Genomic DNA, 48,221 nt, shown 5'->3' with positions numbered 1-48,221 from the left:
TACGCAGTTTTGCTCCAACTACAACAAAAATGGTTGATACAGTAATCTCAGTTGCACTCAACTTAATGAATCCTCAAGATTTAAAAAATTGGTTTACTAATTGCTGTTACTGTACCTCATAACACCGGGAACTGCTGTATCAATCAAAATAAGGATAGGAATAGGTGACAGTAGTTATTAGTTTTTCCCTATCACCTAAATCCCTTATCAATATGCTTAACTAACTACTGCCTCTGCTTTTGTCTCCACAGGCACGTATGGTTTTTCAACACCTTGTGCTAAATATTCAGCTAGCTGACTTTCAATTTGGTCGCGCACAATTTGGCGATACTCTAGAAAATGTTCGTTGTGGGCGCAGGCAGAAAGGTAATGCTCGGCAACTCCTGGGTTATGCTTGATGATGCTGAATAAGTGATGCCAGAATTTCCAGCGGGTTTCTCGTTTGATTCCTTGTCGCCAAATCACAATCAGCAGCGCTTTAATCACCACCCACTCTGGCATTTTGAATGGTGCTTTCCAACGTGGCGCACCCATCATCAAAAAACAGCGGTAAGTGCGATCTAAATACTTCACTGGGTCGTATAAAGCACAAAATGCCTCAATATATTCTCTAGCAATATCTTCTAGTGGGCGAGTAGCGATAAAGTTCATCAACGTTGTTTGGTTGATATTACCATCTTGATTTTCCCGCAATCTTCCTTCTTTTTGGAGGCGATGCCACAATGCTGTGTTTGGTAAGGCTTGCAACATGGCGAAGGTTGTAGAAGGAATTGCTGCTTGTTCAGCAAAACGGACAATGCGATCGCCTGCACCTAGTTTTTCGCCATCAAAGCCAATAATAAATCCAGCCATCGGGCGTAACCCAGCTTTGATGATGGATTGCACTGCGTCAGTTAGGGAATTGCGGGTATTTTGAAACTTCTTGGTTAGTTGTAAGCTATCTTCATCAGGGGTTTCAATGCCTAAAAATACCGCAGCGAAACCAGACTCAACCATCAACTCTAGCAATTCTGGGTCTTGTGCCAAATCAACAGAAGCCTCAGTATCAAAACGGAAAGGATATTGATGTTCTGCCATCCAAACTTTTAACTCTTTTAGCAACAATTTGACATTGCGTTTGTTGCCGATAAAGTTGTCATCCACCATAAACACACCACGTCGCCAACCCAACTCATAGAGATAATCTAACTCTGCTAACAGTTGTGCTGGGGTTTTGGTGCGGGGTTTGCGACCGTAAAGTACAATAATGTCGCAAAATTCGCACTGAAAGGGACATCCACGTGAAAATTGTACTGACATCATGTCATAGGCATCAAGTTCTAGTAAATCAAAGCGGGGAATAGGTGTACTTGTCACATCTGGTTTTTCTGTGGCGCGGAAAGTACCAGAAGTTTCTCCCCGTTGAACTGCCTCAATAAACATAGGCAGAGTAATTTCCCCTTCATCTAAAATCAGAAAATCTGCGCCCACATTTTCAACTTCGTGGGGTGTAGAGGTAGGGTAGGGACCACCCACTGCAACTAACTTACCGCGTTGCTTTGCTTCTTTAATTTGGTCTAATAAATCTTGTTTCTGGACAATCATTGCGGAGAAGATGACTATATCCGCCCATGCCCACTCTTCTTCTGTGGCTGGACGAATGTTGCGATCGACCAGCTTGAATTCCCATTCTTGGGGCAAAATCGCCGCCACCGTCACCAAACCCAAAGGTGGTAACAAAACCTTGCGATCGACCAATTCCAAAATTTTTTCGTATGACCAAAAGGTTTTAGGAAATATCGGATACACCAGCAAGATTCGCATTTAGTATCAATCCTCACACTTTGATTGTGATCTCACTCTAACGGAAATTAAGAGTTATTGACTTTTAGTTGTTAGTTGTCAGTTGTTAGCTTTCAGGAGGGAATAGGCAACAGGCAAGAGTATTTCTTACCCTACCTTCACCGACTCTCTAATGGCTTGATGTGTTTCATTTTTTTGAGTTCTACTTTATAAATTCTGGTAGTTCAATCCAAAAGCGACTACCCCGACCGACTTCTGACTCCATGCCTACCTGACCGCCCATGCGTTCAATGCCTTTACGGACGATCGCTAGTCCAATTCCTGTACCTGGGTAGGCTTCAATGCTGTGCAGACGTTCAAAAACACCAAAAATTCGCTCGTAATGCTGGGATTGGATGCCAATGCCATTGTCTTCTACCCACAATCGTACACTGCGTTCGCGTAGCGCGCCGGAGGCATCGCGGCGTTCACTCCAGACGTGGACTTGGGGTTGGACTCCAGCAGGAACGAACTTGATGCTATTAGTCAAGAGATTTGTGACAATCTGCTCGACAGTACGATAGTTGCCTACAACCTCAAGCAGGGGTTCTGCGACTGTGACTTGAGCTTGCTTTTCTTCCAGGGATGGCTCTAGTTGCGTCAGCACCTGCCTCACAAGTAAGTTGAGGTTAATTGGCTGCAACGGCAAATCAACGCGACTCAAACGGCTGTAGGCTAACAAGTCCACAAGTAGATTGTCCATGCGATCTACACTACTGGCAATGCGATAGAGTAAATCTTGCCCCACTGAATTCAAGGCGGTATCGTATTCTTCTAACAAAATAGTGGCGAATCCCCGCATCGCGCGCAGCGGTTCTTGTAAGTCGTGAGAAATAGAGTAGGCAAAGGCTTCTAAAGCACTGTTGGCTTCTTCGAGCTGTTGGGTGCGGTTGCTCACCAATTCTTCGAGTTGTTCGGTGTAGCGGTGCAATTCTTCACGCATTCGAGATTGCTGGATGGCGATCGCTAGCTGATTCGCCACTTCGTAGGCATTATCCGTATCTTCGTCAGTTAACGATCTTGGTTGAATTGCTCCCACATTCAAAGAGCCAATTAGCTGCCCTTGAGCAATCACAGGCACATTCATAATGAAGTGAATGCCTTGGTCAAACAATCGTTGTTGGAGACGATACAGTCTGGGATGTTCAGCTAGGTTTTCAATAATCAGTGCTTGGTTTTGTTGTAAAGTCTCAATATCGCCAAAGTCTTGCAATGAAAAACTTTCACCAATACTGCAACCAATCCCCTCATTAGACTGAACTGCCAGCACAGTGGCTTGTTGAGTTTCCAAATTAAATAACATCACATCCAGTAATTGACAGGGAAGTAACGGATAGGTAAAGGCAAGCGCTGCTTGAGCAATTCCAGCTGGTGAGATTGCTCGCAGAATTGAGCGATCTAACTCTTGTAGAGTTCGCAATCTTGTAGCGTAGCGTTTTAGCGATTCTTCTGCACGTTTGCGCCCGGTGATGTCTTCTACCAGCCCATCAATGACCGACTCTCCCTGATTCGTATTCAGAGTTTCATTCACTGAAACCCAAATCGAACTGCCATCAGGTTTGCGTAACTTTAATTCCCGTTCTCGTCTTTGTTGTGGTGTAATATCTCCTGCTTTGGAAAAAATTTCACTAAAGCCACCAATAGACTGAAGTTCATCTAGAGAATTAAGTCCTAAAACCCTAAGAAACACGCTGTTGACTTCGAGTAGTCGTCCGTCGGGAATTACGCGAAACACACCGACATTTAATTGGTCGAGTAGGGATTGCAGGCGATTCTCGTAAAAGTTGGCTCTACGCCGAGTTTCATTACGTTCTAAGACAGACCTCACCGTTGTTGACAGCCGAACGAGGTGCTTGGGTGACTTGAGGATGTAATCATCGAGTCCGCTTTTCATGGCTTCGACGGCAATTTCCTGAGTGCCTGTATTTGTAAACATAATTACGGGACGCTCAGGGAAGCGTTGCTTGAGGGTACGTAATATCTCCAAACCGTTAGTCCAGCGGAGTTGGTAGTCGGTGATCGTTAGGTCAAAGCGACCTGCTGCCAGTGCTTGCTCAAACTCCTCTGGTTCACCTACTTCTTCTACCTCCACATCAGAGAACTCCCGACGCATCTCTCGAGTAACCATGAAGCGGTCATTTTTATCGTCATCAATAATCAAAATGTGCATAGGGAGACAAAATCGATACTTGACAGCTTTAGATGCGGGGTAAAGTTCTAGGAAATGCGTAGTCTAGATTAGTTCGTTAGTCGGTATAAACCATCGGCCTCTGGTTCAAATTAATCCAGTAAGCATCAAGTAAGGTTAACATTGCAGTCAAGTCACTAAATGCGATCGGTTTGACCAAGTAGGAATTGACACCCAAATCATAAGCTTTGTGAATGTCGTTGATTTCTTGAGAAGTTGTTAGCACCACGACTGGCAAGCGTCTGAGTTCAGGTTGTTGCTTCAGCCACTCCAACACTTCAAACCCAGATTTTCGGGGCATTTTGAGGTCTAACAAAACTAATGTTGGCATGGGATAGGACTCCCGGTTAGCATAATCTCCTTCACCACAGAGGTAAGAAATAGCGGCTTCCCCGTTGCTGACAACCTGGAGCGGTTTTGTCAGATTAGCTTTGCGTAGGGCACGACGAATTAGCAAGACTTGGTTTGAGTCGTCCTCTGCCAGCAAAATGATCTGTTGGTCTGTGTTCATGTTTTCATAGTCGCTGTTCGTAGTTCAATCCAAAAGCGGCTGCCTTGCCCTATTACTGACTCTACACCGACCTGTCCCCCCATGCGCTCAACTCCTTTGCGGACAATTGCCAAGCCAATCCCGGAACCAGGATAACTCTCTTCACCGTGCAATCTTTCAAACACGTTGAAAATTCGCTCTTGATGCTCAGGTGCAATGCCGATGCCATTATCTTCGACCCAGAGACGAATTCTTGGGAGTACTGAGTGCTGAGTCAGAAGTTCTCCCCCTGCTTCCCCTGCCCCCCCTGCTCTTCCCACTTCTGCCCATACACGGACTTGGGGTTGCTTGTTGGTGGGGACAAATTTGATGGCATTACTGAGCAGGTTAACCAACACTTGTATTAGGGTTGTGCGATGACCTATGACTTCGGGAAGTGGTTGTTCTATAGTTATCTGAGCCTGTCGCGATCGCAATGTCTCTAGTTGACTTGTGGCTTCTGTAACGATCTCTGTCAGGTTCAGTATACGCAGTTTCATTTCCGCTCGACTCAAGCGCGAGTAGTTGAGCAAATCTTGAATCAGCCCATCCATGCGTTCGGCGGAGGCAATAATCCGCTCAATATATTCTTGACCATCGCTATCTAACAGGTCGCTGTAGTCCTCTTGTAGTGCTTGAGCTAAGCCTTGCATCGATCGCAGCGGCGCGCGTAAGTCGTGGGAGACAGAATAACCAAAGGCTTCGAGTTCATTGTTGGCTTCCACCAAAGCGGCTGTACGTTCGGTAACTCTTTGCTCTAGTTGGTTGGCATAGTTTTGCAGTTGTTCTCGCAATCGGGATTGCTGGATGGCGATCGCTAATTGCGTGGCAATTTCACTGGCGATCGCTTGGTCTTCGGGGCTAAAAGCAGCTGGTCTGTTGGCAAATAAAGTCAAGTCTCCAATCAAATTGTCTTCGACCAACAACGCTACGGCCAGAAAACTCCGTGAGCCTTCTTGTAGCTGACGCTCTAGGGCTGGTGTGCGACTGCTCAAGGAGGCTATATCTTCTATATATAAAGTAGGCTCTCGCTGCTTCACAGTCTCCAATGGTGTCAGCGCGGTAATCGGTACAACTGACTTGGCAAAATTTAGCGCAATTTGCCCTGCCAAAATCTGTGCTTCACCTGTATTGAAGTTAAATAAAATCACAGCGGCGTGCTGGCAGGTAATCACACTGGTCAAACGCTCTAAGGCTGCTTGGGCGATTTGTTCTGGCGACTCTGCCCTTAAGATGGCACGGTCGATCGCTTGTAATGTTTCCAAACGCTGATTCGAGCGGAATAAGGCTGCTTCAGCTCGCTTTCGCTCTGTGATGTCTCGCGCTATACCAATTAGCCCGATGATGTTACCTCTGGCATCGCGGTAGGGGTCTTTGGTAGACAGGTATGTATGTAGGCTACCCGCCTCCCTCACCAGTTCTTCTACAACTTCTGCCCTACCTCTAGTCATAATGCGGCGATCGGTTTCTCTAATCGCAGCAGCAATGTCTATCGGCAGTAGCTGAGTATCGTCTTTGCCAACAATCTGGTCTTTGGCGTTGCCGAAAATTCGTGCCGCAGCTGTATTAAGCAGTTGGTAGCGTCCCTGGCGGTCTTTGACAAATACAGCATCGTTTGTACCTTCTAGGACACTTTGCAACAGATTATAACTTTCTTGTAATGCTTGGGTTGATTCGCTGCGGTCAATTGCTTCAGCCAGGATATTGGCAACACCCTGCAAGAAATTGATGTCATTTTGGCTAAAGGTTCGCTGACGGCTGGTGTGGGCACCCAAAACCCCCCAAGGAGGGTTATGTCCGTTGATAATGACGCTGATGCCACCGATCGCACCGTGATTGAACAGCAGTGAAGAACCACGGAAACGCGTTTCTTTGTTAATGTCTGTAACTACAACTGGCTGATTAAAAAGTAAGGTATAGCCCGCTTGGGAATTAGTACCTGTACTAACTGTGGCACGACCTACTAACTCAGGCTGCCATCCTATCCCTGCCCGTAGCAGTAATATATCCCGCTGTGGTAGCAACTCTAAGATTTTGCAGTATTCCATGTTTAGAGTTTGAGCTACCAAAGTTACGGTTTCATCCATCAGCGCTGTGAGGTTGATACCGGAAAGTGCCAATTGCCCTAACTGAGCGATCGCTTTTTGTTGACGCGCCCGCACCCGCAGTTCTTCTTCTGCCTGTTTGTGTGCCGTCATTTCACGCAGCACTTTCGAGAAGCCAAGCAGGCTTCCCTGTTTGTCTCGGATAGCTGTTAGCAGCACACTTGCCCAAAATTGCGAGCCGTCTTTGCGGACTCGCCAACCTTCCTCGGCAAACTTTCCTTGAGATGCGGCTATTTGCAGCGAGTGGGCGGGATGACCTCGCTCTAAGTCGCTGGCTATGTAGAAGCAGGAGAAATGCTCACCTAAAATTTCTTTGGCTGTGTAACCTTCAATGCGTTCCGCCCCAGTATTCCAAGTAACAATTCGCCCCTGTAGGTCAAGTCTATAAATAGCATAATCCTGCACTGCCTCTACCATTTCACGGTAGCGATTTTCGCTTTCTTGCAGCTTTGATTCTGCTCGTTTTCTAGCAGCATTCAACTCGCTGGTTAGTAGAGATATACTAACAAATAACCCCAAACGGATTGTGCCGTCCAACGTCATCACAGACAATGAATAGATTGGCGGCAAAAAGAAATAAGCAATAGCCAAGCTACACAAGAAAGTAGCTAGCGCACCTGAGCCGCGATCGCCATACCATGAACTCAACACCACCGCCGTAAAAAACATTGAGAAGGTAACGCTCTCGAGCAGTGGTGAGATGAGTAGAGAAAATAATAGTGCTATGGCGCTGGCAAGTACAGCAATACTGTAGTTTCTTAACTGCCAGGAGCTATTTGCATTATGCATAAGTCATCGTCCTGGTAATATTAAAGATTTACTACATCTGGCACTATTTATTTTACTTATAACGATTATCGTTTGGATACAACGCGCGGTATGAAATGGCAGTTTAGTGAGTATTAATACTTAAGATATATATTAGTGAAATTGAAGTTGTTGTCATCACACTTAAAGTATACTTATCAACAGTACAACATTAGTCCTCAGCATCACAACATTGGTCACCAACATTCAATTTTTCGTTTTGATGATTTCAAAATCCAGATATCATCCCCTTTCCCTTCACCCTTCCCCCTTCCCCCTGCTTTTTTGCACTATGTTAGTAATCGTTGCTACTAACTGGGCTGGATCTATAGGTTTGGCAATATGGGCTTGAAAACCGACTGAAAGGGCTTGCTGTCCGTCTCCTTCACTAGCATAAGCTGTGAGGGCGATCGCGGGAATTCGTCCTCCTTGCTCTGGACTGAGTGACCTGATCTGCCTTAGCAGCATATAACCATCCATTTCTGGCATACCGATATCACTCACGAGGAAATCTGGTTTTAATTGAGCTATGGCTGCTAGTGTCTCTGTTGCTGATGACAATGCTCTGACGGTGGCTCCATACTGTTCCAAGATGAAAGTAACTAACTCCAAAGAATCAGGATCGTCGTCTACAACTAGAATTTGTAGACCAGCAAAAACTGAAGCATTGGCAGTTGTTGCCTCACTTTCTTTACTACTTACCTGGAGTTCGCTAAGTATCATAGGTAAATTGATAATGAAGGTGGCTCCCTGTCCTTCTCCAAAGCTTTCTGCTAAGACAGTTCCACCATGCATTTCTACTAGATAACGCACAATTGCCAGTCCCAGCCCCAAACCACCAAATTTTCTTGTGGTTGCACTATCGGCTTGACGGAAGGTGTCAAATACGTAGGGAAGAAAATCTGGGCTGATACCCTTGCCTGTGTCTTTTACTAAAATTTGAGCCTGAGAATCATCTTGCTCCAAATAAATTTCAACTTGCCCGCCTTCCGGAGTAAACTTAATCGCGTTGGATAGCAAATTCCAGACGACTTGCTGCAAGCGCCCCGCATCTCCAAACACTTGACAAACCACAGAATCGAGTTCGGAGTGAATTTGAATCGATTTAGCTTCCGCCGATAGCCGCACCGTTTCCATGGCGGCTCTAATAATAGTTGCTAAATCAACTGGGCAAACATTCAGGTTTAGCTTACCTCGCAAGATGCGGGAGATGTCCAGCAAATCTTCAATGAGTTTCGTCTGTAACTGAGCGTTACGTTCGATAGTTTCGAGGGCAAAAGCGGTCTTTTTTTCATCCAGCTTTTTGCTACGCAAAAGTTTTGCCCAACCCAAGATGGGATTGAGGGGCGTTCTGATTTCGTGAGACAACACAGCTAGAAACTCATCTTTAATGCGGTTGGCATCTAAAGATTGCTGGTAAAGCTGAGCGTTATCAATTGCAGTAGCTGCCCGTTGAGCCAGTGCTTGAGCCATAGCCAAATTGGTCATACTATAGCTATGGTTCGGTTGAGTTGTCAGCCAAGTAATTGCCCCTAGCTTGCGATCGCGGGCTACTAGCGGCACGATGATATAAGATTGAACCTCGATCTGGCGCATCAGCCGCCCTAGTTCCGCATCTTGACTCATTAATGGTAAAAACGCATTTGGCACATCGTTAACTAACTCTGGCTCCAAAGTTTGTAGCACTTTGCGTACACCAAAATCAACATCAGTTGAGGCAAAATAACGCCGTCTGAGTAAAAGTACCAGCGCTTCTATGTCCGGGGTAGCGGCAGCAACAACTGGTTCCTCAAATACTGTTAAATTAGTCTCGACAATATCAATAAAACAGCAATCAGCTAACGTGGGAACGACTAAGTTAGCTAACTTGGCTAGAGTCGTGCGGTAATCGAGCGAAGATACCAGCAGTCGACTAGCTTCAGACAGTAAGCTGTAGTTTTGCTTTTCAGCTTCAGCTTCCATGCGGGCAACTTGTTCGCGGCTGAGGAGTTGCTCTCGCTCTAATTCCACTTGTTTGCGATCGCTGATATCTTCGATTAAGCCATCAATGATGGTGATGCCATCGGTTTTGGTGAAGGTTTTACTGACACGCACCCAAATTAAACTACCATCTGCTCGTCGTAGTTGCATCTCGCGATCGCGCACTTCACCATTTTCTCGCAGTTGGTTAATAAGTTGAGCGTAGTCTTCTGGCTGAAAATAAAGCTCAATGAGCCTACTTGCTGGCCCCTCTGGCAATGTTCCCAGCCCAAGTAGACGCAGAAATGCTGGGTTGGACTCTAGTAAAGAACCATCTATGGTTGCCCGATAAATCCCTACATTTAATCGGTTGAGTAGTGTTTGAAAACGAACTTCTAAATTTACTGCTTTTTGGCGAGCTACAGCTCGTTCTAAAGCAGAGCGAACAGCGGCACTCAAGCGCACGTAGTGCTGAGGTGACTTGACGACATAGTCATCCAACCCCGACTTCATTGCCTCTACTGCAACCTCTTGAGTACCACTGTTGGTAAACATAATCACCGGGCAGTCAGGACAACGAGCTTTAATTGCCCGTAGAACTTCTAAACCATTACTCCAGCGCAATTGATAATCAGTGATAACTAAGTCAAATTGCCCCCTCTCTAATGCCTGAGCTAATTCGTCTGCGATGGCAACCTGTTCTACTTTCAGGTCGGCAAACTCTCGCTTCAGTTGACGCACTGCGATGAGGCGATCGTTGGGATTATCATCAATCAGGAGAATCCGTAACATTTGGCTATCAGTCTGATTGCATTAATATCATATAGCCATTAAGTACAGTTGACTCGAAAGAGGCAGGAGGCAGGAGGCAGAAGGCAGAAGTTATTCTTCTTGTCCCCGCGTCCTCGCGTCCTCCGATTTTTGCTCAACGGGGGGAACCCCCCGAAGTTGCTCCACTTGGGCAAAGCCCAAGACCGCACTTCTCTTTGCACGCAACTTCTCTTTGCGTCCCCGCGTCCCCGCGTCCCCATTTCCCACCCTTTCAATACCGCTAATTTTCAAAACATCACTCATGGTGACGCAATAATTTGGTAAGCCAAAACTAGCAGGGTTGATAACTTTTTCGTAAGTAAAATGCCGATAGTTCATGCAGAACCTATCCCAAGCAGCCATTTGAATGCGGAAGACGGCAATAATTAAATTAGCCAAGGCTAAAGATAAAGGAATGCGAAAATAAAACTTTTTGCCAAGATAAGCACAAACTTCTTCTACTGCTTGATTGGCAGTTAATTCCTTTTGACCTAAAACAAAGGAGCGTGGAGCATTCTCTTTAGGGGGATGATCGATCAAATATTGCACTACAGTGGCAATATCTCGTCCGTGGATAAAGTGAAAACTCCCGTCTACTTGCAAAAAGCGAATTAAATTAATATATTTTGTGACTTCTGGAATCCCGGATGTTAAATGAGAATAAGGTTTTTTGGCATCACCACCCAAAACTAAAGTCGGAAAAACAGTTGTAATTTTGGATGATATTGCTAATTTCGATTTTTGATGTAAACAGTCATATTTGGAACGAATGTAATCTGTACCAATTTCTCCTGCTTCTTTTAATGGTTGATTATCTCGCCCCAAAACACTAGCTGTAGAAAAATAGATTACTTGTTCGCAGCGTTGAGGATCTAGCAGCTTGAGTAATTCTATAGTCTTGTTTACATTAATATCGAATGTCTTTTCCCCACCCCAAGCTGTTGCTGTGAGAACTGCCGTATCAATTGTGGGCAATAAATCAGCCAATCCGCTAATTTTTTGCATATCACCCTGCAAGACGGTGATACCTGGACGTGCTTGAGTGTTAACTTGCAGTTTATTTGGGTTTCTAACTAGTAGAAATAATTCGTGATTTGTATTTTGAATTAAAGCTTCTGATATATAGTGACCAATACAGCCACTCGCCCCGGTGACTAAAATCCGTTTCTGACTCATAGTTCAGTGTTTTAAAAGATAAGATTAAAAAAAAAGTTAAATGTTCCGCAAACAAATTCTTTGTATTCTGGGAAGCATTACGTTAAAAGTGAGCAGCAAAAAATAAGATTAAAATGAAGCGCAAAGACCCTGCAATCTTCTTTAATGCGTTGTTAAACTTCATCGCAAATCCAACATTTCCTCAACTGTCAAACCAATATCACTCGCTATTTGTCGTAGCAATTTTGGTGATATGTCTCGACCTTTGTTAAATGGAACCGTTGTACCTCGTCCATCTTCATGACGAAATTGTTTATGTGAACCTTTCTAACGTACCTCTACAAATTCCAGATCCTCAAGAATCCGAACAACCTCCTGGGGTTTGAGGACAGGAATGTTGCTCATAACTTATGGAATTATAATTTGCTGTGTACCAACGAATTCAGTATCAAAAGCTAGATTTCCATCTTCTAGCAACATCTCAATTACTTCACGTAGATTCTCATGTAACTCATCTAAAGTTTCCCCCTGAGAATGTGCCCCTGGAAAACCAGGAACGTAGCCGAAATATAGATTTGTATCAGAGTCGCGTTCGACTGATCGCAGTAAAAGTTCTCATAAAAATATTGACTGTAAATAATATATGAGTACAGTCAATAGTCAGTTGCCATTACTACTGACCCTTATGGGTGACGCTCCTGCGTCGCTAACGCCAGTCGCTCATGGGGGGAACCCCCAAGACCGCGCTGGCTCACAACTGACAACTGACAACTGACTAAACAAGTGCATTAAGTTGCTTGGCTGTCTCAAAGAAGAAAGCGACATTTTCTTCTGGAGTTTCTGGTAGCACACCATGACCAAGATTGAGAATATGACCCCAATTTCCAGCTTTGCGAACTGTATCAAGGATGCGATCGCGGATAAACTGTTTGGAACCAAATAGCACACCTGGGTCGAGATTTCCCTGCACTTTCACATGCTTACCTAATCTTGCTCGTGCGTCTGCCATATCCACTGCCCAATCGACAGTGACAATATCCGCACCAGATTTAGCCATTCTCTCTAACACCCCTGCGCTACCGCTAACCAGCAAAATTAAAGGTGTGTCGGGATGAGTTTGCTTGACTTGCTGGAACACCCGTTGCTGATAGGGGAGAGCAAAGGTGTCATAATCTTGGGGACTCAATTGCCCTGCCCAAGAATCGAACATTTGCACAACTTGGGCACCACAATCAATTTGATAGCGCACATAAACGGCAATCTCGTCTGCCAATTTAGCTAGCAGTTGATGTAACGTTGTTGGCTCGGAAAATGCCATATTTTTGATGATGGAGTAGGTTTTGGAACCTTTGCCCTCCACCGCATAAGCAGCTAATGTCCACGGCGCACCTACAAAGCCTAACACCGTCGATTTGTTGCCCACTTCTTGGCGCAATGCCTGCAAAATTGTTTTGATGAATGGTAGAGACGCTTCTGGATCTAAGGAACGCAGGTTATCAACTTGTTCTTGAGTGCGAATGGGCGAGTGAATAATTGGGCCTTTACCTTCCGCAATGTCCATGTCAATGCCTAAACCAGGCAATGGGGTTACAATGTCGGAAAATAAAATCACTCCGTCTGGCTGGAATGCTCTCCACGGTTGCAGGGAGACTTCAATTGCTACTTCGGGAATTTCTGAGCGATCGCGGAATGAAGGATATTTTTCCCTTAAATCTCGATATGCTTTCATATATCGTCCCGCTTGTCGCATCATCCATACGGGTGGACGATCTACTACTTCACCACGAGCAGCCCGCAAAAGAAGAGGAGCCGTTAACGTAACACCCATTTAACACGTCATCCTAAGTCACTTTTTTATGCCACTGTTTAGCTTATCATTCTGGGATTACGCTTTTTCAGGAGACTCGCCTTAAAAGCGTTACTTACAGCTTTACTTAACTTCATATGCAATCTGACTCTAATAGTCCCAGTCCATCTAATATTGCATCTACTAATAGTAATTCCAGCCCAGGTAGGTTGTTGATCCCGCGATCGCAGCGACGGAAGTTTTTTCTCCAGTTTACCCTCATGACCATCCTGGGATGGGTTGTGGGTGGCATCATCAGCATAGCTTTAGAGAGAATTCTCCTGCAAAGCCTGCCACCTGAAGTTTTTGTGCAGCCAACATGGGGCATCTGGATTAGATTACTCACTAGTGTTGTGTTTGCTGTAGTTTTCGGTGCCGATCAAGCCTTAGCTTTGCGCCACTATCTCTTGCCTTGGCTATGGATGCTAGCTACCAGTGCAGGCTGGCTGATTGCCACCAGCGTTGCTACAGCCTGGATTGGCTACATTTCATCCATTGCCGCCTCGTTAAATGAAGCTTTATCTCCTGAATTAGGCATAATTTTTGGCTTTTTGTCAACAATTTTATATATTGTTTCCGGAATTTGGTTGGGGCTTTTCCAATGGTTAGTGTTGCAGCGCTACACAGCAGGCGCTTGGTGGTGGATTTTTTTGCCATCGCTCTCTTTTTTCTTCATTAGTATCTTGATTTGGTTGCTGTCTGTTGTGCAATATTTAATTCCTGAAGTGATTCGTACTGCGATATTGTATTGGAGCCAACAAGGAGTTACAGCTATTATTCTCGGAGTCATACCAGCAATTGGTTTGTGTACCTTGAAAAGAAAATCGCATCGCCAGACAGAAGTTTCTGGTATGTGAAGGAGGCTGGGGAGATGAAAGAGACGCGGGAACGCAGGGAAAAAGATAATTTTTCTGCCTCTTAACTACTGACAACTGACAACTGACAACTGACAACTGACCATTGACTTATGAATGAAAAAAATATCCTACGAAATGCGGTCAAGCCTCCTGTTGCCGATCGGCAGCCGCAGATTTTAGAATTGCATGGCGATCGCCGAGTGGATAATTATTTTTGGATACGCGATATCGACAACCCAAAAGTTATCGATTATCTGGAAGCAGAAAACGCTTACACCGCAGAGATGATGCTGCATACGGAAGTGCTGCAAACCAAACTTTACGATGAAATGTTGGCTCGGATTAAAGAAACTGATTTGTCAGTGCCATACCGTAAAGATGATTATTATTATTATTCACGCACTGAAGAAGGCAAAGCTTATCGCATTTACTGCCGTAAAAAAAGTAGTTTAGATGCTGCTGAAGAAATTTTATTAGATGAAAATGAATTAGCCACAGAACATGATTTTTTTGAATTAGGTGTATTTGCAGTTAGCCCTAATCATCAAATATTAGCTTATTCAGTTGACACCAGTGGCTCTGAAGAATATACATTATTCTTTCTTAACCTGAATACACATCAGTTATATCCAGAAATTATCCCTGATACTTATTTTTCTTTCGCTTGGGGCAATGATAATCAAACAGGATTTTATACAAAAATTGATGCCGCTAACCGTCCTTATCAACTATTTAGACACATTTTAGGCACTTCTTTTACAGAAGATGTGTTGGTTTACCACGAACCCGATGATGCTTACCCTTTATATGTTACTGAAACCCGCAGTCAAGAATACATTTTGCTAATTTTAAATAGTAGTATCACAACAGAAGTCCATTATTTAGATGCAAATAGTCCTAGTGGGGATTTTAAATTAATTCACCCACGAATTCAAGGTATAGAATATAGCATTGACCATCATAACGATTATTTCTACATCATTACTAATGAAGAAGCCATCAACTTTAAACTGATGCGAACTCCGGTAAATTCACCAGGGAAAGAGAATTGGCAAACTGTAATTCCCCATCGAGAAGATGTACTTTTATCAGGGGTGAGCCTGTTTAGCAATCACTTGGTAATTTATGAAAGAAAGGGTGGACTACCAACTGTCAGGGTGCAAAACCTAACGACAGGTAATGAAAATAATATTAACTTTCCTGAGCCAACATACGAGTTGTATGAAGGTAACAATCCGGAATTTAACACTAATATCTTGCGCTTTAATTACACATCTTTAATTACACCGCAATCTGTTTTCGATTACAACATGGAAACAAATCAGCGGGAATTGAAAAAAGAAACGGAAGTTCTCGGTGGCTACGACAAAACTCAGTATCAAAGCGAGTGGCTGATGGCTACTACCCAAGATGGGACAAAGATTCCTATCTCTATCGTTTACAAACAGGGAATCAAAAAAGATGGCAAAAATCCCTTGTTACTCACAGGATATGGTGCTTATGGTATGTCTTACCCTGCATCCTTTTCCTCAACTCAACTTTCATTGCTAGATCGAGGAGTAGTGTTTGCCATTGCCCATATTCGTGGTGGCGAAGAAATGGGACGGAAGTGGTATGAAGAAGGCAAATTTTTGCAGAAAAAGAATTCCTTTACAGATTTTATCGCCTGTGCGGAGTATTTGATTGCCGAAGGTTTGACAGCGAGCGATCGCCTAGCTATTAGTGGTGGTAGCGCAGGCGGTTTATTGATGGGAGCAGTCATCAATTTACGTGCCGACCTGTTTAAATTAGTAGTTGCCCAAGTCCCCTTTGTAGATGTCGTGACTACCATACTGGATACCTCCCTACCCCTCTCAGCTATGGAATGGGAAGAGTGGGGTAATCCTAACGACAAAGTTTATTATGACTATATGAAATCTTACTCGCCTTACGATAACATCACAGCGAAAGATTACCCAGATTTACTGATTACTGCTGGCTTAAACGATTCTCGTGTCAAATATTGGGAACCCGCCAAGTGGACAGCCAAAATCCGAGAACTCAAAACAGATAATAATATTCTCTTGCTAAAAACCAACATGGGTGCAGGGCATGGCGGTGCATCCGGGCGTTATGAAAGCTTGCGAGAGCTGGCTTTTGAATATGCTTTTATTCTTGACCGCTTGAGTTTGGATCTGAGTACAGACGCGCTTGATCGCGTCTGTACAAGGGAGCGCGATTAAGCGCGTCTGTACAAGGGAGTCCTGAGTTAGGAGTTTTATCTTTTCTCTGCCCCTATGTCCCTCTGCTTCGTACACCTCATCTGCCCCCTACTCCCTTCTATCCTTTGGCATTTTTGAAATATTCTAAAAGATAGAGGCTAATTTCCTTTGGGTACATCTTTTTTTGGTAAATCTTTACGAAAAAACTGTGTTGGCTGTTACAATATTGTTAAGAAAAGTTGCCCGTTGCATTTTGGGAACGCGCAATTGGGTTTTAACTCTATTGAGAAGACAACGCGAAAAAACATATGTTAGACCAGCTGTGGGAGGCTGGTCTTTTTTTAACCTGCAAAGTTTTCCTGTGTGGGCTGGATATGAGCATTGTTACCATTACCTGCCTTTTCAAACCCGTTTTGGAAACAATGTATCATTAACTCGACTTTATCCAAATCAAAGAACATAACCTTTGTTATTTGGCAAAAATTCTAACTTTGTGGCAAAAACTTTTTCCTACATCATTAGTTTTGATGAAATCTAAAAATACAAACCCTAGTACAGCACGGCGTAAATAAACCACCCCTTCAAAATCAATGAAATGCTTACATTGCATTCATTTTGAATTTTAAATTTTGAATTTTGAATTCCGCTCTGCGGTACTAGATTCCATAAAGATTTTAGCGTATGCAAAGACGTTTTTTAGCGGCTTACCGCAGGCATCGCGTTCTGCGAAAATGGATAAAGTTGAGATTAAGGGATATTCAAAATCAAGAACACTAATCAGAGAGTATTGATTGGCTTGTAGATAGTAATTGTACATTTATTCTCAGTAATTTCCACGTTGTTTATCTTTCAACTCCGTTAAATCCACTATATATTTTCTTTTTCCTGCTTCTCATGGGCTTGAAGAATAGTAGACTTTACTTAAAAATTGCCATTTAGCATCAATAATTAATACGTTTTTATAGATTTCGTAAGTATATTTATTTATCTTTTTATCAAAAGGAAAATCTTGGAACATTTGGTTTTGATAAGCTTTTTCCCCTCTTTAGATTCAGACATTGAAATACATTTTTTTGGTAAAAAAACTACCACAACACTACACAAATGCAAACTGAACGTGCCAAGCTATGGGTAGCAAAAGTTCAGGAAATTGATCGATGTCTATTCTGCAAAAACTGTCATTAGCCTTGGTTGGAACAGCAGTTGTTTTCATGGGTGCTAACCCAGCTGGTGCTGTTAGCTTAACTAAGGGAGGTTCCACACCTGTTGCTGGAGAAGGTCAATACACTAATATTCAAGGAGCTACAACGATCAACTTTAATGACGGCGTAGCACCCTCTTCTGGAGATGTTACTTACTCTGCAACCAATGGAATTGTCCAAGGCAATGTAAGTGGTCAATATGCTAGCCCTTTTGGCAACACTAGCAAATATCTCACCATTTCCCCAGTAAGCAATGTTGCTGGCGGAACTGGTTCTGTAGCTATTAATTTTGCTAAGGCTCTTGATTACTTCGGCTTCTACTGGGGATCAATAGATGACTATAACTTTGTGGATGTATACAGTGGCGGTACCCTGCTAAAAACGTTTAGTGGCAAAGATGTTCCTGGTGCCCCAGCCAATGGCGAACAGAGTGGCAATGCTAACAATGTCTACATTAATTTGTTAGCTGGTAAAGGAGAAACCTTTGACAAGGTGGTTCTCAGATCGACTGGTTATGCATTTGAAACTGATAACCATAGCTATAAATTAGCTAGTGTTCCTGAACCTACTTCTATGTTGGGTTTACTAGCTTTCGGTGCTTTGGGTGCAGGCTCATTTGTCAAGCGGAAATCAAAGATGGCTTAAAACATCTGCTGAGACACTCTAAAAAATTATAAATGTCGTTTTCAGATGTCAGGCCCAGTAAATTTGCTGGGTTTTTATTTTGATATCACGCAAAAAAAGACGCGAAGTTTTTCTTCGCGTCTTTTTGTAAGATTTTAAAAATTAGAAACTGAATGTAGTTCTCAGGGCACCAATCACAACATCATCGTTGTCATTATTATGATCTGGGGATGTCAGCCAGATAATTCCTGGAGTAATGGTAATATTGTCACTCAGCTTGTACTGGTAGAATGCCTCAAGATGATACGAAGTATCGTCATCTTCATCCAATCCGGCAACGCTGGAACTTGTTACTCTCGGTTCCACACCAGCGATAATACCAGCCAAGTTACCTTTTTTGCCAAGGTCAGGGAAGCCGAGGGTGACCGCATAATTCCAAATGTCAACATCTCCACGACTTCCACTTAAGGTACGACTGGTTGTGTATCCAGCCCAACCACCTAAGACAAATCGATCGCTAATGCCGATAGATGCTTGGACACCGTAAGAATTACTGGAAAATGCCACATCCTCTAAACCTTGGGAGGTTGCTAGATTCGCAAAAGTTGCAGCATTGCTACCTGTAAGTAGTGGCTGTTTGTAGGAATTGATATATGTTAAACCAACAGTAATGCGATCGCTTGGTTTAACAGTCAACTGGGCTAGCGCGCCATAAGCACCATCGAATAAACCATTCTTGGGAGATGGGTCGTTAGCTGTACCACTCAAATATCCTAGACTTAGTGCTAATTTATCGCCGAACTCGTGGGTTACTCCAAACCCTGCACCACCTATCTGTCCATAAATTGGGTTGCGCGTACCAAAAGTGGACAAAGCACCATAAGCACCATCACCGTCAAAAAGATTCACGGTACTGGTAAGGTCATCTGCTGCACCCGCGTTGGCAATGGCGATTACCTCTGTCCTTTCGCCCAGAGGAAATCTGTAAAACAGCGCATCTATAAAAGCGTCGTTAGTACCATCTTCACCAGCAAAGAATAAGTTGCCTTCTGGTGTACCAATGTCAGGGCTAAGAATATTATCAGTTTGGATTCTGGTAAATAGTGTATCTTCCCCGGTGAAGCTGGTCACAAGTTCAATGCGTGCCCGCGCCCCAAGAGTTGTATTTTTGTCTGTAATTTCCGCACCGTTAACATTATCTCCTGAGAAAACATCGCTGACGACTGCGACAACTTGTCCTTGCAGTTTAGTCGTGGTTGAGAATTGATTCGCTTCTAATTCAGCGGTTCTTGCTTCTAGTGAATCCACGCGACCCCGTAATGTCGCCAGTTCTGCGGAAAATTCTTCTTGCAGTTTTTGCAGTGTGGCTAAATCTGCTTTTGTTACTAATTCGCCAGTGGCAGTGGCAATCAGTTCATTCACCCGATCGAGACAAGCATTCAAACCCGCGGCGAACTCATATCGCGTCAGTGCCCGATTACCGCGATAAGTACTATTTGGATAACCCGCAATACAACCATAACGTTCCACGAGTGATTGCAAAGCTTGAAATGCCCAGTCTGTTGGTTGTACGTCCGATAACTGAGATACTGAGGTAACTTGCGCCATTACCCGATCTTGATGAAAATTCTCAATTTTATTTGCTGGACTGACTACAACTTGGAGTTCACTGGTTTTTGATGTTGTAGGTATTTCTTGTGCAAATACAGCATTAGCAGCAAATATCATCATGCTACAAGCTGCTGGACTAGCTAGCAGATATTTCCATGAATCTTGCATTTTTTTCCTCACACCTAATTTCTTATTATTTGTATCCACACCACACTTTTGTGGAGTACTTTTTATTGAAAACTGTTCTCAATATTATCAGTAGTGACCAATTTTTTTAACATCAAAAGTCAAAAAACCATAATTCACTAGATAAGCTCAGCAAACAACAGCAACCCCTAGGAAAATTCTGTTGCGATCGCTTACACAGAAGTAATGTTGTCTGTATTGTATGAGAATGATAATTATTATAATATGCAGTGTAGAATAAGTCTCATTGTCAAGCAAAACTTTGCTAAAAGCAGAGCAAGCATCCTTCTGGAGGAGAAAATACAGTGATTCCGGCTCGCATAGGACACAGAGCAAGCAGACAAAGAAGCGGTATCTTGTCCCTGATAATGCTTATATTGTCAATAGCTACTGGCTGTAACCAATCGAACACAAGTCAAACAACAAATTCTCAGCAGTCGCCGCTAGTACAGGAAGCGGCATCAACCCCTTTAGCGCAGTCAGAAAAAACTAAAGTAGTAACGACGTTTTTACCGATTTATTTGTTTACTAAGGCGGTGGCTGGGGATGCAGCAGATGTAGAAATTTTAGTACCTCCAGGTACTGAAGTACATGAGTATCAAGCGACACCAAGCAATGTGAAAGCGATCGCCACTGCGAATGTGTTAGTCAAAAATGGTTTGGGGCTAGAAGAATTTCTCGCAGACACTATAAAAAATGCCCAAAATCCCAAATTGACTGAAATTGATGCAAGCAAAGGTATTAAACCTTTAAATGAAATTTCACCTGTGGAAAAAACAGCAAAAGAAGAAAAAGACCACAACTACGAACACGCCGCAGGAAATCCTCACATTTGGTTAGATCCAGTTTTAGCAAAACAGCAAGTAACAAATATTCGGGATGGATTAATTATAGCTGACCCTAGAAATCAAGCTACTTATGAAGCAAATGCCGCGGCTTATATTAAGGAATTAGAAAGTTTAAATAGTAAATTTCAACAAAACTTGCAGAAAACTCCCAACTGCACCTTTGTCACTTTTCATGATGCCTTTCCCTACTTAGCTCAACGCTATAATCTTAAACAAGTTGCCGTAGTGGAAATTCCTGAAGACCAACTTTCCCCAGCAGATGTGCAAAATGCCGTTAATGTAGTAAAAAAGTATAAAGTTAAAGCTTTATTTAGCGAACCAGGGGTAGATAACAAATTACTAACTAGCCTTTCCAAAGACTTGAAGTTAACTTTGCGCCCGCTGAACTCCTTGGAAACTGGCGAGACATATCCACAATATTATTTGAAAGCAATGAAAGCTAACTTACAAACTCTGGAAACTGCTTGTAAATGAGTGCCAAGTTAAGAGGTAATTTATAAATTCCCACCTTTTTGAAAAATAACAAATGACAAATGACAAATGAAATTCCTATTTTAAAAGTCAAGGGATTAACTGTATATCAAGGCAGTTACTTAGCCGTTCGTGATGTTTCCTTTGAATTGTTATCAGGAACAGATACAGCGATAGTTGGCCCCAACGGTGCTGGTAAGAGTACTTTGGTAAAAGCAGTATTAGATTTAATTCCACGAAGTGCTGGTAATATTGAAATATTTGGTTACCCAATTACAAGGTTAAGAAGTTTACGTCGCCTGTTGGGCTATATGCCGCAGAATTTCATTTTTGACCGCAGCTTTCCCATCTCCGTCAGTGAATTGGTAGGACTGGGATGGATGCTTGAAAACAAAAGAGGAAATTCATTTTTTCAGAGACTCTGGGGACAAGATAGGGAAAAATCAGCTGCAGTAGTAAAAGCTTTACAGCGAACCGATGCTTATCATCTGCGACATCAAGCTATTGGTACTCTTAGCGGTGGTCAACTTAAACGGGTATTACTAGCTTACTGTTTAGTGATGCCTCGAAAACTTTTGGTATTAGATGAAGCGTTTGCTGGAGTCGATGTGCAAGGCGCAGCAGATTTTTATGCCTTGCTAAATGAGCTAAAGCGTGAGGAAGGTTGGACTGTATTGCAAGTTTCCCATGATATTGATATGGTAAGCCGCCATTGCGATCGCGTCCTTTGCCTCAATCAAACCGTTGTTTGTACCGGCCAGCCAGAAATTGCTCTTTCACCCCAAAACCTGTTAGCAACCTACGGTCCAGGATTCAGTCGCTACCAGCATCATCATAATTAAGTGCTGCGTTTTTAATTTAAAACTCAAAACTTTATGTGGTTAAATTATAGACTTACAGAACAGGGAAATTACGCGTATAAAGTGACGTATGCAGACGTATGCATTTATATTTTGATTGCCAGATAGCAGGGCTAGCCGTTACTAATAGTAATGAGTTGATAAAGTTGTTGCAGTTCCCGTTCATGCAACGTGCGATCGCAGGTGCTGTATTAATGGGAATACTTGGGGGCTTACTTGGCAGTTTTGTTACCTTGCGCCAATTATCATTTTTTAGTCATGCCGTTGGTCATGCAGCATTAGTAGGCGTAGCATTAGGTGTATTACTACAGTTAAATCCTACTTGGATGCTGTTACCTTTTACCCTAGTTTTTGGTGTTGTTGTCCTTTACTTTATTGACAAAACCGATTTAGCTAGCGATAGCGTACTTAGTATCGTACTATCTGGAGCATTAGCGATCGGCATAATTCTCACCAGCCTCATCCAAGGATATCGCGGCAACTTGATGGGTATCTTGTTTGGCGATATTCTCGCTATTGATTCCATAGATTTGATTTTAACGCTGCTTGTGCTTCTAGGAGGCAGTATATTCTTGCTATCAACTCTGCGACAACAAATTTTGTTGACACTTAACCCCGATGTTGCACAAGTTCAAGGCATTCCAGTTCAATTGTATCGCTATGGATTTGTAGTTTTACTTTCATTAGCCGTTGCTGTGGCAATTAAAGCTGTCGGTGTTTTACTGGTGAATGCATTTTTAGTCATTCCCGCTTCCACGGCCAAACTGATGAGTCACCACTTTAGCCACTTTCTCGTCATGTCAGTAATATTCGGTTCCACCAGCAGCATCGTCGGCATCGTCGCGTCAGGTCTTTTCAATCTTGCCTCTGGCCCCAGTATTGTTCTTGTTCAGTTTTTACTTTTTGTAGCTGTATTTATCTGGGTTAAGTTGGGATTGAAAGCAGCATAAATTTTTTCTGTTCAAGCCCTTGCAAAATTATTATATGTTTGCTACATTTATTAATCGTGGCTAACCAAAAAGTCCCCGCCGGGATAGCTCAGTTGGTAGAGCAGAGGACTGAAAATCCTCGTGTCACCAGTTCAAGTCTGGTTCCTGGCACTCTCAACAATCAGTCACTTCAACGGTAAATCAGGGGTTCTAAGCTCTCAAACAAGTAAGGAGATAGCTAATAACCCCTAAAATTTTGGGTATTTTTGGGTACGTTATACCTAAGCCAAAAATTTTGCCAAGCATCGAAATCACATAGCCCGGATTTTTCACAAGTGAGAAATCCGGGGGACACAAATCAAAGCAGATGAATTAGAACTTGTAGTGGCTATGCCAGAGTTCGCAGGGGTCTTTCTCAAGGGGGGGTGAATCACGCAGTGGTCAGTTAATAGGAATTGATGCACAGGGAGAAGCACTATCAATTCAGCATTGAAAAATTTAGCTGCTAAGTTTTTCAATTAAAGCTAAAATCTCAGCAACCATACCTACTACAACCACCCACACGCCTCAGCAGTCGCACAAAAGGGTAAAAAAACCTTGAGCGATCGCCCTTGGACTTTCACATCACGTTATCATCGGATATTGTGGCTTTTTTGTGCGTAACTCCTAGCATCTATGACCGCTTCTTCTTCTGAAACTCCATCTTACAAGCCCGACCCAAGTACTTTTATTGCCGACCATCGACAGGTAGACCGCAGCAAGCTAAGTCAAATGTACCTGCACTATGTCGAAACTAAGGATAAATATCCCCACGCGATGTTGCTGTATCGGGTAGGAGATTTCTTTGAATGCTATTTCCAAGATGCTGTTACCTTAGCGCAAGAATTGGAATTAGTTCTGACTAGCAAACAAGCTGGAGAACAGGGACGGGTGGCGATGTCCGGTGTGCCACACCACTCTTGGGAACGCTACACAACGCTGCTGGTAGAAAAAGGCTATGCAGTGGTAATTTGCGACCAAGTTGAAGATGCAGCAGAAGCCGCGGGTAGATTAGTGCGGCGCGAGGTGACTCGCGTCGTGACTCCAGGCACGTTGCTGGAAGAAGGAATGCTAAAATCCAGTCGCAACAATTACTTAGCGGCTGTGGTAATTGCGGCAAATCATTGGGGATTAGCCTACGCAGATATATCAACGGGAGAATTCCTCACAACTCAAGGCAGCGATTTAGAACACCTCACACAAGAATTAATGCGTTTGCAGCCTTCGGAGGTGCTGGTTCCCACTAACGCCCCCGATTTGGGTAGTTTGCTGCGTCCGGGAGAAACTTCGCCACATTTACCGCAATGTTTGCCGCCATCATTTTGTTATAGCTTGCGATCGCAAGTTCCTTTTTCCCAAGGCGAAGCTAGACCAAAATTATTGCAGAAATTTAAAGTGCGATCGCTTGAAGGACTTGGTTGCGATCATCTTCCCCTCGCCGTCCGTGCCGCTGGCGGTCTTTTAGAATACCTGGAAGATACTCAAAAAGAAAACCCTATTTCCTTACAGAGATTACGCACCTATACAACTACCGATTATCTAATTGTTGACAACCAAACCCGCCGTAACCTAGAAATTACCCAAACCGTCCGGGATGGCACTTTTCACGGTTCCTTGCTTTGGGCATTGGATAGAACCAGTACAGCAATGGGCGGTCGGGCTTTGCGGCGGTGGTTGCTGCAACCTCTACTAGATATTAAAGGTATTCGCTCGCGGCAAGATACAATCCAAGAACTGATGGAAAATATGCCTCTACGTCAAGATTTGCGGCAGTTGTTGCGGCAAATTTATGACTTAGAACGACTAACGGGAAGGGCGGGTTCTGGCACTGCTAATGCTAAAGATTTAGTAGCATTGGCAGATTCCCTCTCACGCTTACCTGAATTATCCCGCTTAGTGGCGGATGCTCATTCTCCCTTTTTGAAAGCTTTGCAGAAAGTGCCGCCTATCTTGGAAGAATTGGCACAAAAATTACACGTCCATCTTGTAGAGTCGCCACCGATACACATTAAGGAAGGTGGTTTAATTCGTCCGGGAGTAAATCCGCAATTAGATGAAAGAAAGGCAACTGTAGAAGCAGATCAGCAATGGATTGCCAATTTAGAAGTTGACGAAAGGGCGAGAACGGGAATTCCGACGTTGAAGGTAGGATTTAATAAAACATTTGGTTACTACATTAGTATTTCCCGTGCCAAAGCCGACCAAGTTCCCGCTAATTACATCCGCAAGCAAACCCTGACGAATGAAGAACGTTACATCACCCCAGATTTGAAAGAACGGGAAGCGCGAATTCTCACGGCGCGGGATGATTTAAATCAGTTGGAATACGAGATTTTCACGACATTGCGAGAAGAAGTCGGACAACAAGCGGAGGTAATTCGCAACCTTTCCCGTGCAGTAGCGGCAGCGGATGTGTTGTGTGGTTTAGCTGAATTAGCTGTACAACAAGGTTACTGCCGTCCAGAAATGTTACCAGGACGAGAAATCGCAATTGTGGATGGTCGTCATCCCGTGGTGGAACAATCTTTACCTTCAGGCTTCTTCGTGCCGAATTCAACGCAACTTGGTCAAGAGTCAGTGGAAATAGCAACTGACAACCAACAACTGACAACTGACAGCCCCGATTTGATTATCCTCACCGGGCCGAATGCCAGCGGCAAGAGTTGTTATTTGCGTCAAGTGGGGTTGATTCAATTAATGGCGCAAATTGGCAGTTTTATTCCAGCTAAATTTGCCCACTTGGGAATATGCGATCGCATTTTCACCCGTGTAGGTGCGGTAGATGATTTAGCAACCGGTCAATCTACGTTCATGGTAGAAATGAATGAAACGGCAAACATTCTCAACCATGCAACTTCGAGGTCGTTGGTATTGCTAGATGAAATTGGCCGCGGAACCGCAACATTTGACGGTCTTTCCATTGCTTGGGCGGTGGCGGAGTATCTAGCAACAGAGATTCGGGCGCGAACAATTTTTGCCACTCATTACCACGAATTAAACGAACTAGCTGGGATGTTGCCGAATGTAGCTAATTATCAAGTCACGGTGAAAGAATTACCCGACCAAATCATCTTTTTGCACCAAGTGCAACCAGGAGGCGCTGATAAATCTTACGGCATTGAAGCGGGACGGTTGGCAGGTTTACCAGCAGTAGTCATTCAACGGGCAAAGCAAGTTATGGGTCAAATTGAGAAACACAGTAAGATTGCGATCGGTTTGCGTGAAGGTCTTCAAATTGAAGATACTTGATTAAGCAATTACTATTGTTTGACAAAACAGAAGAAGCCTACCTCAATAAACTCAAACTTCAGAGGAAAGAATTAATACACGATTTATTAACTGGAAAAATTTAGTTTCCAGTGCAGAAACTGTTGACGCAGCAGGATTATCTTTTGTGGGTACGGAGGGACACGCAGCTATGGCATATACAGCTTTTTTTGATGAAATTGAATATTTGTATGGAGATGGAGTGATTGACTGGGAAATTATGGAAGCTAACTACTGGGCTGATACACAAGAAGACGGTGATAGGAAACGTCGGCGACAAGCCGAGTTTTTAGTGCATCAGTTTTTTCCCTGGCAACTGATTCAAGAAATTGGAGTCATTAACCCTGCAATTCAAACCCAAGTTAGAGAAATATTACAAAGCTTTAAAGTTCAGACCTGTGTTGAGGTTTACTCTAAATGGTACTATTAAAAGTTTTGAGATAAACGTACAATTATAGTACATGCATATAGCCAGTGAAGGGAGATGATTGAGTTTAAGCAAGGCAACCTATTAGAAGAAAACGCCGAAGCCCTAGTTAACACCGTCAATAATGTCGGTGTCATGGGTAAAGGTATCGCCTTGCAATTTAAGCAAGCTTATCCGGAAAACTTCCGCCAATACGAAAAAGCCTGTCGTGCAGGAGAAGTCCAGCCAGGACAGATGTTTACCGTCTCAACAGATAGCCTGTTTAATCCTAAATACATCATTAACTTCCCCACCAAGCGTCACTGGAAAAGTAAATCAAAAATAGAAGATATCAAAAGTGGATTGGTAGCTTTAGTTGCAGAAGTGCAAAGATTAGGTATTACCTCAATTGCCATTCCTCCGTTAGGATGCGGCAACGGTGGCTTAAATTGGCTAGAAGTTAAGCCTTTAATAGAATCAGCCTTTGCCCAACTGCCTCATGTGCAAGTAATTATTTTTGAGCCATCAGGCGCACCAGCAGCAGAAAACATGCAAATAGCAACCAAAAAGCCTAACATTACCCGTGGTCGCGCCCTCATTATTCACTTGCTAGAAGCTTACGGTATTCCAGGCTATGAGTTAACCAAGCTAGAAATTCAAAAACTTGCCTATTTCCTCCAATAAGCTGGAGAATTGCTCAAGTTGCCCTATCAAAAGCATTTATATGGCCCCTACGCAGATAACCTTAACCAAGTTTTGAAGCATATAGAAGGCCATTACATTCGTGGTTATGGTGATGGTACTGGCAGAGCAAGCATTTATGTATTGCCAGAAGGTAGAGAAGCAGCAAAGACTTTTTTAGAAACAGAAACAGAAGCGCAAGAGCATTTAAAGCGAGTTAGTAAACTTATATATGGCTTTGAAACGCCATACGGGATGGAATTATTAGCAACAGTTCACTGGGTTGCTACCAAACATCCCAACCCAGCAACAGATAGTGAAGGAGCGATCGCTTTGGTGCATGAATGGAGCGATCGTAAGCGTAAGCTATTTAAGCCGGAACATATTCGCAAAGCTTGGCAACGTCTAAGCGAACAAAACTGGTTGACCATCTGACAACAAGCTTAATTTGTGGTGAGCCTCCGTCAGAGGAGCTTTGCTAACACATCCCTGCGTTACTTTTAACTGCCACTCAATTTTAATGATGTCCACTGTATCAAAATCGCACCTTATACAAATCAAATAATTCTCCCGATCGCCGCGCAACTACCTTAGCACCAGCAGCTTTAATCGTTTTTTCCCACTCAGCCACAGGTTCTAGAAACACCTCCGCACCCAAGTAAGTTTCTAGAACTGCCCAATCCTCTGCTAAAGGCTGTTCTGGATTAAGGATGTCAAACACAAAATGTCCGCCTGGTTTTAACACTCGTTTGACTTCTTCCAATACGGCAGTCCCATATTCGAGTGGATAGTAGCAACTGAATCCTGTAGCGATCGCCAAGTCAAATTGATCCTGAGAGTAGTTTAAGTAATGAGCCGGGCCTAACTCAACACCTTTGAACAACTTTGAGTTCAATTGCGAACCACGAGAATTGAGAGTATCCCGTGCGACATTACTAACTTCTTGCCCATAAAAAAATGCTTGCCAATCTCGCCAAGGATAAATCAAAAAACTGACACCACAGCCAATATCCAAACAGTGCTGGTTCTTTTGCGGTTGAGCAATTTCCCAGAAAGGAGAAACAATTCTCCCTGGCAATATACCAGCAACCCACTCTTGATATATTGGCATTGCTTGTACTTCTGCTGGTAGCTCAAAGGATTCATTTTGATACTGTCGGTTAAAGCGATATGCTACTTGCGCTACCCTCTCGTGCCATTTGTCTGAGTGACGGCTATTAGTGTGTGAGGCAAAGAAACTGTTTTGAGGGGGCTTTTTAGACATTAGACGAATTCTCTAAGGATAGGGCTACAGGTGCAAGCTGGTAAACCCATATTAAATCTAACTTTCTTAATTACGAATTACTGCCGCACTCAATCATCTTAGTCAACTAATCCTGAAACAATGAAAGTAGACACTACAGCACGATACAGATTATGAGCGAACTTCCCAACAGTCTTGAAGATGCGATCGCCCAATCGCGCCTAGCTACTCAAGCTGCCCTCGCAGATGGCTATACTCGCCTACAAGTTGAGTTTTTGTTTCCAGAACTTAAACACCTACTAGTAGCACAAGATTTTTTACCAGTGTTCGCAGAATATGAGTCCCGCTTGAAGGTTTTCTTGGCCGATGCTGGCGGTGCTGCCCTCGCCCGTCGCGATTGGGCAGATGCACCATTTAAAATTTTAGATATCGGTACGGGAAGGGCGGCTTCTCTACAGACAAAAATTCAGCCAGAAGATGAAATTTTCTTGTTCGTTGCCCCTACTTCTGTAGAAGTCCCGCAAATGGAAAAGCTATGTCAAGAAATTGGCGATCGCCCTTTAGTCATTTTAAATCCTCGCCTTGAAGATTCTGGGGTTGTGGGTATTGGTTACGCTGCCAGGCAAATCCGCGATCGTTTCCTCAGCACTATCGAATCCTGCTATTACCTGCGTCCTGTAGATGAGGAAACTGCTGTATTTCGCTGTTACCCCGGACAGTGGGAAGTATGGGTGGAAAATAGCGGCGAGTATCAAAAAATCGCCGAATTACCGAAAAAACCTTCAGGCGATGATTTGGATTTTATCCTTATGAAGGGAAACTCGCAAACAACGGCAGAGGCTGTACCTACGAAAAAACCCAGTATGTTCAAGAGTTTACAACGGTTCTTAAAGGCGTTGAGTAGCTAGTTTCTAAAGGCGATCGGGGTTTGGGTGATGTCTTGAAAATCCCCGTCGCCAATTGCAATATTAACTCCTCTAACTTCTCCACTGCCGGACAAAGACCATATATTATACCTTGCTTTTACAATATTTGCATCTAACCTAAGATATGTATAATAATGTATTTTTCAAGACATTTTTATACTGATCTGTTTCTAACTTAAGATAGATGCTAGATTGATAACCCTCAAATAATAGATAATCCGAGAATTTTGGACAAATGCCATCAATGTCAACAAACAGCTAAGAGCTTTTACTTTAGCCGTAAAGTTATCATGTCTTGATAATTACTTATAATTACTTAGGTATATAGTTATTTTATAAACATAGCTTATCAGCTAATTAATAAAATATTCCTAAAGGTCTATCAAAAATTAGTACAGAATTTTTAATTGATAAATACTTTTCTAGGAGCCAGTTTCAGGCTTCGTTAGGAAAAAAATTTACTATAAATTCACTTACAGTACATTTAGTTTTTTTAATAACTACAAGAAATATTTTAAAATATACTTAATTTATTTAATATTATTTATACAATGTATAATAAATGTAAATAAAAATTTAAGAATTAAATATAATCACGGCTACTTTTTCTAGTTTTTTATTAAAAAATCATTAAAACTACTGAGTTTTAACCGAGCAACAAAGTACTGCTAAACACTAAAGATAGTGGAGATTAATATTTTTGTTGCTTTGGATAAATCTCTGTGGAAGTTAAGTTTGTCGAAAAATTCCAAACTGAAAATAAGGGTACAAAAAATGACTGATACACTTGCATTCAGCACAAACAGCAGGCAAGAACCCGCACAATCGTTACTGTTGGCAGACCATCTTGATAGTTTTTGGAACCAGAAAATCAGACCCTTATTCACAGATGAGTCTTTATCTTTTAGGGTGAAGACTCGTAACGGTAAGTATGTCAGGTACATCAACTTAGACAATGGAGCCACAACTACTCCTTTTGCTAGCCTGAAGCAGTACGTGAACGAGATGCTTGATACCTATGGCAGCGTGCATCGAGGTTCTGGGCAAAAGTCCATCATTACAACGCAAGAATATGACGCAAGTCGGGATATCATTCGGAAGTTTGTGAATTCGTCCTCACAGAACTATGTCATCTTTGCGAAGAATACAACAGAAGCAATCAATGGAGCCGCCACACTGTGGGCAAAAAGACCTGGAAAAATCTTAGTCTCTGATATTGAGCATTCTTCAAATCTGCTGCCTTGGGTAACTAGAGATGAAGTTGTCCAATATAGAACTCAACCAGACGGAAGTGTGAGTCTTGCTGAAATTGAAAATATCTTCAAGGCACACCAAAATCGCTCGAAAGCCGAGCAAATCAAATTACTCACCATTACAGGTGCTTCGACTATTACAGGTTATAGACCACCTATTTACGAACTTGCGGCTTTAGCACATAAATATGGTGCGAAGATGTTTGCTGACGTGTGTCAATTAATCCAACACGAGCGGGTAGACATGCGTGCAGATGACGATCCATGTCATTTAGATTTTGTCGCTTTCTCCGGACACAAGATGTATGCTCCTTATGGAACAGGAGTTTTGCTAGGGCCGAAGGAGTTTTTTGACGGCTCTTACCCTTATCAAATTGGCGGTGGAAACCTGCCCTACATTACCAGAAACCTCGAAATCAAGCGTTTTTACACAGAACGGGCACACGATCCAGGAACGCCAAACGCAATGGGTGCTATTGCCATAGCAAAAGCGATTCAGATTATAGAAGAGCTGGGACGCGATCGCATTGCTGAATACGAACACTCTCTAGTTGACTTCACATTCACACGACTTCAGGCCATTCCTGGTGTGAAAGTACATATCCCAGGAGATAATTTAGCTCATGTGATTCCCTTCGATATTGATGGGTTTGACGGACGCTTAGTGGCAGAGATTCTGGCACAAGAATATGGCATCGGGGTGCGAGCTGGAGCATTCTGCACATACGAATACATTCGCAAACTCAAGAATATTTCCGACGAGCAAGACTGCGAGATTGCTAAAGAAGTTGAAAGTGGAATTACACGCAACATTCCTAGCATTATCCGGGCTAGCTTCGCCGTGTATAACACACTTGAAGACTGCGATCGCTTCCTTTATGCGATTTCGGAAATAGCCCAAAATGGATTAGATTATTACTTACCCCACTACACCCAGAATCAGACAACTGGTGTTTGGACAGCGATTGATAGGTAGTCTTACTCCTTGTTCGTACCAAAACTTATATTTGGGAAGAATAAGTACCTAGACAAAATTAATTACACACCTTGTTTTCTTATTGTCCGTTCCCTATTTAAAAGTTCCCTATTTCTAACAATGAATTTAATTTTGTCCGACTACTTATCGGGTAGCAAAAGTAGACTTAAACTCTTTTGCTACCTAAAAATATTGAATTACAAGAGGGTAATAGCTTGAGTGATGAAAACCTCTTTGACCAAGAGGATTATATAAAAGCACGGGTTGATGAGTACATCTGGCAAAAAAGCATAGAAGCAGGTATTTCGCGCCAACGCTTTCTACGAATACTAGCCACGATGCTTGGAGGAACAGCCATTGGAGGGTTAGCTAGACCTCTGCCTGCTCGTAGTCAGATAAACACATCAAATGCTTCCAAAACCAAGGGTAGTAAGATACTGAAGCCATTGCCACCAGGATATATCTCTCATAGCAAAGGCACATTAGAGATGAACTGGGAAACAATGTATGGGCGTGGCTATTTAGTGCCAAACGATTGGTTCTACGTTCACAACCGCAATACACCTCCTGCTTTTGACCCATCTACATGGCGTTTGCGGATTGAGGGAACTGGCGTTTCTGTTCCCTGTGAGTTTACATACGATGAAATCATCGCTATGCCATCAATCTCAGTCACTAGTGCCATTGAGTGTGCTGCCAATGGTCGGCGCTTCTTTGAAGAGGCTTACAACACACCTCTTTCGGGAACGCGGTGGAGGTTGGGGGCTATTGGCGTAGCTGAGTGGACTGGTGTACCACTTAGCATCTTGTTAGAACGAGCCGGATTGAAATCCACTGCCAGGGACGTATTAGTTGAGGGGGCAGATTTGGCTTCGCTGGATGAAAAAGGGACACAATCCAAGTTCAGCAGTGTAGTTCCCATCGCTAAAGCAACAGCAGATAACTCCCTCATTGTCTATGCCATGAATGGGGAACCGTTACCCCCAGACCACGGTCAGCCATGCCGCGTGATATTTCCCGGTTGGGCAGGAAACGCCAATGTCAAATGGATTGAACGCATTGAAGTTTCCGAAACGCCTATATATACCCAATGGGTACTAAATCAGATGGTGCTGATTGGCCCAGATTACCCAGCTATTTCACCCTATAAAGGTAAGCTAATTACTTATCAAAATGTCAAGAGTGCCTTTGAGTTGGCTTGGCCGGCTACCCTTTCTGCTGGAAATTACCTGCTGCGCGGACGTTCTTGGTCTGGGAAAGGCAAGATTGTACGCGTGGAAGTCAGTCTCGATGGTGGCAGAACCTGGCAATTTGCACGATTGAGAGAACCCAATTTTCCTTTTGCATGGGTGCGATGGGATATTGATTGGAATCCAACTCCTGGGAAGTATTCTCTACAAGCTCGTGCTACTGACAACTTGGGTAATACACAGCCGAGTACAGTTCCGTGGAATGATGTTGGATTGCTCTATGGAGGCGTTGTTAGCCATCCAGTGACAGTACAAGGTTAGCTTAAGCTTAATAACTTTAATTAGTTCTATGGAAGACCTATTGACGATTGATTTTAGCTGGTTGATTTTAGGGGTTGGGGGTCTAATATCTGGAGTCATAGCTGGACTTTTAGGAATCGGTGGCGGTATTATCACAATTCCACTTTTAGTCACACTCGGTTATAGTCCTGTGCAAGCGATCGCTACTAGTAGCCTTGCGATTGTTATTACTTCACTTTCTGGAAGTTTGCAGAATTGGTGGATGGGTTACTTTGACTTTAAACGAGTAATTTATTTAGGAATTCCAGCTTTTTTAACTACTGGAATCGGAGTCTATTTCGCTAATAAAATTCCACCTTACATCATCCTTTTTACCTTCGGGATAATATTATTAACTAATATTTATTTGATAGAGCTTCGCAAAGAACTTGTTTTAAAGCAAGCAGAGAAAACAGTGCCAGAATTTAACCCATTACTTTCTAAAATTGGTACTGGAGGAGCAGCAGGAATTTTAGCAGGATTCTTTGGCTTAGGTGGCGGAACGATTATGGTACCGCTACAAATGTTACTCCTAGGAGAAGAAATTAAAGTAGCAATTCAGACTAGTCTTGGTGTGATTGTGATTACTGCTCTAGCTGCCTGCACAGGACATACATTAGAGGGAAATATTTTGTTTGTTCAAGGTCTAATTTTAGGTTGTGGAGGTCTTTTAGGCGTTCAGATGAGTACTCGCACACTACCAAAACTACCAGATTCGGTTGTCAGCCTTGTGCTTCGTATTTTTTTAGGAATACTATCAATTTATGTTTTTTGGGAATCTTGGATAAATTATCAATAAGAGAGTTTTAGCTTTTACATAGCGCTTGGTTGCAAAATAAAAATGTCAGAAGTTACATTCAATCAGCGCAGTTGACGATCAGGTGTGTCAAAGCATCAATCAGGCGATCGCTTTCCATTGGCATAATATCTTTACCATGCATAATCTCCTGAGTCATCACAAAATGCACTAATGATCCAATCAAAATCCTTGCTGTTGCATCTGGGTCGGGTATCTGGAGTTCAGAACAAGAGGCTAAATATTTACTGATAGTCTCTATAGCTGGTTTAGCAATGCTGAGAATGAAAACCTGAGCTAACTCAGGAAACCGCGCTGACTCCCCAATCAAAAGTCGCTCAAATGCTTGATATTCCTGGTCGTTGACCATCTGATCCAGTGCAGTTTTTGCTAAACGCCGCAGTACGATATAGGGTTCTCCCACCAAGGGTTGCGTTCCTAAAACAGAGTGAAACCGCTTTTTTGCCAGTTTCTCTATCAGTGCCTTAAAGAGTCCTTCTTTATCCTGAAAGTGGCTGTACACCGTGGCTTTAGAAACCCCCGCTGCCTCTGCTACCTTATCCATACTGGTGGCAGCGTAGCCATTGACTAGAAACTCCTGCATCGCCCCTTGCAGAATTTTTTCTACTTTATCTGCTGAACTTGAGCGATCTATTTCTCCAACTTTTGGGCGTGCCATTTCTAAATAATCCTTTTTTGTAAATAGTCTTAAGAATTTCTCTACTCTGTCACACCTGGCTCAAAAGCTTGTCTGGCACAGTCAGCAGACAACCAATAGTTAAGAGCGATCGCTTGACTAAACTACCCAGTTTAGTATAATCCTATTATATAACTATACAGTTTAGTTTTGTATCTTACAGATCATTCTGTTTGTTAAGCATACAAATGAAGGAGGCAGGGGACTGGAGACTGGGGACTGGGGACTAGGAAAATTACTCCCTCATCCCCCTCATCTCCCCTTGCCTCCCCTGCCCCTCTGCCCCTCTGCCTCTTCAATCGGGACATTTACCAAAATTCGATTTTTCCCTCATTTAAATCAGCGAATTTGGAATTGCTTCAAAGGTATGCTATTGTGCAAAATTCAAAGCTAAGCCGTTCAATATCTCCTCAGTCGATTCTACGTCCGCGCATTTTTATAGCTATTATTGTATCTTTGACTGTAATCGGAAGCAGTATTTATACGGTACTGAAATTTCAAGAACCTTCTAATCAGAAGGCACAATCTCCGGCAACAGTATTGCCAGAGCTAAAAACGGTAACAGCCTTGGGACGGTTCGAGCCGAAGGGAAATGTAATTAAATTATCTGCTACCACGTCTACTGATGGGAGTCGAGTAGAGCAGTTGCTGGTGAAGGAGGGAGATAGGATTAAAGCAGGGCAGGTGATAGCAATTCTTGACAGTCGCGATCGCTTAGAAGCAGCATTAAAAGAAGCACAGGAACAAGTAAAAGTGGAGCAGGCAAACCTGATTCGCACACAAGCAGGTGCTAAACCCGGAGAAATTGCAGCCCAACAAGCAACCATTGCCCGCCTCGCAGCAGAACGCCAAGGAGATATTAAAGCCCAAGTAGCAAATGTTGCTCGATTGCAAGCGGAAGTGGGTAACGCTCAAGCAGAAAATCGACGCTATCAGGTGCTGTACCAACAAGGAGCAATCTCTGCCTCTCAAAGGGATAGCAAGCGCTTAACTCTAGAAACAGCTCAAAAACAATTACAAGCAGCACAGGCAGAATTACAGCGCATCCAGTCAACTAGCCAACAACAATTAAAAGAAGCCACAGCCACACTGAATCGAATTGCGGAAGTGCGAGGAGTAGATGTAGAAGCTGCCAAAGCAGAAGTTAGCCATGCCGTAGCAACCATGAATCGGGCAGAGGCAAATTTAAAACAAGCTTACGTGCGATCGCCTCAAGATGGCCAAGTATTTGAGATTCACACCCATCCAGGGGAATTAGTATCAAATGATGGCATTGCCGATATCGGGCAAACCAATCAAATGTATGTAGTAGCCGAAATCTACGAAAGTGATATCAGCAAAGTGCGATCGGGGCAACAAGTACGAGTAATTAGTGATGTCCTACCTAGTGAATTGCAGGGAACGGTAGAACGCAAAGGTTTACAAGTGCAACGGCAGAATGTGGTTAATACTGACCCATCCAGCAATATTGATAACAGAGTAATAGAAGTCCATATCCGATTAGATGATGCTTCTAGCCAAAAAGCTGCCGACTTAACCAACATGCAAGTTAAGGCAGTCATTGAACTGTGAGATTAAAGGGCAGTTGTCATTTGTCAGGGGAGGCTAAAACTCCTAACTCTTGTACAGACGCGATCAATCGCGTCTGTACTCCTAACTCAGCACTATAAAAATGGGACTACTCAAACAACTACAGCGGCGAACACCTCTAGGATGGTTGCAACTGAGTCATGACAAAAGTCGTCTGTTGGTAGCATTGTCAGGCATTGCCTTTGCCGATCTGCTCATGTTCATGCAGTTGGGCTTTCAAACAGCACTGTATGACAGTAACACCAGACTACATCGCAGTTTGCGCTCAGACATTGTCTTAATCGGTTCTCAAACCCGTAACCTGCAAAGAATATCTACATTTTCTCGTCGGCGATTGTATCAGGCAATGGATATACCAGGGGTGAAATCGGCAGAGGCAATGTATGTGAGCAACATGATCTGGAAGAATCCCCAAACACGTCGCGATACAGAAATTCTAGTAATTGGATTCAATCCAGACAAGCCCGCTTTTGACTTGCCAGAAGTTAACCAACAATTACCAGAAATCAAACTACCAGATACCGTCTTATTTGACCGTGCTGCCAGAGGAGACTACCAAGAGACGATCGCCCAACTCGAACTAAGTAAAGCTGTAAAGACGGAAGTAGAACGGCGAACAGTTATTATTAGTGGATTATTTAAACTTGGGGCATCTTTTAGCGCAGATGGTACCCTAATTACTAGCGATCAGAACTTTTTGCGGCTATTTCCTCGCCAACTTGCTTCTAGCGTCGGTGTTGGTTTGATTGAGGTGCAACCTGGCTTTGATAAAAAGCGTGTAGTAGCAGCATTGAAATCACACTTAAGAGATGATGTCAAAGTGCTTACCCGCGAAGAATTCATTCAATTTGAGAACGACTTCTGGAGACGAAACTCTCCAATTGGGTTTATTTTCAGCATAGGTGTATCGATGGGCTTTGTAGTAGGTGTAATTCTCGTCTATCAAGTTCTCTCCACTGATGTTAATGCACACATTAAGGAATACGCCACCTTTAAAGCTATGGGGTATCGCAATTACTACCTATTAGGTGTGGTATTTGAAGAGGCTGTGATTTTGGCAATATTGGGCTTTATGCCAGGAGTCATAGTATCTTTGGGACTTTACCATCTAACTAGCAGTGCCACAAACTTGCCGATGTATATGACCGCCCTCCGAGGATTGCAAGTGCTAGTACTAACCATCATCATGTGTACCATTTCTGGAGCGATCGCTACCCGCAAACTGCAAGCCGCTGACCCCGCAGATATGTTCTAAAAAATGGAGGTAGAAAAGAGGACGCGGGGACGCGGAGAATCTATCAAAAAAATATTCTCCGTTTCCCCAGTCCCTAATCCCCAATACCTAGTACCCAGTCCCTAATCCCTAGTCCCATGACTACAGTTATTTCCATCCAGAACCTCGACCACTACTTCGGTCACGGTACACTCCGCAAACAAGTTTTATTCAACATCAACTTGGAAATAAATACTGGTGAAATAATTATTTTGACTGGCCCCTCTGGTTCTGGTAAGACTACTCTTTTGACCCTAGTTGGTGGATTACGTTCTCCCCAATCTGGCAGTTTGCAAGTGTTAGAAAGAGAACTTAGCACTGCTAATGCCGAACAACTAGTGCAAGCACGACGCTGTAACGGTTATATTTTCCAAGCACACAACCTGCATGGTAGTTTGACGGCACTCCAGAACGTCAAAATGGGTTTAGAATTGCACCAACACATTGGGCAACAACAGATACAAACTCGTTCAGTCCAAATGCTTGAGCAGGTGGGATTAGGAAATCACTTTCACTATTATCCCGCTCAGCTGTCGGGAGGACAAAAACAACGAGTAGCGATCGCCCGTGCTTTGGTCAGCCATCCTCAAATTGTTTTGGCCGATGAACCCACAGCCTCCCTTGACAGTCAATCAGGTCGAGACGTGGTTAACTTGATGCAAAAACTTGCCAAAGAACAAGGCTGTACAATCCTAATGGTTACTCACGACCATCGAATTCTAGACGTTGCCGATCGCATTGTTCATATGCAAGATGGCAGACTAGTACAAGAAGGCACAATAATTAAAAACTATTTAATTTGACTTTACAGCCTCGAATTCTTCACAGTTTCGTCGTAATTTTGTAATAGTTCCGTCATAACTGTGTGTGATATTTAGTTTTGTATTTGGTTACAAAATGCTTTTGTTTGGGTTCAAGGTAGGACTTCCTGCCTTTTACTTTTTTTTATAAGTTAGGTCGGTGTGAATATTTATCGTTGAGACAAGGCAGAAGGCAGAGGGCAGAAAGCAGAAGGGAAGAAGGTTTGAGCTAAGTTTACTTTTCGTTACATAGTTATGTTTATTTGCACCTTTCTACTTATAAGAGTTATATCTATATCTATCACTTCATCACATATTTTTACATAGATACAAAACATGCTCCCGCTGCGAGAGTAGGAAGCTTTTTCTAAGTGTGACAGTTTATCGCCTGTCCATCATCCATCAGAGCATATATTTTAAGCACTGAATGATACTAAATAAACAAAGGAAGTATACTTTTTAAAACAACGTGATAGTTTAGAAACCGCCTGTATCAAGCCTTGTTCTGTGTTTTGAAAAGTTGCTTCTTGTGGGCAAAGACGACATTTGCTACCCTGCGGGTTCGCCTTTAGGCGTTCTCGTACCCCTGCGAGCAAGCAAGCTACGCGTAGCGTCTCTATCAGGAGAAGAGTAACCGCGCTCTGCGCGTCTACAACCGGGGAACCCTAGCAACGCAGTGTCTTTCCGATACCCCACTTTTCGCTATATCTTAATTATGAGTTACGAATGTACCCTCTAACATTAAAGTTTTTCACTTTATTGAAGTTATTTTCCCCAAGAAGCGATCGCTTGAGCTAGTATAGTTTAGTTCCCCAAATACTGCTTAATATTACTTAATATATTGTATTTGTTTTCCTAAATATCTGCTTCGGTTTGGAAACACTAGCGTTCATAAGCTAGTCTGTTGGTCAGCAGAAGTTCAGAGATTGTTTTATAGATCTATGACTACCAAGGATCGCGCTGGAAACTTCCAAAATAAGTTGCTCTGTCTTGGCATCAAAGATTGGAAACCCAATCGCCATACAACAAACTTGTTCATTGGCATATTTGTCTCTTTCCCTGTCACCTTGGCATTGCCTGTAGATGCTTTACAAGTACAGGTGGTTCCGACTAATCCTGCGTTGGGGGATACTTTATCTGTGGTAATTAATCTGGATAATCCCAATAATGGTAGCAATCCATTAGTGGCTATTGGCGAAAAAATTTACCCTGCATTTGCAATTGCACCCAATAAGTATCGGGCTTTGGTTCCTACAACTCCATTGGAAAAAGCCGGAACGAGAACAATTAAAATTTCCGGTGATGGCCAAGTGCAAAATTTGGCAGTGAAAATCGGTACTCGTAAGTTTCCTGTACAACGCATCACGTTGCCACCAGGAAAAGCTGGGGTAAATGCGACCGAGTATGAACTCAAGCGTGTAGCGGCTTTTAAGGCGTTAGAGACACCGCAAAAATATTGGAATGGTCCCTTCCTGAAACCAAATGCAGGGCGGATTAGTACAATTTATGGTGTACGTCGCTACTATAATGGTACATTTGCAAAGGACTACTACCATCGTGGCGTTGACTACGCTGGTGCCGCGGGTTCGCCCGTGACTGCTCCAGCTGCTGGGCGAGTTGCTTTGGTGGGCAGAGTATCCCAAGGATTCCGAGTTCACGGTAACGTAGTTGGCATTGACCACGGGCAGGGAGTGACAAGCATTTTCATGCACCTAAGTCGTATTAATGTCAAAGAAGGCGATACCGTAAAAGCTGGTCAAGTAATTGGCGCAGTGGGTTCGACAGGCGCTGCCACTGGTCCACATTTGCACTGGGGTCTCTATGTCAACGGACAATCTGTCGATCCAGTACCCTGGCGAAACAAGGTCTTTGATTAGTCAAGACTGCATAAATCACGTCCTTGCATAATTTGTATATTTTTCGCCGATAATTAGGCAAAATAAATTGGACTGATACCGTCCCTACCTTACTTGGGTGGCTTAAAAGAAGATGAGCGTTATGAGTATTGAAAAAATTGTGGAACAAGCTCTCCAGGATGGTTATCTTACACCAGCAATGGAAGCAGAAGTTGGGCGAATCTGTGATAACGCATCGGAACTCTCAATTGAAGAGTACATGGCGCTGGATCGACTGATGGGAGCGCTATTGACAGGTGAGGTAGTGGCGGTTCCTCGCAAACAATTTATTAACGTCATGGAAGAATTGGTACTAACCGAGGCGATTGCGCGAGTAGCAGAAATTGAGGCTACCAGCGAAAGCTCCCTGGATGTAGGAGATATTGCTGCTTATGCTCTTAATAGGCTTCCACCCTTGTACGCTACTACAGAAGAAGGTGCCAACTATCAGCGCCAACGTGCCAAAGCAGAACTTGAAGAATTAATTTCACAGCAAGTCAGTGAGGCGATTGGTCGTAACCTCGACCAACCAAATGACAACAGAACACCAGTCTTAGCCAAAAATACTGGTAATGAAGTTCTGCGCCAAGTCAGTAACTTACTTCAAGTCTACGCACCCAACTTTGAGCAAAAATCACAATATTAAATAGTCCAGAATCAAACGTCCAAAGTCAACAGTCAAGAGGTAATAAACTATTGACCGTTGACTACTGACTAACAATCAATCGCGCACCCTCACTGTTGTGCCTAGTTTGACCTGTTCATATAATAAGCGGACATCAGGATTACGCATTCGTAAGCAGCCGTGGGACACAGCAGCTCCCATTACTTCAGTATCCGGTGTGCCGTGAAAGCCAATTTGATTGCGTCCATCTGACCAAAAACCAATCCATCTTTCTCCCAAAGGACTATCAGTACCAGCTGGAAATACTTTGCCAGTAATTGGATGTCGCCAAATGGGATCGTGTTGCATGTGCTTTACTTGGAAAGAACCTGTAGGTGTTTCCCAACCCTTCTTACCTACAGCAATTGGATAGCTGGCTATTACCTCATCTCCTGCATAAACATAGGTGCGGCGATCGCTTAAATCTACCACCACTTGCGTCTTTGCAGATGCCAGCCCGTTAAATGATTTTTGTGGATTTGAAGCCCAAGGTAAACGCAACTTGGGCTGTTCAGTATTTCGATTCTGCTGTTGCCCTGGAGCTGCTAGCCGCATTCTGGGTACATCAGTTGTTTCAGCTACATTTTGGCTCACTGTAACCGACGTATTATTAGACTTGACGGCAGAAGATTTTAATATAAGATTTCTCTGGGCAGCTTTCCCTAAAGTGGCTTCATTAGGGGGTGTAGATGCACCAAAAGCAGTTTCCTCTATACCCCCAGGAAATTTTCCTTGGAAGCTGGCTGGGCGGTTTCCTTTAGTAGAAACTGGCTTTTCAAACTGCCGTTGCGTTGAAGTGATGCGCCAATGGACAGCCAGCGATAAGATGGCTGTACCAAAACAGAGAAACATTACTATACGCGCTACAGATTCATTTCTTACCATTGCCATAGCCTATTGTTTATCCCTGACATATCCAAATAACTTATTGGATGCGCTCATAATTTCATTATCAAGAATTTATCAATTCTTATCTGTTCTCTTATAACTCTTCCAATACTCTTGGGCAAACTAGGGCTATACGGACATCTCGTCAAGCAAAATTCTTTAACAAGAACTTCATTTATTGCTAGCACTCTCCAAGTGCAGCAATCAATCATTAATGGTGTGGGTGGGATAAAGACCATGTTTGAAAAACTATTGTTAGCAGTCACGATTACATTTTCTCTCAATTTCTTTTTTCAAGTCCGCGTACCCGATCGAACAAAGACTGGTGCTATTTACCAGCAGCATACAGAAACATCAACAACAATTTTAGTAACAAGACCGGAAAAATAATATTCTAGTGACTACAGTTGTCTAAATAAAAAACTCTGAAATTGTATCTAGGCGTCATACCAATTTTTGGTTTTGGATTAAAAGTCTTTACCATAAGGCTATTACTTTAATTTCTATACTACTTATTCCAGTGTGGTATCAGACCCCTAAATGTTTCCACAGCATTGACAACAAGAGGTATCTTACCCTAATTTCAGGCAGTTAAGCGGCTTTTAAAACACTAATTTAGTATTCAAAATATAAGCTTAAAAATTGGTTTTTTGTCTGCCGTAAGACTGAGCTTTTTTGACGACTCCTGCAAGTAACCCTAGTTCTCATTAGGCTTCCTGCAAAAGTTGGGAACAAAGTAAAGGTTGAGGCATGAAATTGTCCTTTTCTCCTATATGTTCAGTTGTCAGAAGGCACGAGGACGACAGTTGCCACAACGAGGGAACCCTAACGGACACTTGTGCACAACAAAGGGTAAACTGCTACAGGAGCAAAAACCCACTCCATAACTGATAGCTATATCTTTCATCTGTTGGAGTAATAAAACATACATCTCAACTTTTGTCAATCGTAGGTGGTCAGATGACCTTAGTTGCACAATTATACGTAAGATTGCTGTACATTGTTAGGTGATAAATAATGGCTGAAAAGGTAACTATACAATTGCTAGTAGAAAAACTTGGCTCTTTTTGCAATGAAGAACATGCCTAAACTTATATACCTTAGTGTTCCAGTCATAAATCCGTCCCTGACGCAGGAACATCGTGTCAATTAGCATGTCTAATAGATAGGGATGATTTACAGCCAGTACGATCTATGAGTCAATCGATTACTGTATCCTGGTCAACATTTGATGCAAGGTATCCAGAAGCATCGGTGCAAGTTGACAAACTCTCTAATCACGATCTAATTTTGCGCTGTCAAGTAGGGTTGCGTCCCGATCGTGCTGCGTTTGCAGAGCTATTGCGCCGCTATCAGTCCCAAGTTGATAGAGTTTTGTACCACCTAGCTCCAGATTGGCCTGACAGAGCCGATTTGGCTCAAGAAGTTTGGATTCGAGTGTATCGGAATATCAACCGATTACAAGAACCAGCTAAGTTTAGGGGCTGGTTAAGCCGTATTGCCACCAACTTGTTTTACGATGAGTTGCGGAAACGTAAGCGGGTTGTCAGTCCTCTATCACTGGATGCTCCCCGTTCGGTAGACGATGGCGAGATGGATTGGGAAATTGCTGGAGATACTCCAGGCCCAGAGGAAGAACTGACAACTAGAGAGTTTTACGAGCAATTGAGAGAGGCGATCGCGGATTTACCAGAAGTATTTCGCACTACTATTGTCCTTAGGGAAATCGAAGGTATGGCATATGAAGAAATTGCCGAGATTACTGGAGTTTCTTTGGGAACAGTGAAGTCGAGAATAGCCAGAGCGAGATCCAGATTGCAAGCTCAGTTGCAAAATTATCTCGACACCTAGATTGACAGGATCTTGCCTCTGCCTAATGGCAGAATTTAAACATTAATTAAGCAAGATGATGAAATGTATAAGACTACGCCATTAGGAATAAAATTGATGAATTTCTCAGAATTACTCGTTGCGTTTACCCGTATATGAATTGGTAATAATGCTAAGATGACTACTGATTCTCGATTTCCCGATCGTTCCCCCTTGCAATTTTATAGAGTGTCAGATGGGATGGGCCAGCATACCAATGATTCAACGGGTGCTATAGATATGGTGAAGCGCGATCGCTTCGAGTTATTGAGTGCTTATCTCGATGGTGAAGTTACAGCTGCCGAAAGCAGGCAAGTAGAAGAATGGCTGGCAAACGATACAGACGTTCAATGTTTGTATGCCCGGTTGTTAAAGCTACGGCAAGGCTTGAAAACTCTCCCAGTGCCAGCAGCCCAACAGCCACCAGAAGTAACAGCACAGCAAGTATTGGCGCGTTTGCGTCGCCGTTCCCGGTTTGTGTGGGTATTTGGCGGTGCAGCGCTCGCTGCTTGTGTTATCGGCACAGTATCTGGCTTGCTACCAAGCGGCGAATCCAAGCTGCAACTGGCGCAAAAACCAAAAGTAGAATCAACACAAGCTACCACAACACCTGTAACTCCACCAGTCTCACCACTGATGGTAGCTCTAAATAACCCAGTAATTGAAATTCCCAAGGCGGCAGTAGTTTCTCCAGAAAAGCCAGCAGTTCTGGAACAGCCTCGACCAAGGGAAGTCGAACAAGACATTAATTAATCGCCAAGCAGGTTGTTAAATTACATTTCGTAGCTTTGCAGTTAAACCACAACCACTCCACCAGCCGTCAGGTTGTGGAACACCTTTTAAATAGGAAACTCGCTCCGGAGTCATTAAGTAAACCCAAGCGCAACCAAGGGATAAGCCCTGTAGGCTGTATATTTCCAAGTCCTGGCGAATATAGAGGTTTTCTGATATTTGTCTAGTCGGTTGGTAATCTTCCAGTTCGTCCAGAACATCTAAGATCCTTGGGTCGGCAAAAACGAGTAGATAACCGTGGACGAAGTATTCTCCAACAGTCATGGCTGGGAAGCCCATTGGCAGAGAAAATAATTCGCCCATGGCAACAGATCTTTGGGCATTAACTGCCTTGCTAGCGCAGTATTTATCATAATTAGCTTCACCTGGTTTAAGCGTGCCGTAAACAAAGACTCGCACTAAATCAGGAAATTTTGCTTTTGATTCAGTCATCCTCTTTTGAACCAACTTATTCCTTTGCCTTCCATAATCTACAATATGGAGGCAGACACGATTACAGACCCAGTAGGAGACTTCTCGGTGGATTCCCGATATAACCCAGCAGCAATTGAGGAAAAATGGCAAAAAACATGGACAGAACAAGGCTTCGATAAAACACCTACAAATAGCAATAAGCCAAAATTCTACGCTTTATCCATGTTCCCCTATCCATCGGGCAGCCTACACATGGGTCACGTCCGTAATTATACGATTACCGATGTGATTGCTCGCCTCAAGCGAATGCAAGGCTATCGAGTACTGCATCCTATGGGTTGGGATGCCTTTGGCTTACCAGCAGAAAACGCTGCCATTGACCGAGGAGTACCACCTGCTAAGTGGACTTATCAGAATATTGCCCAAATGCGGCAGCAATTACAGCGTCTTGGTTTATCCATTGATTGGGACAGCGAAGTTGCCACCTGTTCGCCAGATTATTACAAGTGGACGCAATGGATTTTCTTACAGTTTTTGCAAGCGGGTTTAGCTTACCAAAAAGAAGCCGCAGTCAACTGGGATCCTGTTGACCAAACTGTACTGGCAAACGAGCAAGTTATCGATGGACGTTCTTGGCGCAGTGGGGCTATAGTTGAGCGTAAATTGTTGCGTCAGTGGTTTTTGAAGATTACTGACTACGCTGAAGAATTGCTCAAGGACTTAGATAAGTTAACAGGTTGGCCGGAACGCGTCAAATTAATGCAGGCCAACTGGATTGGTAAATCTACAGGTGCTTACTTAGAATTTCCCCTTATTGGGTTAAGTGAAAAAATCGGCGTATATACCACACGCCCCGATACCGTTTATGGTGTCAGCTACTTGGTATTAGCACCAGAACATCCCTTAACAAAGCGCGTCACCACAAAACAACAAAAAGCGGCAGTAGAAGCTTTTATTCAAGAAGTTGCCAATCAAAGCGAGTTAGAACGTACTGCTGAAGACAAACCCAAGCGAGGCATTCCGACTGGTGGTAAGGCAATCAATCCGTTTACAGGGGAAGAAGTACCCATCTGGATTGCTGACTATGTACTGTATGAGTATGGTACTGGGGCAGTAATGGGTGTACCGGCACACGATGTCCGGGATTTTAAGTTTGCCAATAACTATAACTTGCCGATTGAATTTGTCATCGTAGAACCGGAGGCAGTTGCCAATGTGGATTTTCAGCAAGAAGATCCACCGTTAATCATGATTGATTATGACAGTGCATACACTGACCCAGGAATTTTAATTAATTCTGGCCAGTTCAGTGGCATGACTTCTACAGATGCCAAGCAAGCAATAGTTAAATATGCCGAAGAACAAGGATTTGGCAAAGAACGCATACAATATCGCTTGCGGGATTGGTTGATTTCCCGTCAACGTTATTGGGGCGCGCCCATTCCAGTGATTCACTGTCCCAGTTGTGGTATAGTGCCAGTTCCTGACAAAGATTTGCCAGTGCAGTTGCCCGAAGAAGTAGAATTTACCGGACGCGGCGGTTCGCCATTGACTCAGTTGGAAAGCTGGGTGAATGTGCCTTGTCCAACTTGTGGTACACCAGCCAAACGGGAAACCGACACGATGGATACTTTTATTGATTCCTCGTGGTATTTCTTGCGGTTTACGGATGCTCAGAACGAACAGCAGGTTTTTGATTCCAGGAAAACCAATGACTTGATGCCAGTAGATCAGTATGTAGGTGGAATTGAACACGCGATTTTGCATTTGTTGTATTCGCGATTTTTTACCAAAGTACTGCGGGATAGAGGCTTATTGAACTTTGACGAACCTTTCCAACGTCTGTTAACTCAAGGCATGGTACAGGGTTTAACTTATGTAAATCCTCAAAAAAGTGACAAAGATAAATGGGTTCCCTTTAATCTTGTAGATTCTGCCGATCCGCGAGATCCTAAAACAGGTGAACCACTGCAACTTGTTTACGCTACCATGTCCAAGTCAAAAGGCAACGGTGTCGCCCCGGAAGATGTAATTGCCAAATATGGTGTAGACACAGCTCGTATGTTCATTTTATTCAAAGCGCCGCCAGAAAAAGACTTGGAATGGGATGAAGCTGATGTGGAAGGACAGTTCCGCTTTTTAAATCGGGTGTGGCGATTGGTTACGGATTACATTACCTCTGGGGTATCCCGTGAAAATACCAATTCCAATTTAACTAAGTCTGAAAAGGACTTACGGCGAGCAATACACACTGCTATCAAAGCAGTTTCAGAAGATGTAGAAGACGAATATCAATTCAACACAGCTGTTTCTGAATTGATGAAGTTGAGTAATGCCTTAACAGATGCCAGCTGCAGAGATTCACCAATTTATGCAGAAGGTATTGAGACTTTGGTGGTGTTGCTGGCACCTTTTGCCCCGCACATTGCTGATGAATTGTGGCATTTAATGGGTAATAGCGATTCCGTTCACATTCAAACTTGGCCGGTTTTTGACTCTGCTGCTTTGGTAGCTGATGAAATCACTTTGGTGATTCAAATTATGGGCAAAACTCGCGGCGCAATTCAAGTACCAGCGCAAGCAGATAAAGCAGCGCAGGAAAAGTTTGCCCGCGAGTCAGAAGTTGCCCAGCGTTACATTGAAGGCAAAGAGATTAAAAAGGTGATTGTAGTACCTGGGAAGTTAGTGAATTTTGTAGTTGCCTAAGAACTGGAAAAGAGGTGGAGAGCAGGGGAAAATAAATTAATTTGCCCATCTCCCTCAAGGAAGCTAAACTATCTAAAACAGCGATCGCGCGAGATTTGTCTTTGAGACCAGCAAAGACTATGGTAAATTAGTGCCGCGATCGCCATATTTAAGAGACGCTCAGTCGGCTTGATTTGCATTCAGTTATATGGGTCTATGTAAGTCTGCACAGAATTAGTAACCCACAGAACACAATGATTAGTTTAAATTCTCCAGCATTTTTAGGCTTAAATCAATCTCGTAAAATTGAAACTGAGGTACAGGAAGATAGTTCGGTTGATTTTTCTAAGCATAAACAATGGAACTATGAATGCGGATGGAAGAATACTTTAACGTGAGTTCGACGGTTAAAAAAAGCCAAAAACCTTGCTAGATATGAACCATGAGAAACTAGGTAGGTATTGGGCTCGCTAAGATGAATTGAAAATCGGCAAAAAAGGTACAAAAAAACGCCGAGACTCAAAATATC

At 43.2% G+C, this 48,221-nt stretch carries 37 protein-coding genes, 1 tRNA gene and 1 pseudogene; 25 read left to right on the top strand and 14 right to left on the bottom strand.

Annotated features, from left to right (window positions below):
• Positions 1-216: 216 nt before the first annotated feature.
• The 8 genes and pseudogenes from RMY31_RS25075 to RMY31_RS25040 all read right to left on the bottom strand — a co-directional run bounded on the left by RMY31_RS25075 (position 217) and on the right by RMY31_RS25040 (position 11,980).
• Positions 217-1,803, bottom strand: a complete 1,587-nt coding sequence (locus RMY31_RS25075) for a B12-binding domain-containing radical SAM protein (protein WP_322666191.1) — start codon at positions 1,801-1,803, stop codon at positions 217-219.
• A gap of 181 nt (positions 1,804-1,984) precedes the next feature.
• Positions 1,985-3,991, bottom strand: coding sequence for an ATP-binding protein (locus RMY31_RS25070; RefSeq protein ID WP_322666189.1), 2,007 nt, complete (start codon positions 3,989-3,991; stop codon positions 1,985-1,987).
• Positions 3,992-4,067: 76 nt separating this feature from the next.
• Positions 4,068-4,520: a response regulator gene (locus RMY31_RS25065; protein WP_322666187.1), complete on the bottom strand. Its 453-nt coding sequence runs from the start codon at positions 4,518-4,520 to the stop codon at positions 4,068-4,070.
• Positions 4,517-7,432: a PAS domain S-box protein gene (locus RMY31_RS25060; RefSeq protein ID WP_322666185.1), complete on the bottom strand. Its 2,916-nt coding sequence runs from the start codon at positions 7,430-7,432 to the stop codon at positions 4,517-4,519. Before RMY31_RS25060 ends, RMY31_RS25065 begins: the two co-directional genes overlap by 4 nt.
• 276 nt (positions 7,433-7,708) lie before the next feature.
• On the bottom strand, positions 7,709-10,201 hold the full coding sequence (locus tag RMY31_RS25055; RefSeq protein WP_322666183.1) for a response regulator: 2,493 nt from the start codon (positions 10,199-10,201) through the stop codon (positions 7,709-7,711).
• Between the two features lie 90 nt (positions 10,202-10,291).
• Positions 10,292-11,395: an NAD(P)-dependent oxidoreductase gene (locus RMY31_RS25050; RefSeq protein WP_322666181.1), complete on the bottom strand. Its 1,104-nt coding sequence runs from the start codon at positions 11,393-11,395 to the stop codon at positions 10,292-10,294.
• Between the two features lie 159 nt (positions 11,396-11,554).
• Positions 11,555-11,647 (bottom strand): annotated as a pseudogene (locus RMY31_RS25045) (hypothetical protein); the annotation flags it as partial.
• A gap of 135 nt (positions 11,648-11,782) precedes the next feature.
• On the bottom strand, positions 11,783-11,980 hold the full coding sequence (locus RMY31_RS25040; protein ID WP_322666193.1) for a type II toxin-antitoxin system HicB family antitoxin: 198 nt from the start codon (positions 11,978-11,980) through the stop codon (positions 11,783-11,785).
• A gap of 37 nt (positions 11,981-12,017) precedes the next feature.
• Between RMY31_RS25040 and RMY31_RS25035 the strand changes: the two genes are divergently transcribed.
• Entirely contained in the window at positions 12,018-12,149 is a 132-nt protein-coding gene (locus RMY31_RS25035) for a hypothetical protein (protein ID WP_322666178.1), read from the top strand.
• Here the strand turns inward: RMY31_RS25035 and hemE are convergent, their stop codons facing one another.
• The gene (gene hemE, locus RMY31_RS25030) at positions 12,150-13,202 is read right to left on the bottom strand and encodes a uroporphyrinogen decarboxylase (protein WP_322666176.1); all 1,053 of its coding nucleotides are present in this window, start codon (positions 13,200-13,202) and stop codon (positions 12,150-12,152) included. It lies immediately after the preceding gene.
• A gap of 116 nt (positions 13,203-13,318) precedes the next feature.
• Here hemE and RMY31_RS25025 point away from each other — a divergent pair, with 116 nt between their 5' ends.
• The 3 genes from RMY31_RS25025 to RMY31_RS25015 all read left to right on the top strand — a co-directional run bounded on the left by RMY31_RS25025 (position 13,319) and on the right by RMY31_RS25015 (position 18,125).
• Positions 13,319-14,077, top strand: a complete 759-nt coding sequence (locus RMY31_RS25025; RefSeq protein WP_322666174.1) for a hypothetical protein — start codon at positions 13,319-13,321, stop codon at positions 14,075-14,077.
• A gap of 110 nt (positions 14,078-14,187) precedes the next feature.
• The gene (locus RMY31_RS25020) at positions 14,188-16,299 is read left to right on the top strand and encodes a S9 family peptidase (protein WP_322666172.1); all 2,112 of its coding nucleotides are present in this window, start codon (positions 14,188-14,190) and stop codon (positions 16,297-16,299) included.
• A 1,136-nt stretch (positions 16,300-17,435) separates the two neighbouring features.
• On the top strand, positions 17,436-18,125 hold the full coding sequence (locus RMY31_RS25015; protein ID WP_322666170.1) for a PEP-CTERM sorting domain-containing protein: 690 nt from the start codon (positions 17,436-17,438) through the stop codon (positions 18,123-18,125).
• Between the two features lie 141 nt (positions 18,126-18,266).
• Here the strand turns inward: RMY31_RS25015 and RMY31_RS25010 are convergent, their stop codons facing one another.
• Complete coding sequence (locus RMY31_RS25010; RefSeq protein ID WP_322666169.1) at positions 18,267-19,883, bottom strand: iron uptake porin; 1,617 nt, start codon at positions 19,881-19,883, stop codon at positions 18,267-18,269.
• A 386-nt stretch (positions 19,884-20,269) separates the two neighbouring features.
• Here RMY31_RS25010 and RMY31_RS25005 point away from each other — a divergent pair, with 386 nt between their 5' ends.
• From RMY31_RS25005 to RMY31_RS24970, 8 genes are all read left to right on the top strand, one after another.
• On the top strand, positions 20,270-21,223 hold the full coding sequence (locus RMY31_RS25005) for a metal ABC transporter solute-binding protein, Zn/Mn family (protein WP_322666167.1): 954 nt from the start codon (positions 20,270-20,272) through the stop codon (positions 21,221-21,223).
• Positions 21,224-21,282: 59 nt separating this feature from the next.
• Positions 21,283-22,062, top strand: coding sequence for a metal ABC transporter ATP-binding protein (locus tag RMY31_RS25000; RefSeq protein WP_322666165.1), 780 nt, complete (start codon positions 21,283-21,285; stop codon positions 22,060-22,062).
• Between the two features lie 98 nt (positions 22,063-22,160).
• On the top strand, positions 22,161-23,030 hold the full coding sequence (locus RMY31_RS24995; RefSeq protein ID WP_322666163.1) for a metal ABC transporter permease: 870 nt from the start codon (positions 22,161-22,163) through the stop codon (positions 23,028-23,030).
• Between the two features lie 77 nt (positions 23,031-23,107).
• Positions 23,108-23,180 (top strand) — tRNA-Phe (locus RMY31_RS24990).
• A gap of 504 nt (positions 23,181-23,684) precedes the next feature.
• Complete coding sequence (gene mutS / locus RMY31_RS24985) at positions 23,685-26,297, top strand: DNA mismatch repair protein MutS (RefSeq protein WP_322665984.1); 2,613 nt, start codon at positions 23,685-23,687, stop codon at positions 26,295-26,297.
• Between the two features lie 70 nt (positions 26,298-26,367).
• On the top strand, positions 26,368-26,745 hold the full coding sequence (locus tag RMY31_RS24980; RefSeq protein WP_322665988.1) for a DUF4433 domain-containing protein: 378 nt from the start codon (positions 26,368-26,370) through the stop codon (positions 26,743-26,745).
• Between the two features lie 54 nt (positions 26,746-26,799).
• On the top strand, positions 26,800-27,405 hold the full coding sequence (locus tag RMY31_RS24975; protein WP_322665982.1) for a macro domain-containing protein: 606 nt from the start codon (positions 26,800-26,802) through the stop codon (positions 27,403-27,405).
• 9 nt (positions 27,406-27,414) lie between these two features.
• The gene (locus RMY31_RS24970) at positions 27,415-27,837 is read left to right on the top strand and encodes a hypothetical protein (RefSeq protein ID WP_322665980.1); all 423 of its coding nucleotides are present in this window, start codon (positions 27,415-27,417) and stop codon (positions 27,835-27,837) included.
• 100 nt (positions 27,838-27,937) lie between these two features.
• On the opposite strand, the gene RMY31_RS24965 is transcribed toward RMY31_RS24970, so the two are convergent.
• On the bottom strand, positions 27,938-28,666 hold the full coding sequence (locus RMY31_RS24965; RefSeq protein WP_322665978.1) for a class I SAM-dependent methyltransferase: 729 nt from the start codon (positions 28,664-28,666) through the stop codon (positions 27,938-27,940).
• A 152-nt stretch (positions 28,667-28,818) separates the two neighbouring features.
• Between RMY31_RS24965 and RMY31_RS24960 the strand changes: the two genes are divergently transcribed.
• The 4 genes from RMY31_RS24960 to RMY31_RS24945 all read left to right on the top strand — a co-directional run bounded on the left by RMY31_RS24960 (position 28,819) and on the right by RMY31_RS24945 (position 34,128).
• Positions 28,819-29,553, top strand: coding sequence for a DUF1995 family protein (locus tag RMY31_RS24960; protein WP_322665977.1), 735 nt, complete (start codon positions 28,819-28,821; stop codon positions 29,551-29,553).
• A gap of 792 nt (positions 29,554-30,345) precedes the next feature.
• Positions 30,346-31,800 carry an aminotransferase class V-fold PLP-dependent enzyme gene (locus tag RMY31_RS24955; protein ID WP_322665975.1) on the top strand — a complete coding sequence of 485 codons (1,455 nt, stop codon included), beginning with the start codon at positions 30,346-30,348 and terminating at the stop codon, positions 31,798-31,800.
• A 176-nt stretch (positions 31,801-31,976) separates the two neighbouring features.
• Positions 31,977-33,311, top strand: a complete 1,335-nt coding sequence (locus RMY31_RS24950) for a sulfite oxidase (protein ID WP_322665973.1) — start codon at positions 31,977-31,979, stop codon at positions 33,309-33,311.
• Positions 33,312-33,339: 28 nt separating this feature from the next.
• Positions 33,340-34,128, top strand: coding sequence for a sulfite exporter TauE/SafE family protein (locus RMY31_RS24945; protein ID WP_322665971.1), 789 nt, complete (start codon positions 33,340-33,342; stop codon positions 34,126-34,128).
• Between the two features lie 58 nt (positions 34,129-34,186).
• Here the strand turns inward: RMY31_RS24945 and RMY31_RS24940 are convergent, their stop codons facing one another.
• The gene (locus tag RMY31_RS24940) at positions 34,187-34,804 is read right to left on the bottom strand and encodes a TetR/AcrR family transcriptional regulator (RefSeq protein WP_322665969.1); all 618 of its coding nucleotides are present in this window, start codon (positions 34,802-34,804) and stop codon (positions 34,187-34,189) included.
• 393 nt (positions 34,805-35,197) lie between these two features.
• On the opposite strand from RMY31_RS24940, the gene RMY31_RS24935 reads away from it, so the two are divergent.
• From RMY31_RS24935 to RMY31_RS24915, 5 genes are all read left to right on the top strand, one after another.
• Positions 35,198-36,394, top strand: a complete 1,197-nt coding sequence (locus RMY31_RS24935; RefSeq protein WP_322665967.1) for an ABC exporter membrane fusion protein — start codon at positions 35,198-35,200, stop codon at positions 36,392-36,394.
• A 100-nt stretch (positions 36,395-36,494) separates the two neighbouring features.
• Entirely contained in the window at positions 36,495-37,667 is a 1,173-nt protein-coding gene (gene devC / locus RMY31_RS24930) for an ABC transporter permease DevC (RefSeq protein WP_322665965.1), read from the top strand.
• A 116-nt stretch (positions 37,668-37,783) separates the two neighbouring features.
• Complete coding sequence (locus RMY31_RS24925; RefSeq protein WP_322665963.1) at positions 37,784-38,488, top strand: DevA family ABC transporter ATP-binding protein; 705 nt, start codon at positions 37,784-37,786, stop codon at positions 38,486-38,488.
• Between the two features lie 938 nt (positions 38,489-39,426).
• Positions 39,427-40,362, top strand: coding sequence for a M23 family metallopeptidase (locus RMY31_RS24920; RefSeq protein WP_322665962.1), 936 nt, complete (start codon positions 39,427-39,429; stop codon positions 40,360-40,362).
• Between the two features lie 121 nt (positions 40,363-40,483).
• Positions 40,484-41,026 carry a late competence development ComFB family protein gene (locus tag RMY31_RS24915; RefSeq protein ID WP_322665960.1) on the top strand — a complete coding sequence of 181 codons (543 nt, stop codon included), beginning with the start codon at positions 40,484-40,486 and terminating at the stop codon, positions 41,024-41,026.
• 75 nt (positions 41,027-41,101) lie between these two features.
• Here the strand turns inward: RMY31_RS24915 and RMY31_RS24910 are convergent, their stop codons facing one another.
• On the bottom strand, positions 41,102-41,935 hold the full coding sequence (locus RMY31_RS24910; protein ID WP_322665958.1) for a L,D-transpeptidase: 834 nt from the start codon (positions 41,933-41,935) through the stop codon (positions 41,102-41,104).
• A gap of 111 nt (positions 41,936-42,046) precedes the next feature.
• Here RMY31_RS24910 and RMY31_RS24905 point away from each other — a divergent pair, with 111 nt between their 5' ends.
• The 3 genes from RMY31_RS24905 to RMY31_RS24895 all read left to right on the top strand — a co-directional run bounded on the left by RMY31_RS24905 (position 42,047) and on the right by RMY31_RS24895 (position 44,554).
• The gene (locus tag RMY31_RS24905) at positions 42,047-42,322 is read left to right on the top strand and encodes a hypothetical protein (protein ID WP_409878351.1); all 276 of its coding nucleotides are present in this window, start codon (positions 42,047-42,049) and stop codon (positions 42,320-42,322) included.
• An 804-nt stretch (positions 42,323-43,126) separates the two neighbouring features.
• Positions 43,127-43,783 carry a sigma-70 family RNA polymerase sigma factor gene (locus tag RMY31_RS24900; protein ID WP_322665956.1) on the top strand — a complete coding sequence of 219 codons (657 nt, stop codon included), beginning with the start codon at positions 43,127-43,129 and terminating at the stop codon, positions 43,781-43,783.
• Positions 43,784-43,939: 156 nt separating this feature from the next.
• Positions 43,940-44,554, top strand: a complete 615-nt coding sequence (locus tag RMY31_RS24895; protein ID WP_322665954.1) for a transcriptional regulator — start codon at positions 43,940-43,942, stop codon at positions 44,552-44,554.
• A gap of 15 nt (positions 44,555-44,569) precedes the next feature.
• Here the strand turns inward: RMY31_RS24895 and RMY31_RS24890 are convergent, their stop codons facing one another.
• Positions 44,570-45,025 (bottom strand): gamma-glutamylcyclotransferase, encoded by a 456-nt coding sequence (locus tag RMY31_RS24890; protein ID WP_322665952.1) that lies wholly within the window; start codon positions 45,023-45,025, stop codon positions 44,570-44,572.
• Positions 45,026-45,112: 87 nt separating this feature from the next.
• On the opposite strand from RMY31_RS24890, the gene leuS reads away from it, so the two are divergent.
• Entirely contained in the window at positions 45,113-47,713 is a 2,601-nt protein-coding gene (leuS, locus tag RMY31_RS24885; RefSeq protein ID WP_322665986.1) for a leucine--tRNA ligase, read from the top strand.
• Positions 47,714-48,221 lie beyond the last annotated feature (508 nt).

It is taken from the genome of Dendronalium sp. ChiSLP03b, assembly GCF_034531165.2.
Taxonomy (GTDB): domain Bacteria; phylum Cyanobacteriota; class Cyanobacteriia; order Cyanobacteriales; family Nostocaceae; genus Dendronalium; species Dendronalium minutum.
Note: the sequence above shows the minus strand (reverse complement) of the source record. Positions and strands in the feature narration are given on the sequence as shown.

Excerpts from the sequence above, each read along its gene's own strand:
- RMY31_RS25020 (WP_322666172.1), top strand. The coding sequence starts at position 14,188 with ATGAATGAAAAAAATATCCTACGAAATGCGGTCAAGCCTCCTGTTGCC.
- RMY31_RS25070 (WP_322666189.1), bottom strand. The coding sequence starts at position 3,991 with ATGCACATTTTGATTATTGATGACGATAAAAATGACCGCTTCATGGTT.
- RMY31_RS24975 (WP_322665982.1), top strand. The coding sequence starts at position 26,800 with ATGATTGAGTTTAAGCAAGGCAACCTATTAGAAGAAAACGCCGAAGCC.
- RMY31_RS25065 (WP_322666187.1), bottom strand. The coding sequence starts at position 4,520 with ATGAACACAGACCAACAGATCATTTTGCTGGCAGAGGACGACTCAAAC.
- RMY31_RS24940 (WP_322665969.1), bottom strand. The coding sequence starts at position 34,804 with ATGGCACGCCCAAAAGTTGGAGAAATAGATCGCTCAAGTTCAGCAGAT.
- RMY31_RS24925 (WP_322665963.1), top strand. The coding sequence starts at position 37,784 with ATGACTACAGTTATTTCCATCCAGAACCTCGACCACTACTTCGGTCAC.
- RMY31_RS25000 (WP_322666165.1), top strand. The coding sequence starts at position 21,283 with ATGACAAATGAAATTCCTATTTTAAAAGTCAAGGGATTAACTGTATAT.
- RMY31_RS24945 (WP_322665971.1), top strand. The coding sequence starts at position 33,340 with ATGGAAGACCTATTGACGATTGATTTTAGCTGGTTGATTTTAGGGGTT.
- RMY31_RS25015 (WP_322666170.1), top strand. The coding sequence starts at position 17,436 with ATGTCTATTCTGCAAAAACTGTCATTAGCCTTGGTTGGAACAGCAGTT.
- RMY31_RS24920 (WP_322665962.1), top strand. The coding sequence starts at position 39,427 with ATGACTACCAAGGATCGCGCTGGAAACTTCCAAAATAAGTTGCTCTGT.
- RMY31_RS25055 (WP_322666183.1), bottom strand. The coding sequence starts at position 10,201 with ATGTTACGGATTCTCCTGATTGATGATAATCCCAACGATCGCCTCATC.
- RMY31_RS25025 (WP_322666174.1), top strand. The coding sequence starts at position 13,319 with ATGCAATCTGACTCTAATAGTCCCAGTCCATCTAATATTGCATCTACT.
- RMY31_RS24960 (WP_322665977.1), top strand. The coding sequence starts at position 28,819 with ATGAGCGAACTTCCCAACAGTCTTGAAGATGCGATCGCCCAATCGCGC.
- RMY31_RS25035 (WP_322666178.1), top strand. The coding sequence starts at position 12,018 with ATGAGTACAGTCAATAGTCAGTTGCCATTACTACTGACCCTTATGGGT.
- RMY31_RS24900 (WP_322665956.1), top strand. The coding sequence starts at position 43,127 with ATGAGTCAATCGATTACTGTATCCTGGTCAACATTTGATGCAAGGTAT.
- RMY31_RS25075 (WP_322666191.1), bottom strand. The coding sequence starts at position 1,803 with ATGCGAATCTTGCTGGTGTATCCGATATTTCCTAAAACCTTTTGGTCA.
- devC (WP_322665965.1), top strand. The coding sequence starts at position 36,495 with ATGGGACTACTCAAACAACTACAGCGGCGAACACCTCTAGGATGGTTG.
- RMY31_RS25010 (WP_322666169.1), bottom strand. The coding sequence starts at position 19,883 with ATGCAAGATTCATGGAAATATCTGCTAGCTAGTCCAGCAGCTTGTAGC.
- RMY31_RS24955 (WP_322665975.1), top strand. The coding sequence starts at position 30,346 with ATGACTGATACACTTGCATTCAGCACAAACAGCAGGCAAGAACCCGCA.
- mutS (WP_322665984.1), top strand. The coding sequence starts at position 23,685 with ATGACCGCTTCTTCTTCTGAAACTCCATCTTACAAGCCCGACCCAAGT.
- RMY31_RS24915 (WP_322665960.1), top strand. The coding sequence starts at position 40,484 with ATGAGTATTGAAAAAATTGTGGAACAAGCTCTCCAGGATGGTTATCTT.
- RMY31_RS25005 (WP_322666167.1), top strand. The coding sequence starts at position 20,270 with ATGCTTATATTGTCAATAGCTACTGGCTGTAACCAATCGAACACAAGT.
- RMY31_RS24895 (WP_322665954.1), top strand. The coding sequence starts at position 43,940 with ATGACTACTGATTCTCGATTTCCCGATCGTTCCCCCTTGCAATTTTAT.
- RMY31_RS25050 (WP_322666181.1), bottom strand. The coding sequence starts at position 11,395 with ATGAGTCAGAAACGGATTTTAGTCACCGGGGCGAGTGGCTGTATTGGT.
- RMY31_RS24965 (WP_322665978.1), bottom strand. The coding sequence starts at position 28,666 with ATGTCTAAAAAGCCCCCTCAAAACAGTTTCTTTGCCTCACACACTAAT.
- RMY31_RS24890 (WP_322665952.1), bottom strand. The coding sequence starts at position 45,025 with ATGACTGAATCAAAAGCAAAATTTCCTGATTTAGTGCGAGTCTTTGTT.
- RMY31_RS24910 (WP_322665958.1), bottom strand. The coding sequence starts at position 41,935 with ATGGCAATGGTAAGAAATGAATCTGTAGCGCGTATAGTAATGTTTCTC.
- RMY31_RS24995 (WP_322666163.1), top strand. The coding sequence starts at position 22,161 with ATGCATTTATATTTTGATTGCCAGATAGCAGGGCTAGCCGTTACTAAT.
- hemE (WP_322666176.1), bottom strand. The coding sequence starts at position 13,202 with ATGGGTGTTACGTTAACGGCTCCTCTTCTTTTGCGGGCTGCTCGTGGT.
- RMY31_RS25060 (WP_322666185.1), bottom strand. The coding sequence starts at position 7,432 with ATGCATAATGCAAATAGCTCCTGGCAGTTAAGAAACTACAGTATTGCT.